General features: G+C 64.3%; 49 protein-coding genes and 1 pseudogene (2 of these 50 cut by a window edge). 17 read left to right on the plus strand and 33 right to left on the minus strand.

The window, feature by feature from the left end:
• Window positions 1–1685, minus strand: partial view of a type VI secretion system Vgr family protein gene (locus tag C0Z19_RS10255; RefSeq protein WP_102609716.1) — the 5' portion only. The gene continues 802 nt to the left of window position 1, outside the view; only the first 1685 of its 2487 coding nucleotides appear in the window; it begins with the start codon at window positions 1683–1685; its stop codon lies beyond the left edge, outside the window.
• Window positions 1686–1842: 157 nt separating this feature from the next.
• Window positions 1843–2799: a chemotaxis protein CheV gene (locus C0Z19_RS10260; RefSeq protein WP_102609717.1), complete on the minus strand. Its 957-nt coding sequence runs from the start codon at window positions 2797–2799 to the stop codon at window positions 1843–1845.
• Window positions 2800–3016: 217 nt separating this feature from the next.
• Between C0Z19_RS10260 and C0Z19_RS10265 the strand changes: the two genes are divergently transcribed.
• The gene (locus C0Z19_RS10265; RefSeq protein ID WP_102609718.1) at window positions 3017–3199 is read left to right on the plus strand and encodes a hypothetical protein; all 183 of its coding nucleotides are present in this window, start codon (window positions 3017–3019) and stop codon (window positions 3197–3199) included.
• 64 nt (window positions 3200–3263) lie between these two features.
• On the opposite strand, the gene C0Z19_RS10270 is transcribed toward C0Z19_RS10265, so the two are convergent.
• The 3 genes from C0Z19_RS10270 to C0Z19_RS10280 all read right to left on the minus strand — a co-directional run bounded on the left by C0Z19_RS10270 (window position 3264) and on the right by C0Z19_RS10280 (window position 4842).
• Window positions 3264–3587 carry a hypothetical protein gene (locus C0Z19_RS10270; RefSeq protein ID WP_175084026.1) on the minus strand — a complete coding sequence of 108 codons (324 nt, stop codon included), beginning with the start codon at window positions 3585–3587 and terminating at the stop codon, window positions 3264–3266.
• Window positions 3588–3791: 204 nt separating this feature from the next.
• Window positions 3792–4391 (minus strand): TMEM175 family protein, encoded by a 600-nt coding sequence (locus C0Z19_RS10275; protein WP_102609719.1) that lies wholly within the window; start codon window positions 4389–4391, stop codon window positions 3792–3794.
• A 64-nt stretch (window positions 4392–4455) separates the two neighbouring features.
• A complete protein-coding gene (locus C0Z19_RS10280; protein WP_102609720.1) occupies window positions 4456–4842 on the minus strand; it encodes a RidA family protein in 387 nt (128 codons plus the stop codon).
• Between the two features lie 382 nt (window positions 4843–5224).
• On the opposite strand from C0Z19_RS10280, the gene copM reads away from it, so the two are divergent.
• The 8 genes from copM (at window position 5225) to C0Z19_RS10320 (ending at window position 15748) form a co-directional block, all read left to right on the plus strand.
• A complete protein-coding gene (gene copM / locus C0Z19_RS10285; protein ID WP_102609721.1) occupies window positions 5225–5656 on the plus strand; it encodes a CopM family metallochaperone in 432 nt (143 codons plus the stop codon).
• A 390-nt stretch (window positions 5657–6046) separates the two neighbouring features.
• Window positions 6047–7270: an MFS transporter gene (locus tag C0Z19_RS10290; RefSeq protein WP_102609722.1), complete on the plus strand. Its 1224-nt coding sequence runs from the start codon at window positions 6047–6049 to the stop codon at window positions 7268–7270.
• Between the two features lie 181 nt (window positions 7271–7451).
• Window positions 7452–8885 carry an aminotransferase-like domain-containing protein gene (locus C0Z19_RS10295; protein ID WP_102609723.1) on the plus strand — a complete coding sequence of 478 codons (1434 nt, stop codon included), beginning with the start codon at window positions 7452–7454 and terminating at the stop codon, window positions 8883–8885.
• A gap of 164 nt (window positions 8886–9049) precedes the next feature.
• Window positions 9050–9451, plus strand: coding sequence for a cupin domain-containing protein (locus C0Z19_RS10300; RefSeq protein WP_102609724.1), 402 nt, complete (start codon window positions 9050–9052; stop codon window positions 9449–9451).
• Between the two features lie 156 nt (window positions 9452–9607).
• Window positions 9608–11164 carry a methyl-accepting chemotaxis protein gene (locus C0Z19_RS10305; protein WP_102609725.1) on the plus strand — a complete coding sequence of 519 codons (1557 nt, stop codon included), beginning with the start codon at window positions 9608–9610 and terminating at the stop codon, window positions 11162–11164.
• A gap of 244 nt (window positions 11165–11408) precedes the next feature.
• Window positions 11409–12716 (plus strand): solute carrier family 23 protein, encoded by a 1308-nt coding sequence (locus C0Z19_RS10310; protein ID WP_102609726.1) that lies wholly within the window; start codon window positions 11409–11411, stop codon window positions 12714–12716.
• 301 nt (window positions 12717–13017) lie between these two features.
• The gene (locus tag C0Z19_RS10315; RefSeq protein WP_102609727.1) at window positions 13018–14298 is read left to right on the plus strand and encodes an EAL domain-containing protein; all 1281 of its coding nucleotides are present in this window, start codon (window positions 13018–13020) and stop codon (window positions 14296–14298) included.
• Window positions 14299–14542: 244 nt separating this feature from the next.
• Window positions 14543–15748, plus strand: coding sequence for a branched-chain amino acid ABC transporter substrate-binding protein (locus tag C0Z19_RS10320; RefSeq protein ID WP_102609728.1), 1206 nt, complete (start codon window positions 14543–14545; stop codon window positions 15746–15748).
• Window positions 15749–15812: 64 nt separating this feature from the next.
• Here C0Z19_RS10320 and C0Z19_RS10325 read toward each other — a convergent pair whose 3' ends face one another.
• A complete protein-coding gene (locus C0Z19_RS10325; protein ID WP_102609729.1) occupies window positions 15813–19433 on the minus strand; it encodes an indolepyruvate ferredoxin oxidoreductase family protein in 3621 nt (1206 codons plus the stop codon).
• 220 nt (window positions 19434–19653) lie between these two features.
• On the opposite strand from C0Z19_RS10325, the gene C0Z19_RS10330 reads away from it, so the two are divergent.
• The gene (locus C0Z19_RS10330; protein WP_102609730.1) at window positions 19654–20166 is read left to right on the plus strand and encodes a cupin domain-containing protein; all 513 of its coding nucleotides are present in this window, start codon (window positions 19654–19656) and stop codon (window positions 20164–20166) included.
• Between the two features lie 72 nt (window positions 20167–20238).
• Here the strand turns inward: C0Z19_RS10330 and C0Z19_RS10335 are convergent, their stop codons facing one another.
• The 9 genes from C0Z19_RS10335 to C0Z19_RS10375 all read right to left on the minus strand — a co-directional run bounded on the left by C0Z19_RS10335 (window position 20239) and on the right by C0Z19_RS10375 (window position 30202).
• The gene (locus C0Z19_RS10335) at window positions 20239–21261 is read right to left on the minus strand and encodes an ion channel (protein WP_102609731.1); all 1023 of its coding nucleotides are present in this window, start codon (window positions 21259–21261) and stop codon (window positions 20239–20241) included.
• Between the two features lie 58 nt (window positions 21262–21319).
• Window positions 21320–21565, minus strand: coding sequence for a DUF6566 family protein (locus tag C0Z19_RS10340; protein WP_102609839.1), 246 nt, complete (start codon window positions 21563–21565; stop codon window positions 21320–21322).
• A gap of 90 nt (window positions 21566–21655) precedes the next feature.
• The gene (locus tag C0Z19_RS10345; RefSeq protein ID WP_102609840.1) at window positions 21656–21877 is read right to left on the minus strand and encodes a hypothetical protein; all 222 of its coding nucleotides are present in this window, start codon (window positions 21875–21877) and stop codon (window positions 21656–21658) included.
• A gap of 141 nt (window positions 21878–22018) precedes the next feature.
• The gene (locus tag C0Z19_RS10350) at window positions 22019–22951 is read right to left on the minus strand and encodes a carbohydrate kinase family protein (RefSeq protein ID WP_102609841.1); all 933 of its coding nucleotides are present in this window, start codon (window positions 22949–22951) and stop codon (window positions 22019–22021) included.
• 29 nt (window positions 22952–22980) lie between these two features.
• Window positions 22981–24321, minus strand: coding sequence for an AGE family epimerase/isomerase (locus C0Z19_RS10355; protein ID WP_233196090.1), 1341 nt, complete (start codon window positions 24319–24321; stop codon window positions 22981–22983).
• 62 nt (window positions 24322–24383) lie between these two features.
• Window positions 24384–25424: a LacI family DNA-binding transcriptional regulator gene (locus tag C0Z19_RS10360; RefSeq protein WP_102609733.1), complete on the minus strand. Its 1041-nt coding sequence runs from the start codon at window positions 25422–25424 to the stop codon at window positions 24384–24386.
• 139 nt (window positions 25425–25563) lie between these two features.
• The gene (locus C0Z19_RS10365; protein ID WP_102609734.1) at window positions 25564–27402 is read right to left on the minus strand and encodes an EAL domain-containing protein; all 1839 of its coding nucleotides are present in this window, start codon (window positions 27400–27402) and stop codon (window positions 25564–25566) included.
• Between the two features lie 119 nt (window positions 27403–27521).
• On the minus strand, window positions 27522–28787 hold the full coding sequence (locus C0Z19_RS10370; RefSeq protein WP_102609735.1) for a GGDEF domain-containing protein: 1266 nt from the start codon (window positions 28785–28787) through the stop codon (window positions 27522–27524).
• A gap of 404 nt (window positions 28788–29191) precedes the next feature.
• Entirely contained in the window at window positions 29192–30202 is a 1011-nt protein-coding gene (locus C0Z19_RS10375; RefSeq protein WP_102609736.1) for a bile acid:sodium symporter family protein, read from the minus strand.
• Window positions 30203–30527: 325 nt separating this feature from the next.
• On the opposite strand from C0Z19_RS10375, the gene C0Z19_RS10380 reads away from it, so the two are divergent.
• The 3 genes from C0Z19_RS10380 to icmF all read left to right on the plus strand — a co-directional run bounded on the left by C0Z19_RS10380 (window position 30528) and on the right by icmF (window position 36204).
• A complete protein-coding gene (locus C0Z19_RS10380) occupies window positions 30528–30998 on the plus strand; it encodes a peptide-binding protein (RefSeq protein WP_146012037.1) in 471 nt (156 codons plus the stop codon).
• 553 nt (window positions 30999–31551) lie between these two features.
• Window positions 31552–32655, plus strand: coding sequence for a porin (locus tag C0Z19_RS10385; RefSeq protein ID WP_102609738.1), 1104 nt, complete (start codon window positions 31552–31554; stop codon window positions 32653–32655).
• Between the two features lie 192 nt (window positions 32656–32847).
• Window positions 32848–36204, plus strand: a complete 3357-nt coding sequence (icmF, locus tag C0Z19_RS10390) for a fused isobutyryl-CoA mutase/GTPase IcmF (protein WP_102609739.1) — start codon at window positions 32848–32850, stop codon at window positions 36202–36204.
• A 61-nt stretch (window positions 36205–36265) separates the two neighbouring features.
• Here icmF and C0Z19_RS10395 read toward each other — a convergent pair whose 3' ends face one another.
• On the minus strand, window positions 36266–36838 hold the full coding sequence (locus tag C0Z19_RS10395) for a flavodoxin family protein (protein WP_102609740.1): 573 nt from the start codon (window positions 36836–36838) through the stop codon (window positions 36266–36268).
• A 115-nt stretch (window positions 36839–36953) separates the two neighbouring features.
• Here C0Z19_RS10395 and C0Z19_RS10400 point away from each other — a divergent pair, with 115 nt between their 5' ends.
• Window positions 36954–37973 carry a LysR substrate-binding domain-containing protein gene (locus C0Z19_RS10400; RefSeq protein ID WP_102609741.1) on the plus strand — a complete coding sequence of 340 codons (1020 nt, stop codon included), beginning with the start codon at window positions 36954–36956 and terminating at the stop codon, window positions 37971–37973.
• A 16-nt stretch (window positions 37974–37989) separates the two neighbouring features.
• Here the strand turns inward: C0Z19_RS10400 and C0Z19_RS10405 are convergent, their stop codons facing one another.
• Window positions 37990–38949: an NAD(P)H-dependent flavin oxidoreductase gene (locus C0Z19_RS10405; RefSeq protein ID WP_102609742.1), complete on the minus strand. Its 960-nt coding sequence runs from the start codon at window positions 38947–38949 to the stop codon at window positions 37990–37992.
• A gap of 194 nt (window positions 38950–39143) precedes the next feature.
• Here C0Z19_RS10405 and C0Z19_RS10410 point away from each other — a divergent pair, with 194 nt between their 5' ends.
• The gene (locus tag C0Z19_RS10410) at window positions 39144–40085 is read left to right on the plus strand and encodes an alpha/beta fold hydrolase (protein ID WP_102609743.1); all 942 of its coding nucleotides are present in this window, start codon (window positions 39144–39146) and stop codon (window positions 40083–40085) included.
• Between the two features lie 67 nt (window positions 40086–40152).
• On the opposite strand, the pseudogene C0Z19_RS10415 reads toward C0Z19_RS10410, so the two are convergent.
• A pseudogene (locus tag C0Z19_RS10415) lies at window positions 40153–40620 on the minus strand (Lrp/AsnC family transcriptional regulator); the annotation flags it as partial.
• 162 nt (window positions 40621–40782) lie between these two features.
• Here C0Z19_RS10415 and C0Z19_RS10420 point away from each other — a divergent pair.
• Window positions 40783–41724, plus strand: coding sequence for a DMT family transporter (locus C0Z19_RS10420; RefSeq protein ID WP_102609745.1), 942 nt, complete (start codon window positions 40783–40785; stop codon window positions 41722–41724).
• Between the two features lie 252 nt (window positions 41725–41976).
• On the opposite strand, the gene C0Z19_RS10425 is transcribed toward C0Z19_RS10420, so the two are convergent.
• The 3 genes from C0Z19_RS10425 to C0Z19_RS10435 all read right to left on the minus strand — a co-directional run bounded on the left by C0Z19_RS10425 (window position 41977) and on the right by C0Z19_RS10435 (window position 44451).
• On the minus strand, window positions 41977–42465 hold the full coding sequence (locus C0Z19_RS10425) for a YbaK/EbsC family protein (protein WP_102609746.1): 489 nt from the start codon (window positions 42463–42465) through the stop codon (window positions 41977–41979).
• The gene (locus C0Z19_RS10430) at window positions 42462–43385 is read right to left on the minus strand and encodes a hydroxymethylglutaryl-CoA lyase (protein ID WP_102609747.1); all 924 of its coding nucleotides are present in this window, start codon (window positions 43383–43385) and stop codon (window positions 42462–42464) included. The genes C0Z19_RS10425 and C0Z19_RS10430 overlap by 4 nt, the downstream gene beginning before the upstream one ends.
• A gap of 100 nt (window positions 43386–43485) precedes the next feature.
• A complete protein-coding gene (locus tag C0Z19_RS10435; protein WP_102609842.1) occupies window positions 43486–44451 on the minus strand; it encodes a 2-hydroxyacid dehydrogenase in 966 nt (321 codons plus the stop codon).
• A 225-nt stretch (window positions 44452–44676) separates the two neighbouring features.
• Between C0Z19_RS10435 and C0Z19_RS10440 the strand changes: the two genes are divergently transcribed.
• Entirely contained in the window at window positions 44677–45102 is a 426-nt protein-coding gene (locus C0Z19_RS10440) for a hypothetical protein (RefSeq protein ID WP_102609748.1), read from the plus strand.
• A gap of 53 nt (window positions 45103–45155) precedes the next feature.
• Here the strand turns inward: C0Z19_RS10440 and bioB are convergent, their stop codons facing one another.
• The 12 genes from bioB to aceK form a co-directional block, all read right to left on the minus strand.
• A complete protein-coding gene (gene bioB, locus C0Z19_RS10445) occupies window positions 45156–46202 on the minus strand; it encodes a biotin synthase BioB (RefSeq protein WP_102609749.1) in 1047 nt (348 codons plus the stop codon).
• A 61-nt stretch (window positions 46203–46263) separates the two neighbouring features.
• Window positions 46264–46986, minus strand: coding sequence for a dethiobiotin synthase (gene bioD / locus C0Z19_RS10450; protein WP_102609750.1), 723 nt, complete (start codon window positions 46984–46986; stop codon window positions 46264–46266).
• The gene (gene bioF, locus C0Z19_RS10455) at window positions 46983–48164 is read right to left on the minus strand and encodes an 8-amino-7-oxononanoate synthase (protein ID WP_102609751.1); all 1182 of its coding nucleotides are present in this window, start codon (window positions 48162–48164) and stop codon (window positions 46983–46985) included. The genes bioD and bioF overlap by 4 nt, the downstream gene beginning before the upstream one ends.
• On the minus strand, window positions 48164–49531 hold the full coding sequence (gene bioA, locus C0Z19_RS10460) for an adenosylmethionine--8-amino-7-oxononanoate transaminase (protein ID WP_102609752.1): 1368 nt from the start codon (window positions 49529–49531) through the stop codon (window positions 48164–48166). Before bioA ends, bioF begins: the two co-directional genes overlap by 1 nt.
• A complete protein-coding gene (locus C0Z19_RS27945) occupies window positions 49528–49926 on the minus strand; it encodes a hypothetical protein (protein ID WP_146012038.1) in 399 nt (132 codons plus the stop codon). Before C0Z19_RS27945 ends, bioA begins: the two co-directional genes overlap by 4 nt.
• Window positions 49927–50138: 212 nt before the next feature.
• A complete protein-coding gene (locus C0Z19_RS10470; RefSeq protein WP_425330276.1) occupies window positions 50139–51479 on the minus strand; it encodes a dienelactone hydrolase family protein in 1341 nt (446 codons plus the stop codon).
• 400 nt (window positions 51480–51879) lie between these two features.
• The gene (locus C0Z19_RS10475) at window positions 51880–52332 is read right to left on the minus strand and encodes a YchJ family protein (RefSeq protein ID WP_102609754.1); all 453 of its coding nucleotides are present in this window, start codon (window positions 52330–52332) and stop codon (window positions 51880–51882) included.
• A complete protein-coding gene (locus tag C0Z19_RS10480) occupies window positions 52329–53462 on the minus strand; it encodes an acyl-CoA dehydrogenase family protein (RefSeq protein ID WP_102609755.1) in 1134 nt (377 codons plus the stop codon). Before C0Z19_RS10480 ends, C0Z19_RS10475 begins: the two co-directional genes overlap by 4 nt.
• Window positions 53463–53557: 95 nt before the next feature.
• Entirely contained in the window at window positions 53558–54235 is a 678-nt protein-coding gene (locus tag C0Z19_RS10485; RefSeq protein WP_102609844.1) for an SDR family oxidoreductase, read from the minus strand.
• A gap of 107 nt (window positions 54236–54342) precedes the next feature.
• Window positions 54343–55548, minus strand: coding sequence for an acetyl-CoA C-acetyltransferase (locus tag C0Z19_RS10490; RefSeq protein WP_102609756.1), 1206 nt, complete (start codon window positions 55546–55548; stop codon window positions 54343–54345).
• Window positions 55541–56305, minus strand: coding sequence for a carbonate dehydratase (gene can / locus C0Z19_RS10495; RefSeq protein WP_102609757.1), 765 nt, complete (start codon window positions 56303–56305; stop codon window positions 55541–55543). Before can ends, C0Z19_RS10490 begins: the two co-directional genes overlap by 8 nt.
• A 69-nt stretch (window positions 56306–56374) precedes the next feature.
• A protein-coding gene (gene aceK / locus C0Z19_RS10500) for a bifunctional isocitrate dehydrogenase kinase/phosphatase (protein WP_102609758.1) crosses the window boundary here: on the minus strand, window positions 56375–57110 show its final stretch. It continues 1124 nt past the right edge of the window; the window shows 736 of its 1860 coding nt (coding positions 1125–1860); its start codon lies beyond the right edge, outside the window — the gene reads right to left on this strand; the stop codon is at window positions 56375–56377.

The following is a 57110-nucleotide window of genomic DNA, read 5'->3' on the forward strand; positions in this document are numbered from 1 at the left end:
AACCCCTCACCGCGTGCGTCTTTGCGGCCCTCCCAGTCTTCGATACGCGTGATGCTGCCCAGCGACAGCTGACTCGCCCCATGGTCGCTGCGCAGTTGCACCTGAATGGCGTTCTCCGTGTCATCGAGAACCAGATGATTGCTCCGGCCACCGGCGCGGTTGCCCGCATCGCGAATGAGCTCACGCGTACGAATGCCCGTGAGCGCCCGTTGATGCGGCAACTGCCACGACGACAGCTTCAGCGCGTTATGCACACACCCGACGATGATCGGATGATCGGGGTTGCCGTCGACCCACATGACGATCACCTCGGAGCCGATTCTGGGCAGCGCCGTCATGCCCTGGCTGCCGCCGGCCCAGTGGCTCGATACGCGCACCCACGTCGTGCAACGGCCCTCGCGATCCCAGTTGAACTGCGCCAGCACACGGCCGTATTGGTCCGTATAGAGGCTCTCGCCCTTAACCCCGACAACCGTTGCCGTTTGCGGCGCGAGGATGCGCGTATCGACGCTGTTGTAGCCCGGCATCGGCCGCCACCGGGTGCGCTTGGGCACACACGTGAAGCTGTTGTGGTAGACGGCCGGTACGTCCACGCCCTGCAGATAGTTGTTCGTCGCCACGTGATGCGCCGACACGATCAGATATTCGTCGTCGTACGGATTGCGGCTGATGGCATATCCGAACGAATCGGTCAGGCGAAACCAGCGGCCCGGCATGACAAAGCGGCTGTTGCCTTTGGCCTCGTACCAGCGCGCGCTCGCCTCGATCGCTTCGGTGCGCCGCGTGTTCAGTTCCTGGCCGTCCTCCGTGTTGCGGTAGCCATAAGAGCCGGCATACTCGTGCCATTCGAGCGGGTGCATGCCGCTGCCTTGAAAGCCGGCGATCCGTCCTTTCACCAGGCCCCATGTGTGGGCGTTTGCTTCTGGATCTTTGAAGTCGGCGCGCGAGATGGCCGTGTGCGTCGATGTGACTTGCTGGGCGGGCGAGAAAGAGGCGATGCCATCGGCCTCTTTCGAGCCGGCCTCGCGCTGATAGGGCATCTGATAGGTGCCTCCGTCGATCTGCGGCTCGTCACGCAGCGGATCGGAGACGATCAATGTATGGGCGTGGGCCGTATGCTCGTACCAGTAGCACAGGCCCAAATGCTCCAGACGGCGATGGACGTAGTTGTGATCGTGCTCGTCGAACTGGCAGGCCATCGTCATGGGCGTGTCGCGCTGGCGCACTTTCCACTCCCACACCGGCAGCGTGCCGTGATTGTCGAACACGGCGGCAATCTGGCCGCGTATCGATAATTGACTGAACAGCCGATTGCGCTTGCTTAACGTCAGATAGCGCAGCCACGGGCCCAACTCGGCTTCGTAAAACGCAATGTCGCCATCGGTTTTAACGAGTCGGAATGAGAAGACATAGCCGTTGAAGTATCGAAAGCTGCCGTCTTCGCGAAGAAGCTGCACGGCGAGGCGCTTTCCGGTGAAGTCTTTCGGGTCGAGCCTGGCGTTGTCGGAGAGGATTTCCAGAACGTAGCGGAAATCACGCGAGAGAGATTCTTCGGCTTCGAGACGATTGACGAGCAAAGTCCTATACGGCGCATTGCCCTCAGGGAACGACAACGTCAGAAGCCGATTCTTCTGCCTTCCAGAGGCGATCGTCTGGAAGTCTTCTGCGGATAAGCCGGTAGTCATAAGCGCGCCTGATATCCAGGTCGATGATCGAGGTCGCGCGATTATCCAGAGGTTTTTCTAGTTAAGTATCGGGATGCGGTGAAGATAAGACCAATTAACTTTGATGGCAATCTGCAAGGGGGCGGCAACCTCCGTGCCGCCCTTCGCGGCAGGAAGACTACGAAGCCAAAGCCTCCGTGATCGCCTCGCAGAGCTCCTTCGGCGCGAACTTCGCGACATATCCGTTCGCGCCGGCATTGCGCACGTGGGCCTCATTCGCGGAACCGGTCAATGACGAATGAATGATCACCGGAATATGCTTGAGCCGCTCGTCCGCTTTGATGCGACGCGTCAACATGAAGCCATCCATCTCGGGCATTTCCAGATCGGTGATCACGAGCGAGATCTTGTCGCGTGCAGGTACCTTTTCCTTCTCCGCATCGTCGGCATAACGCTGCAACATTTGCCATGCTTCTTCGCCCGTCGTCGCGAGCACGTGCGGTGCACCGATCGCCGTCAGCGCCTGATCGAGCAACGTCCGCGCAAACGCCGAATCGTCGGCGGCCAAAATCTTACCGCCCGCCGCGTAGTGCATCTCCGCGCTGATCTCGGTCTTGTTGACGTCGCGATGCTGCTCGGGGAACACGTCGCGCATGACTTGCTCGACGTCCAACACCTGCGCCAAACGAAGCTCGCCCGATTCGCCGTTAAAGCGCGCAATGCTCGTGATATAGCCCGCGCCGCCCGCGCATTCGGCCGGATGCACCTGGCTCCACTCGAGCCGCACGATGTCGTCGACGTCCTCTACCGCAAACGCCTGCGTGGTCCGTGCGAATTCCGTAATCAGCAGGATGTTCGGCTCTCGCGTCGGCGTATTGCGCGTCAATTTGCAGAGATCGATCACCGGAATGATCTGGCCGCGAATGTCGATGGCACCCGAAACCACGTCGGGCGCGCCCGCGATCGGCGTGATCTCGCGGTTCGTGATGATTTCGCGAACCTTGAAGACGTTGATGCCGTAAAGCGCCGGCTCCACGCCGGGGCGAGCTTGCCCCAAGCGGAAGAGAAGAAGTTCGAACTTGTTTTTGCTCGTGAGCTGCGTGCGCTCATCGTGCATGATGTCGTGGCTTGTCATGCCTTGCCTTTGCGTGAATTCCCCATGCGCGTCCCCGCAAGTCGTTGCGCAAGACGCCACCTGTCTGGTTGTCGGCGGCGAACAGGAAAAACTAAAGGCAGGTGACGGACCCGGGCCGACTAAAAAAAGAGGGCGCGGTCGTCACGAACGCAGGTATCCCGGCGCGGCGCGTTTCTTGCGTGCCACCGTTCACCTTTGCAACGACCGTGGGGCGATCATGAACCGTAACAGCACAGAGCCGCAATCCGAGCCGGAACAAGGGGCTGAGGAGCCAAAGCCGGCGCACCACAGCGACGACGCACGCAGCCGCATCCCGCAGCGCGACGACAAGGGGCGCAAGCAGTCTCCGGCCGATAGACCGGGAAAGCAGCCCGGTGAAGGCGAGCCGAGCGTCGGCTAGCCAGCGGGTAGGGTATATCCCGACGGGCGAGCCGGATCGGCTCGTCCCGCTTTTCAGCAACGTCTTACTTCGCGGCGTCGGCTTCGCACTTCTTCATGAACGAGGCTTTTGCGGCACCGGCGAGCGGCTTGCCGTTCGAACCCACGGCCTTGCTCGAGCAATCGTTCTTTGCCGCCTTCATCTTGTCGGCTGTGCATTTCTTCATGAACGAGGACTTCGCCGCGCCCGCCAGAGGCTTGCCGTTCTTGCCGACGGCCTGCGATTCACAGCTTCCCGAAGCTGCTGCGGCAGCCGGCGCCGCGCTTGCCGCCGCGTCGGTGGTTGCGGCTTGGGCCATGCCCACTGCAAACATGCCCGCGATCGCCGCCATGACAACTTTGTTCCACATGACCAGTCCCTCCTGAAGTGGTGAGAGCGAAGCGCTCCTCCCCGTTAACGGTGCTCGAACGCAGCGGTTGACCGCGAGCGCAACGCAACGGACGCATGACGCGGCCAAAAGCGCGCTTTCACAAAAGTTCAGCTTCGACCGCTGCAGCCGGCGCCGCGTGCGCCCAGGGCGGCGGCTATCATTGTCCCGCGCCGGTACCTGACTTCATGGCTCCTGCTTCGCGTCGCTCGTGGCGATGAGCCGTTCGAGGCGGCGATCGGGCACGAGCCAAAGCAATGCCACGCCCGCGAAGAAGGCAAGCCCGATGCCCGGATACCCGAGCCATGCGGCGCCGATTCCGAGCAGATACAAGAGGGGCGATGCCTTGCCCTTCAGGCCGCGACCGATCGCGCGCGCAAGCAGGCTGTCGGGACCGTGGTGGCGGACAAGCCCCGTCTGCAGGATGAACCAGGCGCAGGCGCAGGCCAGCAGGTTGACGCCGTACAGCATCGTCGGCCACCGGGCAAAATGGTTTTCGCCCATCCATCCGGTGCTGAACGGCAGTAACGACAGCCAGAACAGCAAATGCAGATTCCACCAAAGAATCGCACCGTTCACGCGCCGCGTCGCCTGCAGCATGTGGTGGTGATTGTTCCAATAGATGCCGACGTAGATGAAACTCAGCACGTAGCTCATGGCGACGGGCCACAACTGGGCCAGCGCCGCGAAGTCTTCTCCGTGCGGCACCTTCAGTTCGAGCACCATGATCGTGATGATGACCGCCATCACGCCGTCGCTGAATGCTTCCAACCGGTTCTTTTCCATCGTTGTGAGTTCGCGGTTCGAGCGCGGGCCCGTCGGATTTCCGAAGTCCCCGCTGCCCTGTTCGTCAGACGACCGCAGTCGCTTCCACTTCCACCTTCAGCCCGAAATGCAACGGGCCCGTCGGCACGACCGCCCGCGACGGGCGCGCCTCGCCGATCCATTGCCCGTAGACGTCGTTGAACGCCGTCCAGTTGGCGAGGTCGTTCAGATAAACCCGCACCTGGACCAGCTTGTCGATGTCGCTGCCCGCAGCCAGCAGCGCCTGCTCGAGATTGGACAATACCTGCTTGGCCTGCACGTCGAACGGCTGATCGGAGAGCTTCTCTCCGGCGGGCGTAATGGGCAACTGCCCCGAGACGAAGACGAAACCGTTGGCGACGGTCACATGGCTGTAGTGGCCGCCGGGTTTGGGCAGCAACGGCGTGGCCGGATGCGTGACGGTGGGCTGCATGAAACGTTTCTCCTCGGTGACGTGTTGCCTGTGGTGGGTGGCGCGACGATCGATGTGTCGTGCGAAGCGTGATTTGAGCACAGGTGCGCCGGTCCTGTCGCCGAACCGTCTGCAAGGGTCATGATGGCAAATGAAGAATACTTGAAACGCTGATGTCGCCACGCGGCCTTGCCGATAAGCCGGCTGTGCCTTGATTTCCAGGCAGATACGCGGACCTCCGAATCCCGGCCATGAAGCTCTTTCTCAGCGCGCTGCGCAACGGCCCGGCATCGAACTTGCTGCATACCACGGCGCAACGCGGGCGCTTCCGGGTGACAATGGAGCCCCGCGCCCGTCCGCGATCAGCGGATGGCGGCCCACCTTCGACAAGGAGCTGATCTCCATGCAACGCGCCAGTAAACCCGGCTCTCTTCTCCTCTGCGCCGCAGCGGCCGCGCTTTGTTCCGCACCGCTCTCCGTCCTGGCTCAGCACGCGGCATCGATGCCCGGTATGAGCAACATGAGCAGCACCGCGGAGGCGCAATCGGCGCCGGCCAGCGGCAAGACGGCTTCCGGCGACTCGACGGCCGCGTTCAAGGCCGCCGACGAGCGCATGATGCAAGGGATGCAGGGGACGGCCTATACGGGCAATGCCGATGAAGACTTCGTTGCGCATATGACGCCCCATCATCAAGGTGCGGTGGAGATGGCCGAAGTCGAACTCAAATACGGCAAAGATCCGCAGCTGAAGCGTCTGGCTCGGAACATCATCAGCAGCCAGCGCAAAGAAATCGAATTCATGAAGCAATGGCAAGCCAAACACGGCAGCCGATAAACAGCCAATCGCCGCCGCGCTCGAACTCCCCGCCTGTCTCGAAATGGCGGGCGCTTGCCGCGCCCGCGTTCCTCCGCATCAGCGCATCAGCGCGTAAGCACGCCTGCCGACCGACCGCCTTTCACATCCGAAACGATTGCACCGCCTATCAAGCTTGATGGGTTCGTCGAGCTGTCCCCCTTTGTTAAATTCGCTTGGACGAGATAAACGTCGCTTGTTTGCGAGGTCGATTCGCCCGCACCGCCCGGCGCCGCTCGGATGCTTCTCGTATCAACCGCAACTGCTGATGAACGCAATGGTGATGGACCCACTGAAAGACCCCGGCCGCCGCATCGTCAAGCGGGAATCGTTGTGTCCGAACGTGGCTGTGCCCGCTGTATAGGAGAGACGATGCTCGCCATGTTGCGCCAGGAGCGCCGACTCTCGGTCCTGCTAACCGGCAATCTGCTGTCGCAAATCGGCGACGGCGTTCATGAGTTCGTGTTCATCATCACGGTGCTGCACGTCACGCAGGCCAACGTAGCCCTGTCAGGCGCGATCTACTTCTTTCGCTTCATTCCGTACCTCGTCTTGGGCCCGCTCGGTGGCACGCTGTCGGACCGCCTGTCGCGCCGCGCGCTGATGATCGGCGCCGATCTGGCGCGCATGGCGATCACGAGCGCGTTCTGCCTGTTGCTGTCGAACGGCCACATCGGTGTGACGGCGCTCGCGCTGATCGGCATGTCGATGACTGCGTTTCGCACGCTGTTTCAGCCGGCGTTTCAAGGCGCCATGCCTTCGCTGGTGCGGGCCGAGCATTTACCAATCGCCAACGGCGCCGCGCAAATGGCTGCCGAAATGGGCGGGCTGATCGGTCCGGCGCTTGGCGGCACCTTGCTCTATGCCGTGACTGATGTGGGTTATGTGCTCGCAATCGACGCGGTGACCTATCTCGTATCGGCGCTTTGCGTGTGGAGGACGATTCCAGCATCGGATCGCAGCGACGCCCCCGAAGGGACCGCGCGATGCCCGCTGCGCAGCTTGTACGGCGAGTTCGCGGGCAACTTCAAGGCAGTGCCCGGCCGACGTGAGCTGTCGGTCAGCATCGGGTACTCCGCGCTCTGCATCCTGTTCGTCGGAGCCGCGTTGCGCGTGCTCATTCCTACGATGCTCATCGGCGAGGGCTACGCCGATAGCGTGATCGGTTACGCGATGAGCTTCATCGCATTGGGCGCGCTAAGCGGCGCGTTGTTATGCAGCAGCGTCTCGCGCGATTTCAGCACACCGAGCCTGATGACGTATTGGCGCTGCTACGGTTTCATGCTCGCGCTGCTGCCGCTGTGCGCCGTCAGTGCGCCCGCGACATTCGCCGGTTGCTTCCTGCTTGGCGCGATCGGCGCGTTCGTCGATGTCGTCTTGCCGACGAACATTCAACACTTGTCTACCGACGCCAACGTGGGCAAGAACTTCAGCTTGTTTTCGACGTTGGCCAATACGAGCGAGGCGATGTCGGGCGCGCTCGCAGGCGCGCTCAGCGCGATCGCACCGGTCGCCGTGGGGATTTCGATCATCGGCGTGGCCGTCGTATCGGTCGGCTATATCGGGACGATGCGGGCCACGAGGCGTCATGCATGAGTGGCCGCATGCAATCGTGGCCGAGCGCGCAGCAGCGTCAGGTACGGACGAACATGTACTCGGGCCGAATGTCCCATAACAGTTGAAGGATCGGCAACTCCGACAAATACAGCCCGGCTTGGAACATTGCCTGTGCCGCACCGATAATCGAGGCACCCGATGATTCCGAACGAGCGCGCTCATGACCACGCCCACCCCGTATCGCTACGAACAACTGGCCGACATGATCGTCGGCATGGTCGAGAACGGCACCCTCGAACCGGGCGCGCGCGTGCCGTCCGTGCGCGCCGTCAGCGAGCAGCACCGCATCAGCATTTCGACGGCGTTGCAGGCGTACCGTCTGCTGGAAGAGCGCGGCGTTCTCATCGCCCGGCCCCAATCGGGGTTCTACATCGCGCCGGCTCGCAGCGGTGCGCTCGCATTGCCTTCAACGGCGCGAGCGCGCATGAAACCTTCGACCGTATCGATCAGCGGCGCCGTTGCGGGGCTGCTCGAACATGCGTCGAACGCGTCGCTCGTGCCGCTTGGTTGCGCCGTGCCCGATTACCAACTACTGCAATCGAAGCGGCTGGATCTCGCGCTGGCGCGCGCGGCGCGGCAAGACGGCGCCCGCTACAACGTCTATTGCGAGCCGCGCGGTGAAGCGAGCCTGCGCCGCGAAATCGCCAAGCGCGCGATGCGCGTGGGTCACACGCTCGCGCCCGACGATGTGCAAATCACGGGCGGCTGCACCGAGGCGCTGACTTTGGCATTGAGCGCGGTGGCCAAGCGCGGCGATACGATCGCGATCGAGTCTCCTACTTATTTCGGCCTTCTGCACACGCTCGAAGTGCTGGGCCTGAAGGCGTTCGAGTTACCGACCGATCCGACGCGCGGCGTCGATCCGGGCGCGCTCGCACGTTTGCTGGAGGCTGAGCCCGTGGCCGCCTGCGTGTTTTCATCGACGTTCAACAATCCGCTTGGGTCGGCGATGACCGACGCGAACAAGCGTGCGCTGCTTGCACTGCTCGCTCGACATGCGGTGCCGCTCATCGAGGACGACGTCTACGGCGATATTTACTTTGGTCGCGAACGGCCGACACCGTTCATTGCGCTGGACGGCGGCGCCAATACGATCTACTGCAGCTCGTTCTCGAAGAGCCTGGCTCCCGGCTATCGAATCGGGTGGATCGCCGCTGGCGCTTATTCGCGGCAGGTCATGGAGCGCAAGCTTGCGTTCAGTTTGTGCGGTCCCGTGCTGCCGCAAGTCGCGCTCGCCGAATTCCTGTCGACGGGCGCATACGACGCCCACTTACGCCGCATTCGTCGCGTCTTCGAAGCGAACCTCATGCAGCTGGCGCGCACGGTCGAGGCGGCTTTTCCCGCCGAGACCCGGCTCAGCCGGCCGGCGGGCGGGTTCGTGCTCTGGCTCGAGTTGCCGCGAGGCTTCGATTCGCGCGCGCTGTTCGATCGCGCCCTCGACAAGGGCATCTGCTTTGCACCGGGCGATGTGTTTTCCGCAAGCCGGCGCTTTCGCAACTGCCTGCGGCTCAGCGCCGGGCACGCCTGGAACGGGCGTGTCGAAGACGGCGTGCGCCGTCTGGGCCGGCTGGCAAAGGCAATGCTTGCCGCGTGAAGGCAGGGACATCCTGAAACTGTGATGGTCGAACCGCGCGAAAACTGTGGCTGTTATCGTCGCTGAGGCGGCGTTACGATCGGCGCTGGTTTATAGGGAACCGCGATGGAACCGCGATCGAACTCGTGGCTCAGCCCGATCCAACACCGAAACAAGGAGCGAATATGGCCGAGATCAATGCAAAGGAAGCAGCCCGCCAGGGCGTGGGAACCATCGTCAATTTGCGCGACAAGCTCGCGCTTGTCAGCGATCGTTGGACGCCGCGCGTCGTGGCGCAAATGAACGACTATCAGTTCAAGATCGTCAAGGTGCAGGGCGATTTCGTTTGGCATAGCCATGCCGATACCGACGAGACGTTCTTTGTGGTCGAAGGCGAGTTACGTATCGATCTGCACAGTGGCCCCGTGCATTTGCGCGCCGGCGACCTTTACGTGGTGCCGCGCGGCGTCGAGCACAAACCGTATGCCGAGCGCGAGGCGAGCCTGATGTTGATCGAGCCCTGTGGCGTGCTCAATACGGGCGAAGAACGTAACGAACGAACGCAACCGAATGACGTCTGGATCTGAACGGCCTCGGGTTTGACCCCTATGCATACGCGGCGGGTTATTTCGGCTATACGCATATAAATCCCGAAGCGTTCTTGCCGTAAATCAAGCGTGAGTGCCCCGGTTCGGCGGCGGAAACGGGGCTCGCTTTTCTTGAAAATCGGTAAGGACTCCAAAATGAACCGACTCGACCGTCTGACAGTGTTGAGCAAGCTCTTGTGTGCTTTTGCCCTCGTGATCGGTCTCGGCATGATCGTGGGCGGCGTGGGGGTCTGGGGTATCGCGACGATGCACGGTATCGCGGCGGACCTGGGCACGGCGCAGATGGATGGCCTGTATGCCATCGAAGAGACGAACAAATATCGCCTCGATGCCGATCTTTCCGGCGCGAACCTCGATTTCGCCGCCGACGCGGCCGCAAAGCAGAAGCTGCAGCAGCGCATGGCGGACGCGCTCGTGTCCATCCATCAGAATCTCGACCGGTTCGCACAGGCGATTGGCGACGATCGCGGTCATCAGATCGTTGCGGACGTGCGCGCCAAAGAGCAGGTGTGGGACAGGTTCATCCGCATCCAGGTCGGTAGCGAGTCGATGCCGGCGGGCATGGACCACACCGAAATGGTTCGCGAAGTCATCGCCGCCAGCGATGCGCTGCGCGAATCGCTCGAAGCGGCCATTCGCTATAAGCACGCGGTCGCTACCGATAGCGTCGCCGAAGCGACTGCGCGATTCGAATCGCTGCGCGCGATCATGTTCGCGTTCATGGGGGCGTCGCTCCTGGCCGGCGCCGGTCTGGCCTGGTTGATCGCGCGTCGGCTCTCGCGTCAGCTCGGCGGGGAGCCGGGCTACGCGGCGCATATCGCAAGCCGGATCGCGGCGGGCGATCTTTCCGTACGGATCGAGACGCGCGCGGGCGATCGATCGAGCTTGCTGTGGGCGCTGAAGGATATGCGCGATCACCTGGCCGGCATCGTGGCGCGCATCGGCGCTTCGAGCGAGGCGATCGCCGGCGCGTCGCAGCAGCTCGCGCGCGGCAACGCCGATCTTTCCTTGCGCACGGAGCAAGGGGCCGCGGCGCTGCAAGAGACGGCGTCGAGCATGGAGGAACTGAGCTCGACCGTCCGTCACAACGCGGATAATGCGGCGCAAGCGAGCACGCTCGCGGGTGCGGCATCCGGGGTCGCGACCCAGAGCGGCACCCTCGTCGAAGAAGTGGTGGAGACGATGCGCGAACTGGCGAACGGCTCCAAGCGCATGACCGACATCATTGCCGCCATCGAGGGCATCGCGTTCCAGACGAACATCCTCGCTTTGAACGCAGCGGTCGAGGCTGCGCGCGCCGGGGAGCAGGGGCGCGGCTTCGCCGTCGTCGCGGGCGAAGTGCGTTCGCTCGCGCAGCGCAGCGCCGTGTCGGCCAAGGAGATCAAAGCGTTGATCGAAACCTCGACGGCGCGCGTCGATAGCGGCGCGGCGCTGGCCGAACGTGCGGGCGCGACGATGTCCGAAGTCGTGCGCGCCGTGCAGCGCGTGACCGACATCATGGGCGAAATCTCGGCGGCCTCCGGCGAGCAAACCAAGGGCATCGAGCAGGTGACGATCGCTGTCTCGCAGATGGACCACACGACGCAGCAGAACGCGGCGCTCGTCGAGGAAGCCGCCGCCGCGGCAGGCTCGATGGCCGAGCAAGCCGGGCAATTGAAGGCGGCTGTCGCCGTTTTCGAGCTCGGCGCTTAGGAATATCGCCGTCGTTCCGAGTCTGACTTCGAGGGCTGACTTCAAAGGCCGACTTCGCCACCTGACTTTGCCGCAGCATGACTCGCTCGACCTCCCGAGGGCGCAACAGACTGCGCCTTCTTTATCGATCGATGGCTCGATCGCTTGTCACCGGTTATTGCCGTCCTTAAACTCGCGCGTGATTCCAAAGCGCCGCCGTATCGGAGCGGCGCACCCACCCCGCGCGAGAAGGAGAAAATCCAGCATGGCCGAATCCTATTTTCCGCGTTGGCGCGTCGCGCCGCGCGCTTCCGAAGGCCGCGTGGTCGCGCCCGACGAACGTCTGCCCTGGCCGCAGACGCTCGCCATGGGCGTGCAGCACGTCGTGGCGATGTTCGGCTCGACCGTGCTCGCCCCGCTGCTGATGGGCTTCGATCCCAATCTGTGCATTCTCATGTCCGGCATCGGCACGCTCCTGTTCTTCGTGCTCGTCGGCGGCCGCGTGCCGAGCTACCTGGGGTCGAGTTTCTCGTTCATCGGGCTCGTCATTGCCGTGACCGGCTACGCGGGACACGGCCCGAACATGAACATTCCCGTCGCGCTCGGCGGCATCGTCGTATGCGGGGTGGTCTATGCGATCATCGGACTCATCGTGGCGGCAGTCGGCACGAGGTGGATCGAAACGCTGATGCCGCCCGTCGTGACGGGATCGATCGTCGCCGTCATCGGGCTCAACCTCGCACCGATTGCGGTCAAGGGCGTGAGCGGCTCGATTTTCGATTCGTGGATGGCCATCGTCACTGTGCTCAGCGTCGGGATCGTCGCGGTGTTCACGCGCGGCATGATGCAGCGCCTGCTGATCCTCGTAGGCCTGCTGATCGCCTACGCCATCTACGCCATCGCCACGAACGGCATGGGGCTCGGCAAACCGGTCGATTTCGCGATGGTCGCGAATGCCGCCTGGTTCGGCATGCCGCATTTTTCGGCGCCGGTGTTCGACACGCACGCAATGCTGCTGCTCGCGCCCGTCGCCGTCATTCTGGTCGCTGAAAACCTCGGTCACATCAAGGCCGTCAGCGCCATGACGGGGCAAAACCTCGATCGCTATATCGGTCGCGCTTTCGTTGGCGACGGCCTCGCGACGATCGTCTCCGGCTTCGCCGGCGGTACGGGCGTGACGACCTATGCGGAAAATATCGGCGTGATGGCCGTGACGAAGATCTACTCGACGCTCGTGTTCGTCGTGGCGGCCGTCATCGCGCTCGTGCTCGGCTTCTCGCCGAAGTTCGGCGCGCTGATCGAAACGATTCCCGGGCCCGTGCTCGGCGGCGTCTCGATCGTCGTCTTCGGCCTCATTGCAGTGACGGGCGCGCGCATCTGGGTCGTCAATAAAGTCGACTTCTCCGATAACCGCAACCTGATCGTCGCAGCCGTCACGCTCGTGGTCGGCGCGGGCAACTTCTCGCTCCAGATCGGCGGATTCGCGCTCGGCGGCATCGGCACGGCCACCTTCGGCGCGATTCTCTTGTACGCATTGCTGCGCCGCGAAATGGCGCGCGGCCCGGTGCTCTAAGCGTCATCTGTGCGCCGCGGCGCGTCCGTATGCACCGCGGCGGTGCGCGCGGGCGCTTGCTGCGGCGCCTTTGTCCCGACATCGCGCACGGACGGCAGGTCCAATGCCTTGAACCTGCCCGCGCTGCATTGATCGGTCCGCGTCATTGCGACAGCGTGCGCATGGACCTTGCTTTCGTCCCGGCTACCACTACAGTAAAAGATTCGAGGGAGCCGTCGATGAAGTCGTTCGTCTATCACTTTCTCACCCTATCTGCGTACGTCGGTCGCGACGTCCGCGTCTGCCGCGAGTGGAGTTCGCCATGGTGAGTTCCGTGCGGGAAAGCAGCACAACGGCGCCGCAGGCGCTCGAACGTGATCTGATATCGGGGCAGCAGCGCTACGCGCTGCGTCATCGCGACCTGACGCTCACCAGCGTGTTCCAGCCGATTTTCAGCCTGTCGCATTTGCGTGCCGTGGGCTACGAGGGTTTGCTGCGCGCGCATGACATCTTCGATCGGCCGGTGCCGCCGCTCGACGTGTTCGGCGATGCGGCGCGCCAGGGCGAACTTCATTATGTCGACCGCTTGGCGCAGTCGCTGCATCTGGAAAACTTCAAGACGCTACACGCTGAGCGCGAGTGGTTGTTCCTGAATGTCCATGCGGGCGCGCTGACCGATTCGTATCATGCGGCTGCGTTTCGCGCGCATCTGGATCGGCTCGAACTGTCGCCGCGGCGCATCGTGCTCGAACTGCAGGCCGTGCGTGCCGAAGATTTCGACAAGCTGGCCGACGAAGCGCGCCGTTTTCGCGAGCAGGGCTTCCTGGTCGCGCTCGACGATTTCGGCGCGGGCGATTCGAATCTCGAACGAATCTGGCAGCTCGATCCGGACATCGTCAAAGTCGATCGCATGATGCTCTCGCAGGCGGCGCATCGTACGCAGGCGGCGGCGATTTTGCCGGGCTTCGTGGCGATGTTGCATGAGGCCGGCAAGCTCGTGCTGATCGAAGGCGTCGAAACGGAGCACGAAGCGCAGCTCGCTTTTTCCTGTGACGCGGATTTCGTTCAGGGTTTTCACTTCGGCCGGCCGAGTCCCGCCTCGGCCGACAGTGCTTATGCGGCCGAGCGCATCGCGGCGCTCGTCGAGCGCCACCGCGCGCAGAACGAAGCGCGCGAGCGCGGGCGGGCGGGCCGGCTTGCGCCTTACCTGCGCGCCTTCGAACGTGCGGGCGAACGTCTTGTGCAAGGCGAGCCGCTCGAAGAAGTGTGCTGGAACTTCCTCGCACTCGATCGCGCGGCGCGCTGCTTCCTGCTCGACGAGCAAGGCCGCCAAACCGGCCGCAACGTCGTGCTGCGCGCGGATCGTGCGGGTCACGAAGCGCGCTTCCTTCCCGTGGTCGACGCGCAGGGCGCCAATTGGATGCGGCGCCCTTACTTCAACGCGGCTATCGATGCACCCGATCGCATCCATGCGACGAAGCCGTACCTGTCGATCAACGAAGCGCTTCCTTGCGTGACGCTGTCGATGGCCGTGCGTATCGGCGAGCGGCAATGCGTGCTGTGCGGCGACATCGACTGGCACGAGGATGAAGCCCGCAGTTGAGCTTGCGCGGTATGCCGATGCCGCCGCAGCCGTCGTTACGTTTTCGTGACTGCCTTGATCCGCTTTGATCTGCGTGGTTCGACGCCTATTATTGGAACAGGCGCGGCCGGCGCATCAATTGTGCGAGGCGATCGCGGCGCGTGTATTGCTACCTGCGATGCGCGTGTCCGCGGTCGCGCATCGACTTCGCTGTACTGACGGCCGAGACGCGCTCCCATCCATAACAAGCACAAGGAGCACAGAAATGATGGTTCGGCATTCCGACGCGTCGCGCGTGGTCGACGGTCTGCGGCGAGCGGCGCTGGCGGGCATGGGTGCAGTCGCGTTATCGGTCGCGGCCTCGCCTGACGCTGCGCTTGCACAAGAGACGATCAGGATCGGGGTGCCCGTGCCGCTCTCCGGCGGTTACTCGTCAGCCGGCAAGGACATCTTGAACGGTGCGCAACTCGCCGCCGATGAAATCAACAGCCAGGGCGGCGTGCTTGGCAAGAAGATCGAACTCGTGCAGGCAGACGACGAATGCGACGCCGACAAAGCCGCCCAGGCTGCGCAAATGCTCGTGGACAAGGGTGTCGTGGCCGTGGCGGGCGGCTATTGCTCGAGCGCGGCGCTGCCCGAGCTGCGTATCTTCCACGGCGCAGGTCTCGCCTATGTGATGGATGCGTCGACGAATCCCGAACTGACGGAGAAAGGGTGGGACAACGCCTTTCGTACAATCGGTCGAGACGACGAACAAGGCCCATTCGCTGCCAAGCTCATGAAAGAGGTTTTGCACGCGAAGACAGTGGCCGTGATCAACGACAACACGACGTACTCGAAGGGGCTGGCCGACAATGCCGTCAATGCGCTGAAGCAGCAGGGTATCGAAGTCGTCTACAACGATGCGGTGACGCCCGGGCAGATCGATTACGGGGACGTCGCGAAGCAGGTGGCGGCGTTGAAACCGGACGTCATCTACTACACGGGCTACTACCCCGAGGCGGCGCTGCTTGCAAAGGACTTCCGGCAACTGAAGCTGCCCGTCAAACATCTGATGGGCGGCGACGGCACGACGGAGCCGACGCTGATCAAAGCGGCCGATGGCGCGGCCAAAGACATGATCTGTACCACGGCTCCGTTGCCGCAATTCCTGATGAATGAGAAAGCGCGGCGCTTCGTCGTGCGCTACAAGAAGGCCTATGGCGTCGGGCCGGGTCCGTATTCGATCTACGAGTACGATGCCGTTGCCGTCACGGCGAAGGCGATCGCGGACGCTCGCTCGACCACGGCCGCGGACATCGTCGCCGCGCTACACAAGATCTCGGGGTTCAAAGGGGCGACAGGCGACATCACATTCAACGAAAAAGGCGATCGCACCAAAGCCGTTTATATGGCCGTCATCGTGAAAGGCGACAAATTCAAAGCCTTCCGGCAACTGGATGCGAGCGGCCGTTGGGTGCAGCCGAAATAGACAGCCGACTATCGAGGGGCGGCCGCCATCGTGCGCCGTCCGCCCCTCGCTTTCGTTCGCCTGCTTACTTTGCAACCACGACAGGAATGCCGCGCAGCGAGCCCGCGCCTTTCGTTTCGTCGAGTGCCTGCTGAACGGCCGCACTCGTCGTCGCATCGAGCCCGATGCGCGCAGCCAGGTCTCGCTCGATACGCTTCGCGCTCGCCAGATTGCGCAGCTTGACGTGGCCATAGCCGCGCACGCGCTGATGCAGCTCGGCGAGCTTGGTCACATCGTCGAGGTTCGCTGCGTTGAGCAGGGCGAAGGCGCGTTGCATCGTGCTCTCGTAGTCGTCGGCCAGCGCACGTTCCATACGCCGCTCGACCGTGCGGCCGAACGGATCGAGCGCCGTTGCGCGCAGCCCACGCCACTTTGCAAGCACGCCGAGCACGGGCCACAGCCATTGCCCGAAGGTCTGCTTACGCGGCGCCTGGCCCGCTTTGGCCTTGGCGAGCGCCGGCGGCGCGAGGTTGAATTTCACGCGAAAGTCTTTGCCGGCCGTGCCTTCGAACTGCGCTTCGAGCGCTTCGCGGAAGGCCGCATCGGTATATAAGCGCGCGACCTCGTATTCGTCCTTGACGGCAAGCAGGCGATAGAACGTCGCCGCGACGGCGCGGGCGAGTTGCGCGCCCGGTACGCGGCCGTCGGCCTGCCGAGCCGCATCGACGAGCGCGCGATAGCGCTGCACGTAGCGCGGGCCGCCGTAAGCGGCAAGGCGCGCTTCGCGGTCGGCAACGAGCGCGTCGAGATCGCCGCCTTCATCGGTTCGCTCGCCCGTTGCATCTGCGCCGGGTTCGCTGCGGGCGCCGCGTGCGCCATGGCGTTCGGCCCACAGCGCTTCGAGCGCCGCGGGATCGCCCGCGGCGAGACGGCCGACGGCGAATGCCAGCTTGTTCATCGGCACCGCGACGTTGTTCAGCTCGATGGCGCGCATGAGCGCCGCGTGCGACACGGGCACGAGCCCCAGCTGCCACGCGTAGCCGAGCATGAGGATGTTCGCGCCGATCGTGTCGCCGAGAAACTTCGCGGCCAGCGCCTGGGCGTCGCACGTCGACATGTATTCGTCGCCCGCCGCGTCGCGCATTTTGTCGATGAGCGCATCGGCGTGCAGGTTGGCGTCCGGGTCGTTGACGAACGAGGCATTCGGGATCGGATGCGTGTTGACGACGATCCGCGTGCGGCCGTGGCGTACCGTCTGCAACGCGTCGGAGCTTGCGCCGACGACCATGTCGCAGGCAAGCAGCACGTCGGCCTGTTGCGTGTCGATACGCACCTGGTTCAGCCACTCGTCGCGCGCGGCGAAACGCACGAACGAAAGGACCGAGCCACCCTTCTGCGCAAAGCCCATGAAGTCGAGCACCGACGCACTCTTGCCTTCGAGGTGGGCTGCCATGCTGATCAGCGCGCCGACCGTCACGACGCCGGTGCCGCCCACGCCCGTCACGAGTATGTCGTACGGCGCCGCATCGAGGCCGGCGCGCGGCGCCGGCAATGCATCGACTCTGCGAGCGAGCGCCGCTTCATCGAATGCGGCGCCGGCCGCCTTCTTGAGCTTGCCGCCTTCGATCGTCACGAAGCTCGGGCAGAAGCCGTTCACGCACGAATAGTCCTTGTTGCACGACGATTGGTCGATGCGACGCTTGCGCCCGAGCGGCGTTTCCACCGGTTCGACCGACAGGCAGTTCGACTGCACGCCGCAATCGCCGCATCCCTCGCAGACGGCCTCGTTGATGAAAAGACGTTTGTCCGGGTCGGGGAATTCGCCTTTCTTGCGGCGACGGCGCTTTTCGGCGGCGCAGGTCTGATCGTAGATGAGCACCGTCACGCCCTGCGTTTCGCGCAGTTCGCGCTGCACGGCATCGAGTTCGCGCCGGTGGTGGAATGTCGTGCCTTGCGGGAACAGCCCGTGATGGCCGTCGTACTTCTCGGGCTCGTCGGAGACGACGACGAAGCGCGAGACGCCTTCGGCCTCGACCTGACGCGCGATTTGCGGCACCGAAATGCTGCCGTCGACCGGTTGGCCGCCCGTCATCGCGACGGCGTCGTTGTAGAGAATCTTGTAGGTGATGTTCGTTTTCGCGGCTACGGCTTGCCGGATCGCGAGGATGCCCGAATGGAAATAGGTGCCGTCGCCGAGATTTTGAAAAACGTGCCTGGTCTTCGTGAACATCGAATGCGAGGCCCAATCCACGCCTTCGCCGCCCATCTGAATGAGGCCCGTGGTGCTGCGATCCATCCACGACGCCATGAAATGACACCCGATGCCGGCATGGGCGATGGAGCCTTCGGGCACTTTCGTCGATGTATTGTGCGGGCAGCCCGAGCAGAAGTACGGCGTGCGACGCACGGCGTCCGCGGCGTTCGAGAGGATCTTCGGCGCGACGAGGTCGACGACGCGTTCGCGTCGATCGAGCGCGGGTTTGTGCCGTGCGAGCCACTGTGCGAAGACGGGTAGCACGCGTGAGGGGCGCAGTTCACCCAGCGACGACAGTAGCGGCGCGCCGCTCGCATCGTGCTTGCCGACGATGGTCGGGCGCGTGTCGGCTGCGCGGTTGTAGAGGTAGTCCTTGATCTGCTGCTCGACCACGGGCCCTTTCTCTTCGATGACCAGCACTTCCGTGAGGCCTTCGACGAACGTGTCGATGCGTGTCATTTCGAGCGGGAAAGACAGCCCGACTTTATAGATGCGTACGCCCGCGGCGTCGAGGTCGGCCACCGTCAGATCGAGCCGGCGCAGGGCTTCCATGAGGTCGAGGTGGGCCTTGCCGCAGGTGACGATGCCGACGTTCGCGCGCGGACTTGCCGCGATCCACTTGTCGATGCTGTTGGTGCGGGCGAACGTGCGCACGGCGTCGAGCTTCGCCGCGAGGCGCGCTTCGATCGTGAGGCTCGGCAGATCGGGCCAGCGGTTGTGCAGGCCACCCGAGGGTGGCGCGTAATCGCTGGGAGCAGGCCAGTGCGTGGTCAGTGCGTCGAGATCGACGGTGGCGCCCGATTCGACCGTCTCCGAGATCGCCTTGAAGCCGACCCATGCGCCGGAAAAGCGCGACAGTGCGAAGCCATAGGTGCCGAATTCGAGCATGTCGGCGATATGCGACGGATTCACGATCGGCATGTGCCACGCCATCATCGAGAAATCGCTCTGATGCGGCATGGACGAGGAAACGCAGCCGTGATCGTCGCCGGCTACGACGAGGACGCCGCCGTGCGGCGACGAGCCGTAGGCGTTGCCGTGTTTGAGCGCATCGCCGGCGCGATCGACGCCGGGGCCTTTGCCGTACCACATGGCGAAGACGCCATCGACGGTGCGCTCGGGATCGGCTTCGACGCGCTGCGTGCCGAGCACGGCCGTGCCGCCGAGTTCTTCGTTGATGGCGGGCAGAAAGCGGACGTCGTTCGCGTCGAGCAGCTTCTTTGCTTTCCACATCTGCTGATCGACCATGCCGAGCGGCGACCCGCGATAGCCGCTGACGAAGCCGGCCGTGTTCCAGCCGAGCGCGCGGTCGATCTCGCGCTGCATCAGCATGATGCGCACGATCGCTTGCGTCCCGGTCAGGAAAATGCGGCCGTGGGTGGCCGTCAGGTTATCGGTGAGGCGGTAGTCGGATAGGGCGGGCGCGCCGTCGATCGGCAGGCGGGCGGTCATGGTGGTGTCTCCTTGAGGCTCTTGTATGCCCCGTCCAAAGCGGCGACCGGCCGAAGGCGAACGACGCTCATCTGGCGCGGGGGCAGAAGGCTCTATTCTTTAGCGGCGAGGGGGGAGGATTTTTGCTATCTGATCTTGGCCAAGTCGATGGTGTGGTAGTTTGTGCGCGTCAGTGGCTGGATCGGAGAAGAAATTTTCGGCAGCTTCCGAAGGAGGAAAAATGCAACGCCCCAGCTTCATCCGCAACTGGACCGAACTCGAGAATGAAGACAATGCCCACTACAAGGGCGACACCGAACTGTTGGCGATTGGCGCACCGCTCGCGGAAAAGCTCGGGCTGACGCGGATCGGCATTCACCACCTGCGCTTGCCGCCCGGACGCCGCACCTCTTACCCGCACGCGGAAAGCGCCGAAGAAGAGTTCGTCTATGTACTCGAAGGCACCCCGGACGCGTGGATCGACGGGCATCTGCATCGGCTTGCGCCAGGCGATGCTGTCGGTTTTCCGGCCGGCACCGGTATTTGCCACACGTTCATCAACAATACCGATGAGGAGGTTCGGCTCATCGTCGTCGGCGAACGACCCAAGCCGGAAAATCGCATCCGCTACCCGCGCAATGAAGCGCACGAGGCAACACGGTCCGACCGTTGGACCGATTGGCCCGGGCGCGAATTGGGTCCGCATGACGGCTTGCCCGACGTTCGACGTGAGACGGGCCGGCTGGGCGAGTAGGTCGTACGAGTGATCGCCAGCGAGGCGATGTCCCGATGGTGCGCCCGCTTTCGTCGGTGCAATGCCTGCCGACTATGGCGAATCGGCCGTCGTTGCGTGCGTTCCGTCGAGCGGCGCGACCTCGTCGAACTTCGCGTAGTCGATGTGCGTGATCCCATCCTCGTCGTCGTGCAGCAGGTCGAGGAAGCGGTGTTGCCAGCGGATGTCCTCGTGGCTCCAATTGTGGCGACCGTACATCGTCTGTGTCGTCGTCTCGTCCGCGCCCTCGATCATCAGCATCAGCGATGCTTCGCATGCGGCGAGGCTTTCCGCCGTTTCACCGTAGAGCGGGCTGCTTTCGTCGATCACATGCATGAGATTCCAGCCGAGCAGGAAGGTCGGATGCTGCTCGCGCACGAGCTTCAAATCGAGAATGCGCCAAAGCGGGTAACCTTCCGGCTTCGTTTCGTGCCGCATCAGCCGCAGCTTCGCCTTCGCTTCGACGATAAAGTTCTGGCGCGCGTTGGCCGCGCGCAGCATCAACGTCGGTTTGCCGTCGAGCGGCCGGATCACGGCATAACGGGCGAAGATGATCCGCGCACGCGGGCGCGAAAAACGCACGAAGATAAGGCCCGTCGCCAACGCAATGCTCGACATGCCTGTGAAGATTTCAAGCGTCGCGATCGCGTGCGCGTAGACGGTCTGCGGATGCATGTCGCCGTAGCCGACGGTCGCCAGCGTTTCCACACTGAAGAAGAACGCGCCGAGGAAGCCTTGCGGCGATTGATTCGCGATCGGTGCGTGCCCGCATAAATACAGCGCGGCGAAGACGGTGTTCAGCAGGACGAAGAACGCGGCCATCGAGCCGAAGAACGCCGGCCAAGTCGCCGTCAGGGCGCGATGGTAGAGGTCGAGGCTCGTGCTGCCGGGCATGCCGTGCGTGATGACGGTGCCTGTTCCCGTGCGCAGCAGCCGGCCTCCCTTGCCGCCTGCCGCGCGCCGCTTGGGCGCCGGGCGTGCATGGGGCGAGCGGGGCACGTGCGGCGCGCCAGCGCCGGGGGACGCCGCGTGGGCGTTGGCGTGAGAGTGAACCGGGTTGTGCGTATCGGTTGCCATCGAGGCGGCCCGTCATCGTGAACGGGCGCAGCGTAGCATGCGCAGCCCGCACGCGCGACTACGGAAACGCCCGGGGTTTCGGCACGCCCGCACCGCGGTCGATGTCGGCCCGCGCTTGCCGGTGCGCGGCTTCGATGGCCTCGGTGACATTGCCGTAACCGGCGTCGCCGCCGACGGTCGTCCAGCGCTGCACGGGCTTGTCTTGCTGCCGGATTTCGTACTCGGCGTCCCAGCGCGCGGCTTCGAGCTCAATGGGCCGCACATGAATCGAATAGACACCGTAAGCAAAGAGTTCTTCGGTCATCTTGAACCTCCATTCGCCGTACTGCGGCGCGCGTTCGGAACGCAAGGAAGGGCGGCGCGAACCTTGCGCGCCGCGCGGCTGCTACGTCGGCTACAACTCCAGTTCGCCCAGGATCTGATGCGCGAGCGCTTTGGCTTCTTCGAGTGCCTCGGAGACGGTCGCACTCACGCCTTTGACTTCGTAGACCGTCGTCTCGGGTTCGGTCGCGTCGTCGCGGGAGAGATGGACGACGCCCTGGAACCGGCCGTCGTCGAGCTGCTGCACACCCGCCGTGGCCGTGTAGATGCCTTTCGTATAGGTGACGTCTTCCATGATCATGCTCCCGTAGGGACGCGTGAATTTATCGTAGCACGCGTGTAGCGGGCGCACCCGGGCGGAGCGTTCGCGTTCGCGCTTGCGAAGCGGCCGAGCGACGCGGTCGGCCCGATCAGGCCGATCCGCATGAGCGCAGTTTTACTGCAGCAGTGCAACGATCTCGTCGAGCGACGGCGAATGCGCGCCCGCGTGCCGACACGCGGCGGCACCCGCCGCCAGCGCGAACGCCAGATGGTCGAGCCAGCCGCGCTCGGGACGCTCCATCAGACTGAACAGCAGGCCGCCGATCGAGGCGTCGCCCGCGCCCACCGTATCGACCACTTCGACGCGCGGCGGCATCGCCGCGATCGTCTCGTTCGGGGCCAGCAGCGTCGCCGGACCCGAGCCGCGTGTGACGAGCACCGTGGCCGCGGGATTCATCGCGCGCAGCGTGTCCAACGCGGTGTCCTCGTCCGTGCCGAACAGACAGCGCAAGTCCTCGTCGGAAACCTTGATCAGATCGGCCAGCGAAGCCATCGTCTCGAGCATCGGGCGGTAGCCGTGCGCCATCAGATTGCGGTAGTTCGGATCGAAGCTGATGCGCACGCCTTTCGCGCGCAAATCGGCCGCCAAGGTCGCGAGCGTGGCCGAAAGCGGAGCCCGCGCCAGACTGATGCCGCCAAAGTGCGCCCAGCGGGCCGCGCCCATCCAACCTTCGGGCAACGATTCAGGATCGAACGCGAGGTCGGCGCTCGCATCGCCAATGAAAAAATAAGCAGGCGGGTGCGTTTGATGAACGATCGCGAGCAGCGGCGCGCGATCGATGCGCTGCAAGAAGCGCAAATCGAACCCGGCGGCCTCGCTCGCGCGCCATAGTTCATCGGAAAAACAATCGACGCCGATCGATCCGGCGAATGCCGTCGGCACGCCCAACCGCGCCATCGCACGCGCGACGTTCCAGCCAGCCCCGCCGGGGTGCGAGCGCCATTGGTCGCCGTCCATGCGAACGAGGTCGGTCAGAATGTCGCCTGCGCTGATAAACAGCGGAAAGCCGGCGCGCTCAACGCCAGTCGCGGCCGATGACGCGCTCATTGCGCTCGATGTTTGCATAGATTGTCCGTTCAAGCGCGATTTGCGTAATCGCCGCCGTTACCTTGTCCGTTACCGTGTGCGTGGCCGTTGCCGCGGCCGGCCGGCCGCGTCGCCGCAGCCCAGGCCTGCGCTTCTCCATTCGGCTGCGCGCTTCCATCGGCGATCGCATTCGTTTCACCGAGCGCGTTCAGCACCTCGTAGCAGGCCCCCATCGTGTGATAGTCGGTCTTGCCGGCCGGGCTCTTCTCGTCGCTGTACTTGCGGTTGTCGCACGTGAGAATGCGGTACCAGGCGCCATAGCGATGGTCGACGAAATGCGTCCAGCTATAACTCCAGAGTTCTTCGTACCAGTCCCAGAAGCGTTCGCTGCCCGTGCGATGGCCGAGCAGCGCGGCCGTCGCCAGCGTTTCCGCTTGCACCCAGAAGTACTTATCGTGATCGCAGATTTTGCCGTCGGGTCCGAAGCCGTAGCAAAGGCCGCCATGCTCGTCGTCCCAGGCATGCGTGAGCGCCGCATCGAACAGTTCGACGGCGCGTGGCAACAGCCACGGCAGCGGACGATGACGTTCGAGAATCAGCAGCAGCTTGGCCCACTCGGTTTGATGCCCCGGCTGGAAGCCCCACGGACGAAAAATGTTCGAACTGTCTTCTTCGTTGTAATGCCAGTCGACCGACCAGTCGGCATGGAAGTGTTCCCAGACCAGCCCGTGCGAGAGCTTGGCCTGGCGTTCGGTGATATTCGTGGCCACGCGCTCGGCGCGGTTGAGATAGACGAGATGCCCGGTCGCCTCGTAGGCCGCCAGCAATGCTTCGGTCGTGTGCATATTCGCGTTCTGGCCGCGATAAGTCGACACGTGCCAGTCGGGCGTGGCTTCGTCGGCGTAGAGGCCGGCGGCGGGATCCCAGAAGCGACGCTCCATCAACTCGAACGTTTCCGCAATCTGCAGGCGCGCCTCTTCGATGCCGGCCATCGCCGCATGCGCTTGCGCCAGCAGGACGAACGCGAGGCCATAGCAATGGCGCGTGCCGTCGATCGTGCGCTTTTCCCGGTTGCGCCATTCGATCTCCCAGTCGTAGCCGCGATGCTCCGGATCCCAGTGCGCGTCGCGCAGGAAGGCAAGGCCGTGGCGCGCGTACTCGAGGTATTGCGGATCGCGAAAGTGCCGGTAGGCCATCGCGTAGTTGAACACGAAGCGGCAACTGCTCACGAGATGGCGGGACGTGCGGTTATAGACGGAGCCGTCGTCCTTGAAATAATGGTAGAAGCCGCCCGACGGGTCGTGGACCGTCGGCGCATAGAACGCGAGCGTGTCGGCCACGTGCTCGAGCAAGAATGCGCGATCGCGAAAGTTAGCGACGGGCGGCACCATCGTATTGGTATGGACAGCGCCGAGCGCCGATCGGTTGCTTCGAGGGGCGTTGGGAAGCTTCGTCATGATGTGGTTTCCGATTCGATGCTGGTTGCGCCGAGCGTGTGCTGCACGCTGGCATCGCCGACAGTGCTGGCCCGCGCGACGAGTCGGACCGGCAGCCGCACCGTCAGCTCGCCGGGGGTGTCCTCGAGCAGAAGTTGCACGCCGCGTACGCCGAGCGCTTCCTTGTCGGTCGCGATCGTGGTCAGCGCGGGGGTGGCCTGGGCGGCCGCCGGGATATCGTCGAAGCCGACGAACGCAATATCCTCGGGCACGCGCAAGCCGCGTGCGAGCACGACGCGCATGGCGGCCAGCGCGGCGACGTCGTTATAGGCGAACACGGCCGTCGGCCTGCGCTCTGGACCGTGTGTGTCGAGCAGCCGCTGCATGGCGAGCGCCGCGCCTTCGTCGGGCGGCAGATGCGCGTCGATCGACGTTTCGAGCGAAGGATCGAACAGCAAGCCGGCCTCGAAGAATGCGCGCCGATAACCGAGCGCGCGCTGCGCGATGCTGTAGTGCGCCAGCGAGCCGCCGATAAACGCGACGCGCTTGCGCCCCAGGGCGAACAAGTGCCGCATCGCCAACACGGCCCCCTCGGCGTTGTCGAGATTGACCGAGCGCAGGTTGGGCGCCCATAGGTCGATCAGCACGAGCGGGCGCTGCATCGCGGCGGCGGCCGCCAGCGTTTCCGGTTCGACGAAACCCGCCACGGCAATCGCGTCGGGCGCGTGCAGGCGCAGTTGCTCGGCGACATCTTCGGTAGGCCCGGCCGTCAGCAACGACGGCACGATGCCGTGCGCGCGGCAGGCGTCTTCCACGCCGTGCAGGACATGCGAGAAGAACGGGCTCGCGCCGAAGTTGTTGTGCTGACGGTGCAGCAGGAACGTCAGGCGGCGGATGCGCGGGCGCAGTTGCGCCGCATCGTAGCCGAGCCGTTGCGCCGTTTCGACCACGCGCAGCCTGGTCGCTTCGGACAGGCCCGGTTGATTTTTCAGCGCGCGCGACACCGTGCCGATCGACACGTTCGCCGCGCGGGCGATGTCGCGAATCGTGGTGGCCATCGTTGCTCGTCAGGAGGGTCGGGATGCGGCCGATTGTATAGTAAAAACCGCAAAAACGTGCCTGCCTTGAGCTACATGATTGCCCTTATGCGTTGATAGGGCGGTGATTCTGGAACATTTTACTGTTTAGTAAAAATTGCTAAACGTGAGCTTCGCGCGCATGCATCATCGCGGCGCCTTCTTCGAGCCCGATGACGAACAGCCCGCTGTCGGCCTGCTTCGCGCGATGCTTGGCCAGGGCCGCCACCGAGGCGATTTCCTCGCTGCCGTAGCGCGTGTCTTCCTCGACGTTGGCGTCGACCCGTACGCAGCCGATGGCCATCGTCACGAACCCGAAGAACGTCGGATTGCCGCGCCGGTCTTCTCCGTGGATACCGCCGGCGTCGCGATCCTCATCCGCATAGAACCGCAGGGCGCCCTGATTGAACGCATCGATCGCACGCTCGATCCGGTCCCGCCAATCATCGCTTTGGAACAGGATCAGGAAGTCGTCGCCGCCGACGTGGCCCAGGAAATCGCGGGTCGGGTCGCACACGTCCGCCAGCACGGCGGCCGCGAATTTCAACACTTCGTCGCCTTGCCAATAGCCGTAGCGGTCGTTGAAAGGCTTGAAGTGATTGAGATCGACGTAGCAGGCGTAAAACTGCACGCGGTGGCCGACGAGGCGGGCGATGTGCGAACTGATCGGAATGTTGCCCGGCAGGAACGTGAGCGGGTTGGCGTAGCGCGCCGCTTCGATGCGCACCTCCGTGACGGCGCGCACGAGGCTTTCTCCCGTGCCAAGGCCTACATAGCGTCCTTCGTCGGTGATGACGAAGCCGTCGGCCAGGTAGCGTTGATCGTCGCTTGCGAGCAGCTTGGCCATCTGCTCCACGGTCATCGACTTTTCGATGAGCACGGGGGAAGCGTTGGCGAACAGCATGCAGGGACGTTTGCCGAACAGCTCGCGGTGATACGGCAGCGCATAGCGGTCCATGAAACTGCGCCGGTTGATGAGCGCGATCGGCTTGTCGTGCTCGACCACGGCCAGCGCATGCAACGTCGGCAGGCGATTGAACAGATCGAGCACGTCGTTGTTCGTCGCGCTCGTGGGCAGTGCCGGCGCCGCAACGATCATCTTCGCGGCGGCCATGCCGCCCGAGGGTGAGCTGGCGACGGGCGAGCGCGTTGCGCCCGGGAACACGGCAATATGGCCCGCCCCGAGCGCTTCGCGTGCCGGCTCGGCCAGTTTGCGCGCGGCGCGCGGGTCCGGCCTGCCGATCAGGAAGCCCTGGCCGAGCGCAATGCCCATATCGCGCACGACGATCAGATCGGCCGCGTTTTCGATCCCCTCGGCCACGAGCCGCGCGCCGCTTGCCTGCGCGAAATGCTGCATCGCGCGCACGGCTTCGAACTTGAGCGGGTCGTTAGCGATGTCGTCGATAAAGAAACGATCGATTTTGACGACGTCCGGTTGCAGGCGTACCCAAAGGTTCATGCTGGCGTTGGCCGTGCCGTAGTCGTCGAGCGCAAACCCGACGCCGGTTGCGCGCAGCGCCGCGATCGCGGGCGCGAAGCTGCGGACATCCGCGATCGTGCTTTGCTCGGTCAGCTCGAGCACGAGCCGATCGACGCCGAGACCTTGCCGTTTCAGCCAATCGACCGTGCTGTCGTGGGTCGGCCCGAGTGCGACGAGGGCGTCGGCGCTGAAATTCAAAAACAGCTTGCCCTCGCATCCGAGCTCCGTAAAGGCGGTCACGCAGGCGCGTGCGGCTGCGTGCTCGAGCGCAACGGACTGCCCTTCATGGGAGGCGCGTTCGAACAACGCACCCGGCGTTTCAAGCGGCGATCCGGCCGGGCCGCGGATGAGCCCTTCGTAACCGAGAATTGCGCCGCCGTCGAAATCGACGATCGGCTGGAAGACGGCGGTCAATGCTCGCCGACCGATCAGATCGGCGATGGTCGGTTCGCCCCACGGCGATGACTGGCTGAATGACATGACGGAACAACAAGCCCGAACGATTGGATAGTCGGCTTATCGACCGTGCTCATTGAGAATTGAATGAATTTTCGATGAAGCGATGCACGAGGATGGTGCATGGGCGATGGCGCGCCCGTTCAGTCCGCCAGCGGCTTGCAATCGGGTTGGGCGAGCGCGTCGTTCGCCGCATCGATGCCTACGTGTTCGCGTACGAGATCGGCGACGGCGATCGCTTCGGCGTCCTTCGGCGCCGCGGTATCGCGCGTCGGTTCGGCGATGACGACGCGATTGCGTCCGCTGCCCTTCGCATCGAGCAGTGCCGTGTCGGCGCGCCGAATCACGCGCTCGATCGGCTCGCCGCGTGCATGCTGGGCGACGCCGACGCTGATCGTCAGCGTGACTTCGAGTTGCCGCCCCTCTTCGATGCGTTTGCGCAACCGTTCCGCGACACGCGCCGCGTCATGCTGGTCGGCGGACGGCAGCAATACGACGAACTCCTCGCCGCCGAAGCGGCCGGCGACGTCGGTCGGCCGCATGCTGTCCTGGATGTGGCGGGCGATCAGTTGCAGCGCGCGATCGCCCGCTTCATGGCCGAAGCGGTCGTTGACGGACTTGAAGTGATCGGCGTCGATGTAAAGCACCGAAAACGGCTGACCCACCCGTTCGGCGCGCAGCAGAATACGCCGGCCCAGTTCGAAGACGCGGCGCCGGCGCGGCAGCTGCGTGAGTTCGTCGATGTCGGCGAATGCGCGCAACTGACGCTCCAACCGGAAGCTCTTCTTCTGCGAGCGCAGGGCGAACAGGTTCGTCACGAGGCTTGTCGAGATGGCGATGAACATCGACAGCACGACGCCGAACTGCTCGACGGCAGGCGGCTTGCTGAGCGCAACGAGCGCGAGCGGGCCGGCAATGGCAAGCGCGGCGGCAGCGGGGAAGTCCCATCCGCGCAGCAGGACGGGGCTGAACGTGAGCGGAATCAGCACGAACGCCGGCAGGACGATCAGCATGCCGTCGCCCCATTGCAGCGCGTGCAGCATGATGCCGGCTTCGAGCGAGGCGATGAAAGCGAGGGCGGCCAGGCTTGCGCGCAGGCCGCTGCCTTTGGCCCAGGCGATCACGAGAGCGACCGCCATGGGAAGGGCGGGCAGGGCGCTTGTCAGCGCGGCTCGCGTCATGCGCTGGTTGTCGAGCCAGGCGTCGCCGGCGACGAGCACAATGTAGCCGACGAGCGCCGTCGCAAGTTGCGCGCAGAGGAACGACCACAGGCGATGGGCCGCGTAGTCTTCGAACGATTGATTGTCTTCCGGCGCCTCGATCGTTTTGGCGCGCTGTCCCCGAATGCGCCGCGTACGGCGCGACGCCGCTCCCGGGCGTGCGTCGTCGGATCGATCCTCGCTGCTCATTTATTTTCTCGCTTGGACGTGCAATTTCAGCATTTACGGAAGAATCGTGTCTCGGCCCCCGTTCCGTCGCGCCATTCTAATAGCGCTAAATCCCAAGTGGGATGATTTTAAGGAAATTTATGAGCGACGATCGGTCGCTCGCGGCACAGTGCCGCTGCGTTCGGTATCGGGGTTTTGTCGCAGCGCTCAGCCGGTTCGGCGGGCAGTGACGAAGCGGCACGATTCACTCGATTGCGTATTGATAAAAAGCAAACGTTTGCAGTGTGAATGATTTTTGCGCCGCAAAATCCAAACCTTCGTTATAGGCGCGCGGCAAATGGTTTAGAAGTCGATTTCCAGGACTTTGCGATGCAGCGCATGACGCGGGTGGATTGCGCGGCCCCGACACGGCTGGGCCGGCATGCTCATCTCGCGCGCACGCTTGTTTCTTGCGGATGTTCGTGGTGCATGTCGCGCGCCGCCCACCGCTGTGCGAGCGCCGCGCAGACCATCAGTTGCATCTGATGAAACAGCATGAGCGGCAGCACGACGGCGCCCACAGCCTGTGAAGCGAAAATGACTTTGGCCATTGGAATGCCGGACGCGAGGCTCTTCTTCGAACCGCAGAAGATGATCGTGATTTGATCTTCCCGATTGAAGCCGAGCCGTTTGCTGGCGAATGTGGTCAAGCCGAGCGCGGCGGCGAGCAGCAAGGCGTTGACGAGAAAGAGTCCTGCGAGCGAGCCGAGCGAAAGGTGATGCCAGAGCCCTTCGTTCACGGCTTCGCTAAACGCCGTGTAGACGACGAGCAGGATCGAGCCTTGATCGACAAAGCGCAAGATGCGCCGGTTGCGATCGAGCCACGGGCCGATCACGGGGCGCAGCAGTTGGCCGGCGATGAACGGAACGAGCAGTTGCATGACGATGGCGCCGACGGTATGCCAGCCCGAGCCGGACGCCCCCGCATGATTCGTCACGATGAGGCTGACGAGTGCGGGCGTGACGAAGATACCGATGAGGCTGGACGCTGACGCGCTGCAAACGGCTGCCGGGACATTGCCGCGCGCGATCGAGGTGAAAGCGATCGAGGACTGAACCGTCGAAGGCAGCGTGCAGAGGAACAAGATCCCCATGTACAGCGCCGGGGTGACGAGCGGCGCCAGCAGCGGCTTCATGGCGAGGCCCAGCAGCGGAAACATCACGAACGTGCTGACGAGCACGAGGGCATGCAGGCGCCAGTGCGTGGCGCCGGCCACGACAGCCTCGCGCGAGAGCTTCGCGCCGTGCAGGAAGAACAACAGGCCCACGGCGATATTCGTCAGCCAATTGACGGCGATGGCCGTCTCGCCGCGGCACGGTAAGAGGCTCGCCAGCACGACGGTGCCGATCAACGCGAGCGTGAAATTATCGGGGACCAGAAAAGAAGGGCGACGCATAAGCAAAACTTCTCGTAACGATGAAATACCGATATGCGCAAAAAATGCGCAAGGCAGAAACGCGCGGAAAACAGGGCGCGCAATGCGACTTTCAAAGCGGCCCAAATGGTCGCATGAATGTCGCACTTCGGCAAAAAACGCCACGGTAACACTGCGTTACAACGGCGTCGCACGCCTAACATTTTTTGCCTCGACACCCAGACGCGCGGCCCATAAATTACTGAACGAGATCCCTCGGAACATCGATTTATCTGACGACCGCTCGGTAAAGAAGGCGTGCCTTTCCGCGCCGATTGCGCGACGGCATCCGGGAGGATGGTAGCGAGTGCAATCGATCATGGCCGATTCGGCTTTTCATACATCTGGGCGCTGGGCGGCGGCTGTGTTATGCGCAGTCTCGGTCTCGGTCGCCCATGCCCGGCCGCCGCAAGGCCCGCGAGCCGCGCAAGCCGCCTATGCGGCGAGGCCGGCCGCCCCTTCTTTCTGGCGGGCGCCGGCGCCTGCGGCTATCGCCGCGCCGCGACCGGAGCGCCCCACCTTCGGCATCACCACCAATCCCTATCAGCACGGCGGTCCGCGCATGGCGCCGTCGATCGCCGCGGCGGCGACGCCGTTCCGGCCCGTCAGCGACGAGGCGCGTACCTTCGCCCGCGAAGGCGGCGCCGCCTACCTGCGCGCGGGTTCGATCCGCGCCGACATCGCGCGCTACAACGAGGAGCGCGGGGCGAATCACGTGCCGCATCCGCCGCCGCCGGGCTCGCGCCAGCCGCAGACCGCCAACGACTATCGCAACTGACTGACTTCCGTTCGCAGCGCGTCTCGGTCGGATTTCAGGCCGACTGTTCTATCCCCAAGCCGCCGGCTTGCGCGTCCGCTTCCTTCCCCGTCTCCCTTCTACGCTTTCTTCCCCGCTTTCCGATTGCCATTGCGTGCCCCGGTTCCGCCAGGTTCCGGCCGTGATGATGCAATTACGCCACACTTTTGCATGAGAAATCTGGGGATCACTGCGCCGGAAGGGACTCCTCTGACGAAATTATTTTGTCGTCCTGCGCGCGTGCCTCACTATTTCCACCTATCTCGCGGGAGAGCGCGCAAGCGAGCGTCGGCGCGGGTTGCCGCTCGATCGAGCGGCCAGGCCGCGGCGCGACGGCGGCGCTCTGCGCCTGTCCCGCGCGCTGCCGCGCCGGCGCAGGCAGCCTGTTTATGCGAATCGCTATACCGGCAATAAGCGGACGTATTTCTGTCCGGAAAAATGGTCCGTAACGATGGATGCGCCCCAGACCCAACCAGGCGATCCACGGCCCGAACGGTTCGCGCGCTTTACTTTTTTGACAAAGACAGGAGATCTCATGAAAGCCAACGTCAGCCGTGCGCTGAAAATAACGCTTCGCATGGCGGCCGTCGCCGCCTTGGCCGCCGCCGGCGCCAGCGCCCAAGCCCAATCGAGCGTCCAACTGTACGGGCAGGTCGACGCCTGGGCGGGGATGCAGCAATTCCCCGGCGGCAAGCGGGCCTGGGTGGAAGGCGGTGGCGGGATGTCGACTTCGTACTGGGGCATGAAGGGTGCCGAAGACCTCGGCAACGGCTATAAGGCGGTCTTCACGTTGGAAGACTTCTTCCTGCCGCAAAACGGCCATTACGGGCGGTTTTCGGGCGACACGTTCTTCGCCCGCAATGCCTACGTAGGGATCGAATCGCCGTACGGCACGGTGACGGCCGGCCGTTTGACGACGCATTTGTTCGTCTCGACGATCCTGTTCAACCCGTTCATCGATTCGTACACGTTCTCGCCGATGGTCTACCACGTGTTCCTCGGCAACACGGCGGTGCCGACCGGCGCGAACTACGCAACCGACACCGGCGTGGTCGGCGATTCGGGCTGGAACAATGCGGTTCAATATTCGACGCCCAACTATAACGGTCTGTCCGGCAGCATCATGTACGGCCTCGGCAACCAGGCCGGCAACAATGGCGCGAAGAAGTGGAGCGCGCAATTCCTCTACTTCCACGGGCCGTTCGCCGCCACGGGCGTCTACCAGTACGTGAACTTCAACAATGCGCCGAACGATCTGAACCAGGTCACGCCGTTCGGCACCATCGTGCCGTTCAAGAGCCAGAGCGTTGCGCAATTCGGCGCGAGCTACGATCTGAAGCTCGTGAAGTTCTACGGCCAGTACATGTACACGAAGAACGATGGTCTGACGGGCGGCGGCTGGCACGTCAACACGGGGCAAGGCGGTGTGACGGTGCCCGTGGGCCCCGGCACGGCGATGGCTTCGTACGCGTACTCGCGCGACAGCGGCGGTTTGAATCAAACGCGTCGTACCTGGGCGCTGGGCTACGATTACCCGCTGTCCAAGCGTACCGATCTGTACGCGGCGTACATGAACGATCAGATCAGCGGCTTGTCGACCGGGCAGACGCTCGGCGCCGGCATGCGCGCGAAGTTTTGAGCGGGCGCCGACTGAGCGCGGTCAGATGCCGGGGCGTCGGTGCCCCGGCGTCGTGAAGGAGATTCGCCGCATTCGGCGCGCTACCCTGCGCCGTCAACCCACCTCATTGCCCCCGCCGCGTCAGGCTTGCCCGCCGTTGCCTATACTGCGAACCATAGGCACACAGCCGGCAAGCGCGAGCGAGGGCAGCCCATGACCGATCTTTCGACGCCGCAACGTCTCGGTCCCGCACGGCCGACGCCGGGTCCCCGGTTGCGATTCGTCACGGCCGCCGCGCTGTTCGACGGGCACGACGCGGCGATCAATATCATCCGCCGCATCCTGCAAGCGAGCGGCGTCGAGGTCATCCATCTCGGTCATAACCGCTCAGTGGCCGAAGTCGCGCGTGCGGCGCTCGACGAAGACGCCGACGGCGTCGCCGTATCGAGCTATCAGGGCGGCCACATCGAGTACTTCAAATATCTCGTCGACGCATTGCGCGAGGGCGGCGGCGAACGCATCGCCGTTTTCGGCGGGGGTGGCGGCGTCATCGTCGCCGATGAAATCGACGAACTCGAGCGCTACGGCGTCGAGCGGATCTACTCGCCGCAGCACGGGCAACGCATGGGGCTGCAAGGCATGATCGACGATATGATCGCGCGCTGCAGCAAAGCCGCCGCACGCCCGGCTGCGTGGAACGAGGCGAACGCGCAGCAACCGCTGGCCGCGCTCGATGCTGCGCGAGCCGGCGGCCCTTCTGCGTGGCGCGCGCTGGCGTCGCTGATCAGTGCGCTCGAAAACGGCCGTGCCGATCCGGCCACCCGCGCGGCGTTGGCCGAGCGGGTGCAGGCGATCGGCGCCGTGCCGGTGCTCGGCGTCACGGGCACGGGCGGGGCGGGCAAGTCATCGCTGACAGACGAGCTCGTCCGACGCTTCAGGCTCGACTACGGCGACGAACTCTCGATCGCGATCCTTGCCATCGATCCATCTCGACGCAAATCGGGCGGCGCGCTGCTCGGCGATCGCATTCGCATGAATGCAATCGGCGAGTGGGCGCGCGGGCCACGCGTGTTCATGCGTTCGCTCGCGACGCGCGATGCCGCGACCGAGTTGCCCGATGCGATCCCCGACGCGATCGCCGCCTGCAAAGCGGCCGGTTTCGATCTCGTGATCGTCGAGACATCCGGCATCGGCCAAGGCGACGCCGCAATCGCACAAGTGGCCGATCGCTCGCTCTACGTGATGACGCCCGAGTTCGGCGCCGCCAGCCAACTCGAGAAGATCGACATGCTCGACTTCGCCGATTTCGTCGCGATCAACAAGTTCGATCGCAGCGGTGCGCTCGATGCGCTACGCGATGTCGCCAAGCAGATGCAGCGGAACAAGGGTGCATTTTCCGCCGCGCCCGAGGAGATGCCGGTCATCGGCACGATCGCTTCGCGCTTCAACGACGAAGGCGTCACAGCGCTGTATCAGCGCATCGTGAGCGCACTGCGCGAATGCGGATTGCGCGTGCCCGAAGGCGGCGCACGATTGCCGCATGTCGATGTGCGGCACTCGCGCGAGGGCGGTGCGATCGTGCCGGCCGCGCGCGTGCGCTATTTGTCCGAAATCGCCGCGACCGTGCGCACATATCGACGGCGCTCGGAGGAGCAGGCTCAATGTGCGCGCGAGCGTTGGCAGTTGGCCGAAGCGAAGCGGATGACGAGGGAAGCGCAGGGCGGCGGCGCTGCAACCGCTGACGCGCTGACATCGCGCCTGGACGCATTGATGGCCGAGCGCGAGGCCCGGCTCGGCACGCGCGAGCGCGCGTTGCTCGATACGTGGCCCGATATCGTGGCCGAATACTCGGGCGATGAACGCGTCGTGACGATCCGCGGCCGCGAGATTCGCACGCCGCTCGTGGAGACGACGCTCTCGGGCACGCCGCTGCGCAAGGTGTCGCTGCCGACGTTCGCGGACCCTGGCGAAACGCTGCGCTGGCTGATGCTCGAAAACCTGCCCGGCTATTTCCCGTACACGGCCGGCGTTTTCCCCTTCAAGCGTGAGAACGAAGACCCGACGCGCATGTTCGCCGGCGAAGGCGACCCGCCGCGCACGAACCGGCGTTTCAAGCTGCTTTCCGAAGGCATGCCGGCGCGGCGCTTGTCGACGGCGTTCGACTCGGTGACGCTGTACGGCGAGGACCCCGACGCGCGCCCCGACATCTACGGCAAGATCGGCAACTCGGGCGTGTCGGTCGCCACGCTCGACGATATGAAGGCACTCTATGACGGCTTCGACCTGTGTGACCCCGCGACGTCGGTCTCGATGACGATCAACGGCCCCGCACCGACGATCCTCGCGATGTTCTTCAACGCGGCGATCGATCAGCAGTGTGCGCGGCTCGCCGAGCGGTGTGCCGAACGGGGACGCGAGCCGGGCGCCATTGAAATCGAGCAGACGCGCGCGGCCGCGCTGCGCGACGTGCGCGGCACCGTCCAGGCCGACATCCTCAAGGAAGACCAAGGCCAAAACACCTGCATTTTCTCGACCGATTTCAGCTTGAAGATGATGGGCGACGTGCAGGCCTATTTCATCGAACACAGCGTGCGCAATTTCTATTCGGTGTCGATCTCCGGCTACCACATCGCCGAGGCCGGGGCGAACCCGATCACGCAGCTCGCCTACACGCTTGCCAACGGTTTCACTTATGTCGAAGCCTGGCTGGCACGCGGCCTCGCGATCGACGAGTTCGCGCCGAATCTCTCGTTTTTCTTTTCGAACGGGATGGAGCCCGAGTACTCGGTGCTCGGCCGCGTCGCGCGCCGCATCTGGGCGGTGGCGCTGCGCGAGAAATACGGGGCGAACGAGCGCAGCCAGAAGCTCAAGTACCACGTGCAGACATCGGGCCGAAGCCTGCATGCACAGGAAATCGAATTCAACGACATTCGTACGACATTGCAAGCGCTGATCGCGATTTACGATAACTGCAATTCATTGCACACGAACGCCTTCGACGAAGCGATCACGACGCCGACCGAAGCATCGGTTCGCCGCGCAATGGCCGTGCAGCTCATCATCAACCGCGAGTGGGGTCTCGCGAAAAATCAGAATCCGAATCAAGGCAGCTTCGTCATCGAACAATTGACCGACCTCGTCGAAGCGGCCGTGCTAGACGAATTCGATCGGCTCACCGCGCGCGGCGGCGTGCTCGGCGCGATGGAGACGGGTTACCAGCGCGGGCGCATCCAGGACGAGTCGATGCGTTACGAGCATCGCAAGCACGACGGCTCCTATCCGATCGTCGGCGTCAATACGTTCGTCGGCGAACCGCAGGCGCAGCAGACAGCCCCGCTCGCCCTGGCTCGTTCCACCCGGGAAGAAAAAGAGCGTCAGCGCGAGCGTTTGGCCGCGTTCCATGCGCGACATCGCGACGAAGCTGCGCCGATGCTCGAGCGGCTACAGCGTGCCGTCATCGGCGGCGAGAACGTGTTTGCCGTGCTGATGGATGCCGTGCGCGTTTGCTCGCTCGGGCAGATCACGCACGCGCTGTTCGAAGTGGGTGGGCAGTATCGCCGCAATATGTGAGCGGATTGCGTTGGGTCCCGGCGCGGCTCGTCCGCCCATATCGATGCGATTCGTACCTCTATCAGGCCGCCACGCCCGCCCCGAGCAGGGCGCCGATCCGATCGACGATCGAAGCGTCGTTCAGCGCTTCTCCGGGCTGATTGCCGAAGGCCACCACCGCACCGCGAAACTGCATCGCAAGATAGTCGGCAGTCAGTCGGAGCGATTCGATCAAAGGCGTGGCGACGCTGCGATTTTCGTCGCTCACAGTCGTGACGACCGACAGCGACTTGCCGGCCATTCGACGCTTGAAGTCGGCGCCGGGCACGCGCATCCAGGCGCTCCAATAGTCGAGGTAGCGTTTGGTGTCGGCCGGCAGGCTGTACCAATAGAGCGGCATGGCGAAGACAAGATGCGACGCAGCCAGCGTCCGTTCGAGCAGCATTGCCTCGACGCCTGTCGGCGTTTCGTAGACGGGCGCCGGCTCATGCCGGATATCGACGAACGGCGGCAACGGATGCTCGCTCATACGCAGCCAGTCCTTCGATGTCTGCGCGGGCAGCGCCGCGGCCGCCTCGCGGACCAGTTGCTCGGTATTGCCGTCGCGGCGCGAACTGCCGAGCAGGAAGAGAAACGATTCGTTTTGTTCGTTCATGGGCCGGTCCGTATCGGTTGATCGGTATCGATAGAAGCCTGAGCTTAGAAGGCGGGGTGTCCCGGCGACAAACGAGATTTTTTCGACGTCGCATTAGTTTCGCTAAACTGGCTCGATGTCGAGCACCATTTCCCTCCACAACATGCCGCTCAATGCGCTGCGCGCGTTCGAAGCGGCCGCCCGTCTGGGCAGCTTCAAGGCTGCGGCCGCGGCGCTCTTCGTGACACCTGCGGCGATCAGCCAACAGGTGACGGCGCTCGAAACCTATCTGGGCGTGCAACTGTTCGAGCGGCTCAATCGCGCGATTCGCCTGACCGAGGCTGGTACGGCGCTCGCGCAAGACATCTCGGCCGCGTTCGCGCGGATCGAGGCGGCATTGATGCAGGCGTCGCCGTCGCGCAGCGGGAGCGGCAGTGCGCTGGTCATCAGCGTGGTGCCGTCGTTCGCCTCGCGCTGGCTTGCGCCGCGGCTGGATCGCTTCCATCGGCAGTATCCGCAGATCGATCTGCAGTTGCTCGTGTCGGAGACGCTCGTCGATCTGGCGGTGGATGACCGCGTCGACCTCGCGTTGCGCTATGGCCCCGGTCCTTACCGGGGGCTGCACGCGAGACGTTTGCCGTTCGACAATCGACTGTTGCCCGTATGCAGCCCGCCATTACGTGCGACATTGCCAGACGAGTTGTCGATGGTCGACGAGGCCTCTGCTGTGCCGTTGTTGCGCGTGACATTGCCGCCGCCGGTCAACGGCGACGGAGGGGGCGGTGCTGGCGGCGGCAGTGGTAGTGGCAGCAGCCGCGCGCCGCGTCGGCTGAACAACGTGTGGACCGGATGGCTGGCCGCAACGGGACTCGACTCCCCCGCGTTACTGCGGGCGGCCGGGTCGGGCCCGCTCTACAGCGTGACGCATGTCGCGATCGAAGCGGCGCTTGCCGGCCGCGGCATTGCGCTTGCGCCGCTCGCGCTCGTTGCCGACGACCTCGCCGCCGGCCGGCTCGAGCGCGTGGGCTCGACGGCGGCCCCCGACGTCAACGCGTTCTGGCTGCTAAGCCGCGAAACGCACGGGGTCAAACCGGGCGTGCGCGCATTCGTCGATTGGATAGAGCGCGAGACGGCCGTCTCGCCCGGCGCGGCTTAGTGCGGGTTAATACGGCTTAATGCGGCGACAGCAGCCGCGCACGCGTGTCGTCGTATTCCTGCTTCAGTCGCGCAACGAGTTCGGCGACGGTCGGCACATCGTCCATCAAGCCGACCGCTTGTCCGGCACCCCAGATGTCCTTCCATGCCTTCGCCTTGTCGCTGCCGAAATTCATCTTCGTCTTGTCGGACTGCGGCAGCGCATCGGGGTCGAGCCCGGCGTTGACGATGCTCTCGCGGATGTAGTTGCCATGCACGCCCGTGAAGAGATTCGTGTAAACGATGTCTGACGCGCTCGCATTGACGATCGCGCGCTTGTAGTCGTCGACGGCATGGGCTTCCTGGGTCGCAATGAAGCGCGTGCCCATATAGGCGAGATCGGCGCCCATCGCCTGGGCGGCCAGAATCGAGCCGCCGTTGGCAATGGCGCCCGAAAGCACGATCGGTCCGTCGAAGATACGCCGCACTTCGCCGACGAGCGCGAACGGCGATGTCGTGCCCGCGTGTCCGCCAGCCCCGGCCGCGACGAGAATCAGGCCGTCCACGCCGGCTTCGAGCGCCTTCTGCGCATGGCGCAGATTGATGACGTCGTGCAATACGATGCCGCCGTAGCTGTGAACGGCGTCGATGATTTCGCGGGCAGGCGCGCGCAAGCTCGTAATGAAAATCGGCACCTTGTGCTCGACGCAGACGCGCACGTCCTGCTCGAGCCGCCCATTGGACTGATGCACGATCTGATTGACGGCGATCGGCCCGATTCGCGCAGCGGGATTCGCAACCCGGTGCGCCGCGAGTTCCTCGTTCATCCGCGTCAGCCATTCGTCGAGCAATTCGGCGGGCCGCGCATTGAGCGCCGGAAACGAGCCGACGATGCCGGCCTTGCATTGCGCGAGCACGAGTTCGGGATAGCTGACGATAAACATCGGCGACGCGACCACGGGCAGCGTCAAATTCTGTAGGACGGCGGGCAGGGCCATGACGCGTGTCTCCTTCCTTTCTAAAAGAACGATCGTTCGATTATAGAGGATACAAAGGGCCGGACGGTGGGGCGTGAGTTTCGAGTGAGTACACTGCTTCTACGTTTCGTGGCATTCCGAACGAGCGCGTGTCATCCACGCACCTAAAATACGGAGGGTTCGATCAACAACGATGGCAGCGGGAGCCTGGTGCGATGAGTTTCGCCGACTTTACTCCGTTTCGCCTCGACGCCGAGGGCGTCGAGATCTTTGGCTTGAGGGGCGGCAACGGTCCTCCTTTGCTGCTGATGCACGGCCATCCGCAAACGCATCGGATCTGGGATCGCTGTCTGCCGCGGCTTGCCGCGCATTTCACGGTCGTCGCGACGGATCTGCGAGGCTACGGCCAATCGGGCAAGCCGGCGAGCGACCATACGCATGCGGCGTATTCCAAGCGGGCCATGGCGGCCGATCAGGTTGCCGTCATGCGTCATTTCGGCTTCGATCGTTTTTTGGTTTGTGCGCACGATCGCGGCGCGCGCGTCGCGCATCGGATGGCGCTCGATCATCCCGATGCCGTCGAGCGCATGATGCTGCTCGATATTGCGCCGACGCTCGCCATGTACGAAGGCACGAATCGCGCATTCGCCACCGCCTACTTTCACTGGTTCTTTTTGATCCAGCCGCAGCCGTTGCCCGAAACGCTGATCGGGGCCGATCCGCAGGCCTATGTGAAAGCCGTCATGGGCAGCCGCCACGCGGGCCTCGCGCCCTTCGATCCCGACGCGCTGCAGGCCTATTGCGACGCGTTGGCCTCGCCTGGCGCCGTGCATGCGATGTGCGAGGACTACCGGGCTTCGGCCACGATCGACCTCGAACACGACCGCGCCGATCTCGAACGCGGTCTGAAGGTGGGCTGCCCTGTGCGCGTGCTGTGGGGCGCCGAGGGCGTCGTCGCGCGCTGCTTCGATCCGCTGCACGAGTGGCGCAACGTTGCGCGCGACGTCAGTGGGCGCGCCGTGCCTTGCGGTCACTACATCCCTGAGGAAGCTCCGGATGCGCTGATCGCCGAAATCCACGACTTCTTCGAGACCGATGAATCGGACGAAGGCGATCGGGTTCGCACGGGCGGGCGCGTCAACGCATACCGCGCTTGAGTGCACGCGGCTTGGCCGCCGTTGCCGGCGCTTCCTGGGCGTCGCGCGCCGTATGTCGCTCGGCCGTTCCGAGCGGCGGCAGGCGACGCGCGACGGGCGTTGCTTTGACGATGGCCGTGCTCGTCTCGGCGCGTTCCCCGACCTTCGACAAGATTTCGTCGAGTTCTTCGATATTGCGCAGAAAAAGCCGACAGACGAAGCAGTCGTCGCCCGTGACTTTGTCGCATTCGACGAACTCCGGGATGCGACGGATTTCGTCTTCGACGAGGTGCAGTTGCCCCGGCAGCGGCTTTACGCGCACGATGGCCTGCAAGGTATAGCCCAGCGCACGCGGATCGATCTGCACGGTATAGCGCTCGATGACGCCTTGCGCTTCGAGCCGACGCAGGCGCTCGGCCGTGCTCGGCGCTGAAAGTCCGACTTCGCGCGCGAGATCGGCAACGGGCGTGCGCGCATCTTCGGCGAGCAGGCGCAGTAGGGCGCGATCCGTGTCGTCGAGCGCTGCCGGCGAATCGTTGGAAAGGCGTTTGACCATATTCACCTTCGTTTCGGAGAGAAAATCGCACTTTTGCCTAAGTTTAGCTATGTCGCTGCGCCATGCAAATCGTTAGACTGATTTGCATCGATCTTCGGCGTGCCTGGAACGGCAACCGAACTACAAGCGAATTCAAGCGAATAACCAGCGACAGGTGCTGATATGGCGATTGACGAAGCAGCAAAGGAAATTCGGCGCGGCGCGATCGAGATGATCGTCGCGATGTTGATCTCGGGCACGATCGGGTGGCTCGTCGTGGCCTCGGGCCAGTCGCCGCAAAACGTCGTGTTCGTGCGTTGCCTGTTGGGCGCGCCGACACTGGCCATCATCTGCGTGGCGCTCGGCCTGATTCGTCGCGACATGTTGTCGTGGCGCGTGCTCGGGCTTGCCGCGGCGGGCGGCGCGGCTATTGTCGCGAACTGGGTGCTGCTGTTTGCGGCGTACTCGCGCGCTTCGATTTCAATGGCGACGGTGGCCTATAACACCCAGCCGTTCATGCTCGTCGTGCTTGGCGTGATCGTCTTCCGCGAAAGAATCACGGCCTCGACGGCCGCATGGCTCGGCGTCGCGTTCCTCGGACTCTTGCTCGTCGTCAAAGTGGAACCCGCCGTGTTGGCGGTGCCCGGCCAGTATCTGAAGGGCATCGGCTATGCGCTTGCCGCCGCTTTCTTCTATGCCGTGTCGTCGATCATCACGAAGCGGCTCAAGGGTACGCCCCCTCAATTGATCGCGCTCATCCAGGTCACCCTCGGCATTGTTTTACTGGCCCCGTTCGTCACGATCCATGCGCTGCCGAAGACGGTCATGCCGTGGGTCGACCTCGGCACGATCGGGGTCGTGCATACGGGGCTCGTCTACGTCCTGCTCTACGGCGCCATCCAAAAGTTGCCCACCGCGATGACGGCGGCGTTGTCGTTCATCTATCCGATCGTCGCGATCGTTTGCGATCGATTTGCGTTCGGGCAAACGCTCGCATGGGTGCAACTCGTGGGCGCCGCGCTGATTTTGCTGGCGGCGGCGGGCGTGAATTTCGGCTGGCGGCTGGGTCTACCGCGACGCATCGCCGCAAGCCGGGCCCTCGTCGGCACGCAAAAAAGCGAGTGAAACGGAAGCGCAGGCATCTGCAGGGAAATCACCGATGCGTCATGCATGGGCGCATCGGTATCATGACAACTGACGCTGATCACGTCGGAAATTGCGCCGTTCGTCCTCGATGATGAACGGCTTTCTTTTTATGTGCGTCGATGCAGCGCGGGGCTGTGCGAGCGCCGCGGTTTTGATGCGCCGCGATTTTGCTTTTTCGCCGCCTCACGCTGCTTCCCGCTTGTTCCCGCTGCTTCTCCCGCTTACATGCCGTCAGGCGCGCAGCGCGACATCGACGACGGGCGCGCCCGTCAGCACGATCAACTCCTGTGGCGAGAGATTGAAGACCGCATGCGGGTGCCCGGCCGCGGCCCACAGGCTGTCCAGTTGCAATAAATCGGAGTCGATCAGTGTGACGGGCGGGGTGAGATGTCCGATCGGGCACACGCCGCCGATGGCGTAGCCGGTCTTTTCCCGGACGAACTTTGCATCGGCGCGTGCGATATCGCCGACGTGTTGCGCGACTTTTTCTTCGTCGACACGGTTGGCCCCGCTCGCGACGACGAGCACGGGCGCGTCGTCATGGCGGCGGCGAAACAGAATCGACTTCGCGATCTGCGCGACCGAGCAACCGAGGCCCGCCGCGGCTTCGGCCGATGTCTTGCCCGTTTGCGACAGCATTACCACGGGTTTCTCATGACCGCGTTCGCGCAGCAGCAGCGCGACGCGCTGCGCCGTATCGGGGAGCGCCGCCGTGTTCATGACGCACAGGCGGCGTTGGCCGCTTTGGCAAGCAGTGCGCGCCCTGCACGCGAGGCATTCTCCCGTCCGATCGACGACGAGATGAAATTGCCGATTGCCACCACGGCGTCGAGATCGATCCCGGTGTCGATGCCGAGGCCATTCATCAGATAAAGCACATCTTCGGTGGCGACGTTGCCCGTCGCTCCCTTTGCATAGGGGCAGCCGCCCAGGCCGGCCACCGACGCGTGGAAGATCCCGATGCCTTCGAGCAGCGCCGCGTAGATGTTCGCGAGGGCTTGCCCATACGTGTCGTGGAAGTGCCCCGACAACTGTTCGCGCGGAAACACCTTCGTCACGGCGGCAAACACTTCGCGCGTGCGGCCCGGCGTGCCGACGCCGATCGTATCGGCGATGTCGATTTCGTCGCAGCCGAGCGAGGCCATGCGCTGCACGACGTCGACGACCGCCGGTACCGGTACGTCTCCTTGATACGGGCAGCCCAGGGCGCACGAGATGCTTCCGCGCACACGTATGCCGTTTTCTCTGGCGAGGCGCGCAACGGGCTCGAAGCGCGCAATGCTCTCGGCGATGCTGCAGTTGATATTCTTCTGCGAAAACGCTTCGCTGGCCGCGCCGAAGATGACGATCTCGTCGGCGCGCGCGGCCAACGCACCGTCCAGGCCTTTCATGTTCGGCGTCAACACGGAATAGATCGTGCCTGTGCGCCGCTCGATGCCGGCCATCACCTGCGCACCGTCAGCCATCTGCGGTACCCATTTCGGCGAGACGAACGATGCCGCTTCGATGTTGCGAAAGCCCGCTGCCGACAGGCGGTTCACGAGATCGATTTTGACCGCGGTCGGGACAAACTGCTTTTCGTTTTGCAGCCCGTCGCGCGGGCCGACTTCGACGATTTTGACTGCAGTCGGCAAAGACATGAAATGTCTCCTCCTCGTTGAATGCGAATTCGTTCGGAATGCTAAGCAAACCGGTTATATGCGCCATGCGTGCGCCAACCGATTCGCTCAATCTGCAATTTTAATAGCCGCGCAAAGGATCGACGATCCCGCCAATCGCTTCGCCGCGCGCAAGCGCACCAATCTTACGCGCAATTTGGTCGACGGCCGGTTCGCGCAGCGTCAGCGCCGAGATATGCGGCGTAACGGTCACGCGCGGCATGTGCCAGAACGGATGAGCCGGCGGCAACGGCTCTTGCGCGAACACATCGAGCGTCGCGGCGGCGAGGCGGCCTTCGTCGAGCGCATCGATGAGATCGCGTTCGACGACGTGAGCGCCGCGGGCAAGATTGACGAGGTAGGCGCCTCGGGCGAGATGAGAAAACGTCGTACGGTTGAGGATGCCGTCGGTCGCGGGCGTACTCGGCAGCAGATTGACGACGAGCTTCAGGCCGTCGAGAAACGCGGGCAATCGATCCTCGCCTGCGAACGTGGCGACGCCGTCGATCGACTTCTGCGTGCGGCTGTAACCGCGCACAGGCAGGCCGAGCATTGCAAGCGCTTTCGCCACATGCGCGCCGAGTGCGCCCAAGCCGAGCACGCCGACATGAAACGTCTCGCGCGGGTGCGGTTCGAGCACTTGCCAGCGCCCCTCGATACCGGGTTGCCGGGGTTGCCGCTGCGCGAGTTCGTATTCGTCGAAGCGCCGCATGTAACGCAGCGTGGCGTAGACCGCATATTCGGCCATCTGCGCGGCCATGCCCGTATCTTCGAGCCGTACGAGCGGCACGCCGGCCGGCAGCGTGCGCGGCCTGCTGCGTTCGAGCGCAAGCAGCGCATCGACGCCGGCCCCGAGCACGAAGACGGCGCGCAAACCGGCGCGCGGTGCGAACAGCTCCGCAGGCGGACGCCAGACGATTGCATAGTCGGCGGGTGCCTCGTCGCCGGGCGTCCAAAGGCGTACGTCGGCAGAGGGCAAAGCGCGGGCAAGCGACGCAAGCCACGCAGGCGCTTCGTCGGCGTGCGGCGTGTGAAACAGAATTTTCATACGAAGTGAGGCGGAGCCGCAGTGGCCCTGCTGCCCGGTCCATGGACTGACGATGGCCGCCATTTTACGGCCTGCGGTTGCAAACCGTCAGGTCACGTTGCGCTTCGCGTACGCCAATTCGACGAAGCTCAGGGGCGCGTGATTTGATCCGAAATCCGGGCTGATGGCGTCAGCCCGCGCCGATCGGGCCGATGATGTCGCGTTTCAACTGACGCGAAACAGACGATGCATACCGAAACGATCTACCTGATGGCCGAGAACGGCCGCTTTGTCTGCACCAGTCCATACGGCGATGTGACGATCAAAAAGGATCGGGCAGACGAGAGCTGCAGGCTGCACGCGGTGTTTGGCGGCGGCGATTCGACGGTGTCGCTCTACAGCCCGGCGACGGAACGATATTGGAACGTCGCGCCCGATCCCGCTACGCCCCTCGTCGATGATCTCGTGACTGCGCGCAAGGATGGCTGGACTGAATTCTCCTATGCATACAACGATGACGACCCGACGCTCATGACTTTGCGCAACGGACAGGCCGGCTACGTTTCGCGCATCGACATCGGCCGCCCCCACGAACATCTCGCCGCGAGCACGGCGAATGCCGAAGAGGCTGCCCGATTCCGCGTGATTCGTTTCGCGGACGAAGCCAAATAGCACGGGCTGGTACGCTTCCTATCGCGCGCCCGGCCTCGTGTTTCGCCGCGTCTTCAGCTTGCGGCGCGAGGCTGCGCATTCTGTGCGCGTATGCCGAGCCGCTCGAGCAACTTGCGATCGGCCTCGGCCTGCGGGTTGCCCGTCGTCAGCAGTTGATCGCCGTAGAACATCGAATTCGCTCCGGCAAGAAAGCAGAGTGCCTGCAAGGCATCGTCCATTTGCTGCCGGCCGGCCGACAGTCGCACGACGGCGCGCGGCATCGTGATGCGGGCCACGGCGATCGTCCGTACGAACTCGAACGGGTCGATCGGTTCGACATGGCCAAGCGGCGTGCCTTCGATCGCAACGAGATTGTTGATCGGCACCGACTCGGGATACGGGTCCATGTTCGCCAGTTGCGCGATGAGGCCGGCACGCTCGCGGCGCGATTCGCCCATGCCGATGATGCCGCCGCAGCAGACGTTGATTCCCGCGTCACGCACGCGTTCGAGCGTATCGAGTCGTTCCTGATAGGTGCGCGTCGAAATGATTTGTCCGTAGAACTCGGGCGACGTATCGAGGTTGTGGTTGTAGTAATCGAGCCCGGCTTCGCGCAGCGCCTTCGCCTGATTGTCTTCGAGCATGCCGAGCGTCATGCACGTCTCCATCCCCATCGCCTTCACGCCGCGAATCATCTGCTGAATCGGTTCGAGATGGCGATCCTTCGGGCTGCGCCAGGCCGCGCCCATGCAAAAGCGCGTCGCCCCGTTTTCCTTCGCCACGCGCGCGGCCTCGAGCACCGCGTCGACGTCCATCAGCTTCTCGGCCTTCAGGCCCGTGTCGTAATGCGAGGATTGCGAACAGTACTTGCAATCCTCTTCGCAGCCGCCCGTCTTGATCGAGAGCAGCGTCGAGAGCTGAATCGTGCTGCCGTCGAAGTGCTCGCGATGGACTTGCTGCGCGCGGTACATCAGGTCGTTGAACGGCAGTTCGTACAGTGCGACGACGTCCGCGACGCGCCAGCGCTGCTGCGTCGTGCTCGTGGGTTGACTCGTCGCTTGCGCCGGGACCTGATCGTGGTTCGGCGAGGCAGTCTGCGTAGCGTGGTGGGCTTCAGTCATGTCGTGTGTCCTGGTTGGGATTGCGTCGGATCGAATGGGAAAGTCGCGTGGGTCGATGCACTCAGGCATCGGACTTCAACGCGCGCACGAGTCCTTCAATGTCCAGATGAGTCGATGCCTGCTCGGGCGCTGGCGGCGAGAGATGCGGCACCGTGCCGATCAGCGGCGCGTGATGGGCTCTTTCGAACCTTGCGCGAATGGTCTCGATGTTTTCGTCGATGAAGCGCATGGTCGGGTCGACGACGTTCGCCACCCAGCCGATCAGGCGCAAGCCGCGCGCGGCGATCGCGTCGGCCGTCAAGAGCGCGTGATTGATGCAGCCAAGCCGCACACCGACGACGAGGACGACCGGCAGCGCGAGCGCGGCGGCGAGATCGGCCGTATCGCGTTCGTCGTCCAGCGGCACCTGGAAGCCGCCGACGCCTTCGACGACGACCACATCGGCGCGCCGCATGGCCTCGCGGTGACAGTCGACGATCGTATCGAGTTTGAGCGCCGTGCCTTCCTGCGCGGCAACGATATGCGGAGCCGCGGGCGCTTTGAGCAGATAGGGCGTTCTGAGCTGCGGCGGCAGCAGCGCGCCGGCAGCGGCGTCGAGCTGATCGGCATCTTCGTTGTGCCAGAGGCCGTCTTCCGCACAGAAGTGCGCGCCCGCGGCGATCGGCTTCATTGCCGCGGCCGACAGGCCGAGCCTCGCAAAACCGCGCAACAGTGCGCACGAGACGAGGGTCTTGCCGATCTCGGTGTCGGTGCCGGTGACGAACAGCGAAAGAGGGGGATTCAAGCAGTTTCTCCCGTGCGAGCGAGCGCGGATTGCAAACGATCGAGATCGTCGAAGCTGTGGTCGGCCGACAGCGAAACGCGCAACCTCGAGGTGCCGACGGGCACGGTGGGAGGTCGGATCGCGGGCACCCAGAGGCCGTGCTCGTCGAGACGGGCCGCGAGCGCGAGCGTTGCTTCGTTGCTGCCGATGATGAGCGGCTGCACGGCTGTAGGGGAATCGACGGGCCGCCAGCGCGTGCCTTGCAAGATCTCGCGTGTGCGCGCGATCAACTGACCGAGGTGCCGGCGACGCTTCTCGCCTTCCTCGCCGGCGATCAGCGCAAGGCTCGCGCTGACCGTGTGGGCGACTGCGGGCGGCGACGCCGTCGTGAAAATGTAGGGCCGCGCGCGCTGCAACAGCCATTCGATGACGGTCTCGTGCGCGATCACAGCGGCGCCAGCCGCACCCACGGCTTTGCCGAATGTGCAGAGGTAGACGAGGTGCGCGGAGCGCAAGGCGGCTTGCGCCACCGTGCCGCGGCCCTGCGGACCCAGCGCGCCGAAGCCGTGCGCATCGTCGACGACGAGCCATGCGCCGTGCCGCTCGGCCAGCTCGACGAGCCGGGCGAGCGGCGCGATGTTGCCGTCCATGCTGAAGACGGCGTCGGTGACGATGAGCTTGACCGGTGCATCGGAGGCTTCGAGCATCGCGGCCAGTGCTTCCGTATCGGCATGCGGATAGATGCTGACGTCGGCGCGCGCGAGACGCGTGCCGTCAATCAGCGACGCATGATTGAGCGCATCGGAGAACACGGCTGTGCCGCGCCCGGCCAGCGCCGTCAACGTCGCGAGATTCGACATGTAGCCCGTGGAGAACGTCAACGCGCGAGGCGCGTCGACGAAGCCGCCGGCGAATGCCGCCAGTTCGTCTTCGAGCAGCGCATGCGCACGCGAGTGGCCGCCGAGCAGATGCGATCCGCCGCTGCCCGCGCCATAGCGGCGCGCGCCTTCGGCCATCGCTTCGACGAGCAGCGGATGTGCAGCCAAGCCGAGATAGTCGTTGCTGGCGAAGCCGACGATCTCGCGGCCGTCGACGCGCATGTGGGCGGCGCACGGCGTATCGGCGATACGGCGTCGGCGCGTGAGCCCGCGCGTTTCGAGGTCGGCCAGGCCGTCGCGCAGCGTATCGAGCAGGAACATCAGCGCGCTCCGTGGGCCAGTGTGGCGTCGAGTGTCGCGAGCGTGCGCGACGCGAGCAACGCGATTGTTTCGGAGTCCAAAATATATGGCGGCATCAGGTAAACGGTCGTGCCGATCGGGCGCAACAGCAATTCGCGCGACAACGCTTGCTCGAAGAAGCGCCGGGAGAACGTGCGGGCCGCGGACGGATCGAGCTCGACGTCGAACGCGATGATCGTGCCGGTGCGACGCAGATGGCGCACGCGGTCGTATTCGTTCAACGGCGATAGAGCGTGCATCAACCGGGCCGATTTGTCCGCATTCGCTGCGAGGACGCCGTCGCGCTCGAACAGATCGAGCGTGGCGAGCGCCGCGCGGCAGGCAAGCGGATTGCCCGTGTACGAGTGCGAATGGAGGAAGCCGCGCGCCGTGTCGTCGTCGTAGAACGCGGCATAGATCTCATCGCGCGACAGGACGAGCGAGAGCGGGAGATACCCGCCGCTGATGCCTTTGGACAGGCAGAGGAAATCAGGCCAGACGCCGGCCTGCTCGCAGGCGAAGAACGTCCCCGTGCGTCCGCAGCCGACGGCGATTTCATCGAAGATCAGATGCACGTCGTGCTCGTCGCAGAGCTTGCGCAGTCCGGCCAGATACGAGGCGTCATGCATCGCCATGCCGGTCGCGCATTGCACGAGCGGCTCGACGATAAGCGCGGCGATGCGCGAGCCGTGCGCGTCGAACAGCGCGCGCACGTCGTGGAGCGCACGCTGAGCGACCTGCGCGGCGCTTTCGCCGGGCTGAGCGCAGCGCGCATCGGGCGACGCGACGATATGCGCGCCGTGGATGAGCGGATCGTAAGCAGTCCTGAACAAAGCGACATCGGTCACGCCGAGCGCGCCGATCGTTTCACCGTGATAGCCGCCCGCGACGCAGGCGAATTCGCGCTTTTCTGCGCGGCCTCGATTGCGCCAGTAGTGATAGCTCATTTTCAGCGCGATTTCGACGGCGCAGGCGCCATCGGAGGCGAAGAACGTATGTCCAAGCACGCCGCCTGTCAGCGCCGACAAGCGTTCGGCCAATTCGACGGCGCTCTCGTGGGTGCAGCCCGCGAGCATGGCATGCTCGAGCGTATCGAGCTGCGTCTTCAGCGCTGCGTTGATGTCGTCATTCGCATGACCGAACAGGTTGACCCACCATGAACTGATCGCATCGAGATAGCGATGGCCGTCCCGATCGTACAGCCACGCGCCTTTGCCGCGCGCGACGGGAATGAGCGGCAGGCGCTCGTGATGTTTCATCTGCGTGCAAGGGTGCCAGACAGCCTTCAGGCTTCGGGCGACCCAGTCCTGCGCAGAAGGGGTTCGATCGTCGGCTACTTGCGTGTTCAATCACCGCTCCATGGCGCGAACATTGGCGCGTTCGCGCCCCGTTCATACGAAAAACGTTGACAGGTCTGTCGATTTCCATTTTCGACACCCGCCTCGAGGATAAAAACGGCCTGAGAGTAGCGCGTTCGGCGAGCGATTGCACCTACCCCCGCATGGGGTGCCCGGTGCCCATTTGATGCGGTTAGAAGCAACTCGCGACGCTTCCAAAGAATTCGATTGAGATGGGCGGAATTGACGACGGCAGAGTGGCCGCATACAGCAAAAAAAATTTTGCGCTCGCGTGGCACGAGCGCGGTTTGCAGTTCGATCAGGATGATTTTTTCGACGGAAGAAAGGTTTTTCAGGAGGCGAGCTTCAGCGGCAAACGCAAGTCGTTGCCGGCACACGATGGGCATGTGGCGGTGAGGTGATCCGGGGTGCGGTTTTTGCCCAGGCCCTTCAAGGCACAAACGTCGACGGGAAGGCGGGCAGACGCGGTTGATCCCGGCGTTGCACGTGGGGCAATCGGACCCTTTCCCCGCGGTGTGCTCCGGGAGACGGCAGCGACGGTCGTCGCCAAGCGTCTGCGGCTGCTGAGATTGGGCGCCGGGTTCAGCCCGACATGAAGTTAGTCGCGGCTGGCGAGCGCGGGTTGATTCGCGTCTGCCGAGCGGGGCGCTTCGTCGTGTTCGGTCGACGAAGCCGTTTGCGAAGCTGCACCGGACTTGTCGTGCCAAACGACTTCGTTGTCGACGGCGTAGAGCTGGCATGGCGTATTGCCGTTTTCCTTGCGGCAGTTGGCGAGGGCAACGGACATCGGATCGTCGCCGCCTTCCGCCCACGACCATGCGCCCGAGGCCGACACAGCGAAGGCGCGCGTCGGATACTGGCTCAGGAATTTACGGTAAGCCTCGCGCCCGGTCGCATCGACGTAAGGCACGGCGCGTATCGCATCGACGGCCGCATAACCGGACGGTTGCGGCATCGCGGGCCCTTTGACCTGATATTGCGTGTGAGTGGGCATGCCGATGCGTTCGAGAAACGCATCGACGGCCGGCCACCAGACCCGTACGCCGTCGCGATCGACGACGAGACGATGCGCGTCGTTCTTGTAGTCGCCGAAGTCGATCATTTTCGCCGGTGCGCCGTGCTCGACATACGCCGTGTACATGCGCCGCGTCAGGTCCGGGCTCCAAACGGAATCGTTGTCGCCGTAGAGCCACAGCGAGGGAACGCGCACGGTATCGCCATATTGCTCGAACGCATGCGTGAGATTGTCTTGCCAGCCGGTGCAGGCGTCTTGCCGCAGGCCGCCCGAGAAATTGATGAGCCCGCGCACGCCAGGCGCGGCATCGAGGCCGTAGGCGATCGTCGTCAATCCGCCGTGCGAGGTGCCGGCCACGACGATATGGGACGCATCGACGTACGATTGGCGCGACATGTAGGCGATCGTCGCCTTTACGTCGGCGGCTTGCGCGATGCCGTTCTTCTCGACGTCGCAGCCTTCCTGATGGTACGTGCCGCCCGAATCGGCGAAACCTTCGCGGTTCGGTGCGATCACGGCGTATCCGCGCCGCACGAATTCGCGCGCGAACGAAAGCGGGCGGCTGCGCGGCTGGGCGCGCGGATCGCCTTCGATCTTGCCGTGATTGAACACGACGAGCGGGAACGGGCCCGCGCCATCCGGTTTGTAGAGGGTTGCTTCGAGCGTGATCGTTCCGGCAGCGTCCACGGGGATACGTACGACCTGCTCGTTCAGGTTGCCGGCAAGTGCGGGCAAATCATATGACGCATGGCCGAAGTCCAGCGGAGCGATCGACGCCCGCGAGAGCGGCCCCGTGTCGTTCGACGCGATCGTCATTTCGCGCATGGCACCGGCGGCCGGCTGCGCGCCCGGCGCGGAACCGGCGACAGCGCCGACCCATGCGAACGCGCACAAACAACCGACGAATACGTTTTTCAAACTCATGCGCGTGTCTGCCCTGATTCCCCAAAAAAGCATCGCGACTGCGAGCCGGGCATTTCGATCAACCCGACGCGGTCAGTATCCGCGAGCCGCTTGCGCTGCCGTTGCCCGAAAAGAGGCCGACGCGGGCCGCAATTCGTCCCTTAGGCTGTGGCGCAGGCGACAGCCGGTGGTGGGAAACGACGGAAGTGTGGTGCAGGCGATGGTTGACCCAGGGTTACCCCTTGGTTCACGTTGTTGTCGCCGGCATTGCGAGCCGGCCGAGCCGATGCACCCCAAGCGCGGTCATCGTAGCTTCGCCGAAATAGTTCGTGCAATGCAGGAGAACCCGGGGCGCAACGCGGCCCGAGTGCAGGTGTCGGCAACTTTTGCCGAAGCAAAGCTCTGCCTGGGGCGAAGCAAGTCAGTGCTCGCTTACGTCGCCATCCCGATAGCGCCAGCGTTCGTCGTCGCCGCGCACGAAGCGACTGACTTCGTGCAGGCGATGACCGCGCCCGCCCGACTTGTAGCGCGCGACGAACTCGACGAGCGCATGACGCTCGTCTTGCGTCTCGAAACGCTTGATTTGCAAGCCGAGCCAGCGCGCCGCGTCGGGCGCATCCGGGTCGACCGCGAGATCTGCGGGACAGGTGGCAGGATCCCAGGTCGCGCGCAGGTAGTCCGTGCGTCCGAGCACATAGGCAGAGTAGCGCGAGCGCATGAGTTCGAGCGCCGATGGCGCGGCGGCCTGCCCATCGAGGTACGGGCCGCAGCAGGCGGCGAACCGCGGCGCACGCGCGGCGGCTGGGCGTCCCGGTGCGGCGCCGCCGCATGGGCAGTCGAGCGGCGGCGGGCTTTTTGACGTTGCGCTTGTCATCCGGCGAGACCGCGTGCGATGAGGATCTTTTGAATGTCGCTCGTGCCTTCATAGATCTGGCACACGCGCACGTCGCGATAAATGCGCTCGACGGGAAAGTCGCTGACGTAGCCGTATCCGCCGAACGCCTGGAGCGCCGCCGAGCAGATGCGTTCAGCCGCTTCCGAGGCGAACAGCTTGGCCATCGCCGCTTCGGTCAGACAGGGCAGGCCCGCGTCCTTGAGCGAAGCGGCGTGCCAGACGAGCTGGCGCGCCGCTTCGAGCTGCGTCGCCATCTCGGCGAAGCGAAACTGCACGGCTTGGTGCGCATAGAGCGGCTGGCCGAAGCTCTCGCGCTCGCGAGCGTAGGCGAGCGCCGCTTCGAACGCCGCGCGCGCCATGCCGACGCTTTGCGCGGCGATGCCGATCCGTCCGCCTTCGAGGCCCGACAGCGCGATCTTATAGCCTTCGCCTTCTTCTCCGATGCGGTTGGCGACGGGGATGCGACACCCTTCGAAGACGATCTGCGCCGTGTCCGACGAATGCTGGCCGAGCTTGTCTTCGAGCCGGGCCACGAGATAGCCGGGCGTATTCGTCGGAACGATGAACGCGCTGATGCCGCGCTTGCCGGCGGCCTTGTCGGTCACGGCCAGGACGATCGCCACGTCGCCGTTCTTGCCGCTCGTGATGAACTGCTTCACCCCGTTGATGACGTAGCTGTCGCCGTCTCGCACCGCGCTCGTGCGCAGCGCCGATGCATCGGAGCCGGCCTGCGGTTCGGTCAGGCAAAACGCGCCGAGCATGTCGCCGCGCGCGAGCGGCGTAAGCCAGTCATGCTTCTGTTGTTCGTTGCCGTATGCGAGCAGAATGCTGCACACGGGGCAGTTGTTGACCGAGATCGCCGTGGACGTGCCGCCGTCGCCGGCCGCGATTTCCTCGAGGATGACGGCCAGCGCCAGTGCGTCGAGCCCCGCCCCCCCGTATTCGGGCGGCACGAGCACGCCATAGGCGCCGAGTTCGGCAAGTTGACGATGCACGTCTCTGGGAAACGTGCGCGCGCGGTCCCACGTGGCCGCATGGGGTGCGATGGCCTCGCGCACGAAGGTGCGCACTGCGTCGCGGATCATCGCGTGATCCTGGTCGAGCACCATGTCGGCGTCTCCTTCTATGTGACTTCGGACTACCTGGAATTGTCTCGTTTTAGCGACCGGGATGGCGCAAGCGCCTTTCGTTTAATTCGTTAGGACTACCAATCGATCGTCGTCCCGTCGAATTGAACGAACCGGCCGTGGTATGTCTCGCGATCGACGGCCGCCGCCGCGAGGACCGTGCGCATGCCGGACACGCTGCGTTCGACGTCGATGGCCGCGTGCGCGCCGCCCATGTCGGTGCGCACCCACCCCGGATGCAGGGCGACGCAGGTGGCGCGGCGCGTTTGCAAGGCTGCCGTGCGCAGCGCGCTGTTGAGCGCGGCCTTGCTCGCGCGATACAACCAGCCCGTGGTGCCCGTCGCTTCGGCGATGCTGCCCATGCGGCTCGACAGCACGCCGAACACGCCTTGCGCAGACTCGACGAGCGGCAACAGAGCGGGCATCAGCAACATGGGTCCGCGCACGTTCGTCGCCATCACGTAATCGAAATCTTCGACGCTGAACGATTCGACGCCTTCCGTCGCCGGCCCATACACACCGGCGACGATGAGCGCCAGGTCGAGGCGCTCGCCGGCGAGCTTCGCTTCGAGCGCGGCGATATCGTCGGGCTCGGTCACGTCGAGCGAGAGCGGCTGCGCGCCGAGCGTCGACAGCTGCTCGAGCGCGCGACCGTCGCGCGCCGTGGCCAGCACACGCCAGCCGGCCGCACTGTACTGGCGCAAGAACTCATGACCGATGCCGCGCGACGCGCCGACGATCAAGACTGTCTTCATCGATGCCTCCACTTTGCAGGGTTGCGACCGGACTACGACCGAACTACGGACCACTGGCCGCCACGCTCGACACGCATGCGTCGAGCGTGCGAAGCCGAGCGCCGGCGTCAGACGATTTCGATGCCCATCGCCGTCGCTTCGCCGCCGCCGATGCACAGGCTCGCCACGCCGCGTTTGCCGCCGCGTGCGCGCAGCGCGCCGATCAGCGTCACGAGAATGCGCGCGCCCGAGGCGCCGATCGGATGACCGAGCGCACAGGCACCGCCATTGACGTTCACCTTCTCGTGCGCGATGTCGTGATCCTTCATGGCAGCCATCGTGACCACGGCGAACGCTTCGTTGATTTCGAACAGATCGACCTCACGCGCGCGCCAGTCGTTTTTATCGAGCAGCTTGCGGATCGCGCCGACCGGTGCGGTCGTGAACTTCGACGGCTCCTGCGCAAACGTCGAATGGCCGACGACACGCGCGAGCGGCGTGACGCCGAGCCGCTCGGCCGTGGAGGCGCGCATCATGACGAGCGCGGCTGCGCCGTCGGAGATGGACGACGAGTTCGCCGCCGTCACGGTTCCCGTCTTGCTGAAGGCCGGCTTGAGCGTCGCGATCTTGTCGATGTTGGCCTTGAACGGCTGCTCGTCGCGCGCGATCGTGGTTTCATCGCCCTTGCGCCCCGCGACCTTCACCGGCGCGATTTCCCAGGCGAACGAGCCGTCTTCGTTGGCGCGCTTGGCCCGCACGAGCGATTCGATCGCGAACGCATCTTGCGCTTCGCGCGTAAAGCCATAGGCGCCCGCGCATTCCTCGGCGAACGTGCCCATCAGGCGGCCCTTGTCGTACGCGTCTTCCAGGCCGTCGAGGAACATGTGATCGAGCACCTGCCCGTGGCCCATGCGCATGCCGCCGCGCGCCTTGGGCAGCAGATAGGGTGCGTTCGTCATGCTTTCCATGCCGCCCGCCACCATCACGTCGACCGAGCCGGCCACGAGCATGTCGTGCGCGAACATCGCGGCGCGCATGCCCGAGCCGCACATCTTGTTGACCGTCGTGCATCCGGCCGACAACGGCAGGCCCGCGCCCAGCGCCGCTTGCCGCGCCGGAGCCTGGCCCAGGCCCGCGGGCAGCACGCAGCCCATCAGCACTTCATCGATTCGTTGCGGCGAGAGGCCCGATCGTTCGAGCGCGGCGGCGATCGCCACCGAGCCCAGTTGCGGCGCCGTCAGCGAAGCGAAATCGCCTTGAAAGCCCGCCATCGGCGTGCGGGCCGCCGCGACGATCATGATGGGATCTTCAGTGCTGCGCGTTGTGTCAGTCATGTTTTATCTCCTTGATCACACCCTGGACAACTTGTTCGACGTTCGCGAGCGTCGCGGCGTCGGCTGCGAGGACATCGTTTTGTTCCGAGCCGCCCGCCTGCTCGGCCGAGAGCGCGGCGACGCAGCGTCGATAGGTTTCGTCGAGCATGTCGGCGCGCGAGATCGTCATGCCGAGGTTGCGCACGCGGCCGTCGTGAACGCCGTAGGCGAGGCCGTGGACGGTCAGCGGCTGGCTGCGCGCCCAGGCGTCGTTGACGATGGTGGTGCGGCACACGTTGACGACCTGTTCGATCGTGTTGAGTTCGACCAGCCGCCGATGACGCGCCACCATCGGCCACTCTTCGAGCAGCGCCGCGTGTTTGGTGCGCACATCTTGGACGTGGTGCAGCCAGTTGTCGGCCAGGCCGACACGCTGGCCGTGCAGCGCCGCGCCGACGCCCGAGCAGCCGTAGTGGCCCACCACCATGATGTGCTTGACCTTCAACAGATCGACGGCGAACTGAATGACCGACAAGCAGTTCAGATCGGAGTGGACGACGACGTTGGCGATATTGCGGTGGACGAACACTTCGCCCGGCGGCAGGCCGATGATCTGATTGGCAGGCACGCGCGAATCGGAGCAGCCGATCCACAGGTATTCGGGCGCTTGTTGATCGGCGAGGCGCGCGAAGTATTGCGGGTCTTCGGCGAGTTTGCGCCCGACCCAAGCCTCGTTATTGGCGAACAACTGGGCAAGAGGATGGTTCTGATCGTTCATCGTGCTGCGTCCTGGTGGTTGGCCCCTGACGGGCCAGGGCTGTGAAGGGAAGCGACCGAAGAACGCGGCTCATGCCGCGCGCGCCGCACCGGAGCCGCCGCCGTCGCCGGATGGGCGCGTGGCGTCTGCCTTGCCGATCGCATCGGGATGCTGCGAGGTGGCGAAGCGCTGCGCATAGCGCACGCAAAAGCGCGAGCTCTGGTCGTACGGGAAGAAGTCGGGCAACTCGCCCTTGAGCAGCAATTCCTTATGTCTTTGCCAGAGGGCCGGGTCGAAGAAGTCGGCGTGATGGCGCATGAAGTACTGGCGAACGGTGGGGTCGCCGAGCAGAAATGTCGTATATGTCTCGGGGAAAATGTCGTTCGGCGCGACGCCGTACCAGGGCTCGGCCGAGAGCTCGTCCTCTTCCGTCTGCGCTTGCGGTACGTGCCGCACGTTGCAGTCGGTCAGGTATTCGATCTCATCGTAGTCGTAGAACACGACGCGCCCGTGCCGCGTGACGCCGAAATTCTTGTAGAGCATGTCGCCCGGGAAGATGTTCGCCTGCATGAGCTCCTTGACTGCATCGCCGTACTCTTTGATGGCGTGCTCGATGTCCGCCTCGGTCCCGTTCTGCAGGAAAAGATTGAGCGGCACCATGCGGCGCTCGATGTAGACATGTTTGATGACGAGGCAATCGCCCTCGTACTCGATCATCGACGGCGCTTCCTTCTCGAGCTCGCGCAGCAGCTGTTCGTCGAGCCGGGCGAGCGGCAACGCGACGCTCGAGTATTCGAGCGTATCGGCCATGCGCCCGAGTCGATCG

This window comes from Trinickia soli (genome assembly GCF_002879855.1).
Taxonomy (GTDB): Bacteria; Pseudomonadota; Gammaproteobacteria; order Burkholderiales; family Burkholderiaceae; genus Trinickia; species Trinickia soli.

Bases quoted from the DNA above. Each gene is read 5' to 3' on its own strand.
- C0Z19_RS10260 (WP_102609717.1), bottom strand. From the start codon at position 2,799: ATGACAAGCCACGACATCATGCACGATGAGCGCACGCAGCTCACGAGC.
- C0Z19_RS10265 (WP_102609718.1), top strand. From the start codon at position 3,017: ATGAACCGTAACAGCACAGAGCCGCAATCCGAGCCGGAACAAGGGGCT.
- C0Z19_RS10270 (WP_175084026.1), bottom strand. From the start codon at position 3,587: ATGTGGAACAAAGTTGTCATGGCGGCGATCGCGGGCATGTTTGCAGTG.
- C0Z19_RS10275 (WP_102609719.1), bottom strand. From the start codon at position 4,391: ATGGAAAAGAACCGGTTGGAAGCATTCAGCGACGGCGTGATGGCGGTC.
- C0Z19_RS10280 (WP_102609720.1), bottom strand. From the start codon at position 4,842: ATGCAGCCCACCGTCACGCATCCGGCCACGCCGTTGCTGCCCAAACCC.
- copM (WP_102609721.1), top strand. From the start codon at position 5,225: ATGCAACGCGCCAGTAAACCCGGCTCTCTTCTCCTCTGCGCCGCAGCG.
- C0Z19_RS10290 (WP_102609722.1), top strand. From the start codon at position 6,047: ATGCTCGCCATGTTGCGCCAGGAGCGCCGACTCTCGGTCCTGCTAACC.
- C0Z19_RS10295 (WP_102609723.1), top strand. From the start codon at position 7,452: ATGACCACGCCCACCCCGTATCGCTACGAACAACTGGCCGACATGATC.
- C0Z19_RS10300 (WP_102609724.1), top strand. From the start codon at position 9,050: ATGGCCGAGATCAATGCAAAGGAAGCAGCCCGCCAGGGCGTGGGAACC.
- C0Z19_RS10305 (WP_102609725.1), top strand. From the start codon at position 9,608: ATGAACCGACTCGACCGTCTGACAGTGTTGAGCAAGCTCTTGTGTGCT.
- C0Z19_RS10310 (WP_102609726.1), top strand. From the start codon at position 11,409: ATGGCCGAATCCTATTTTCCGCGTTGGCGCGTCGCGCCGCGCGCTTCC.
- C0Z19_RS10315 (WP_102609727.1), top strand. From the start codon at position 13,018: ATGGTGAGTTCCGTGCGGGAAAGCAGCACAACGGCGCCGCAGGCGCTC.
- C0Z19_RS10320 (WP_102609728.1), top strand. From the start codon at position 14,543: ATGATGGTTCGGCATTCCGACGCGTCGCGCGTGGTCGACGGTCTGCGG.
- C0Z19_RS10325 (WP_102609729.1), bottom strand. From the start codon at position 19,433: ATGACCGCCCGCCTGCCGATCGACGGCGCGCCCGCCCTATCCGACTAC.
- C0Z19_RS10330 (WP_102609730.1), top strand. From the start codon at position 19,654: ATGCAACGCCCCAGCTTCATCCGCAACTGGACCGAACTCGAGAATGAA.
- C0Z19_RS10335 (WP_102609731.1), bottom strand. From the start codon at position 21,261: ATGGCAACCGATACGCACAACCCGGTTCACTCTCACGCCAACGCCCAC.
- C0Z19_RS10340 (WP_102609839.1), bottom strand. From the start codon at position 21,565: ATGACCGAAGAACTCTTTGCTTACGGTGTCTATTCGATTCATGTGCGG.
- C0Z19_RS10345 (WP_102609840.1), bottom strand. From the start codon at position 21,877: ATGGAAGACGTCACCTATACGAAAGGCATCTACACGGCCACGGCGGGT.
- C0Z19_RS10350 (WP_102609841.1), bottom strand. From the start codon at position 22,951: ATGAGCGCGTCATCGGCCGCGACTGGCGTTGAGCGCGCCGGCTTTCCG.
- C0Z19_RS10355 (WP_233196090.1), bottom strand. From the start codon at position 24,321: ATGGTGCCGCCCGTCGCTAACTTTCGCGATCGCGCATTCTTGCTCGAG.
- C0Z19_RS10360 (WP_102609733.1), bottom strand. From the start codon at position 25,424: ATGGCCACCACGATTCGCGACATCGCCCGCGCGGCGAACGTGTCGATC.
- C0Z19_RS10365 (WP_102609734.1), bottom strand. From the start codon at position 27,402: ATGTCATTCAGCCAGTCATCGCCGTGGGGCGAACCGACCATCGCCGAT.
- C0Z19_RS10370 (WP_102609735.1), bottom strand. From the start codon at position 28,787: ATGAGCAGCGAGGATCGATCCGACGACGCACGCCCGGGAGCGGCGTCG.
- C0Z19_RS10375 (WP_102609736.1), bottom strand. From the start codon at position 30,202: ATGCGTCGCCCTTCTTTTCTGGTCCCCGATAATTTCACGCTCGCGTTG.
- C0Z19_RS10385 (WP_102609738.1), top strand. From the start codon at position 31,552: ATGAAAGCCAACGTCAGCCGTGCGCTGAAAATAACGCTTCGCATGGCG.
- icmF (WP_102609739.1), top strand. From the start codon at position 32,848: ATGACCGATCTTTCGACGCCGCAACGTCTCGGTCCCGCACGGCCGACG.
- C0Z19_RS10395 (WP_102609740.1), bottom strand. From the start codon at position 36,838: ATGAACGAACAAAACGAATCGTTTCTCTTCCTGCTCGGCAGTTCGCGC.
- C0Z19_RS10400 (WP_102609741.1), top strand. From the start codon at position 36,954: ATGTCGAGCACCATTTCCCTCCACAACATGCCGCTCAATGCGCTGCGC.
- C0Z19_RS10405 (WP_102609742.1), bottom strand. From the start codon at position 38,949: ATGGCCCTGCCCGCCGTCCTACAGAATTTGACGCTGCCCGTGGTCGCG.
- C0Z19_RS10410 (WP_102609743.1), top strand. From the start codon at position 39,144: ATGAGTTTCGCCGACTTTACTCCGTTTCGCCTCGACGCCGAGGGCGTC.
- C0Z19_RS10420 (WP_102609745.1), top strand. From the start codon at position 40,783: ATGGCGATTGACGAAGCAGCAAAGGAAATTCGGCGCGGCGCGATCGAG.
- C0Z19_RS10425 (WP_102609746.1), bottom strand. From the start codon at position 42,465: ATGAACACGGCGGCGCTCCCCGATACGGCGCAGCGCGTCGCGCTGCTG.
- C0Z19_RS10430 (WP_102609747.1), bottom strand. From the start codon at position 43,385: ATGTCTTTGCCGACTGCAGTCAAAATCGTCGAAGTCGGCCCGCGCGAC.
- C0Z19_RS10435 (WP_102609842.1), bottom strand. From the start codon at position 44,451: ATGAAAATTCTGTTTCACACGCCGCACGCCGACGAAGCGCCTGCGTGG.
- C0Z19_RS10440 (WP_102609748.1), top strand. From the start codon at position 44,677: ATGCATACCGAAACGATCTACCTGATGGCCGAGAACGGCCGCTTTGTC.
- bioB (WP_102609749.1), bottom strand. From the start codon at position 46,202: ATGACTGAAGCCCACCACGCTACGCAGACTGCCTCGCCGAACCACGAT.
- bioF (WP_102609751.1), bottom strand. From the start codon at position 48,164: ATGTTCCTGCTCGATACGCTGCGCGACGGCCTGGCCGACCTCGAAACG.
- C0Z19_RS27945 (WP_146012038.1), bottom strand. From the start codon at position 49,926: ATGCCCATCGTGTGCCGGCAACGACTTGCGTTTGCCGCTGAAGCTCGC.
- C0Z19_RS10470 (WP_425330276.1), bottom strand. From the start codon at position 51,479: ATGAGTTTGAAAAACGTATTCGTCGGTTGTTTGTGCGCGTTCGCATGG.
- C0Z19_RS10475 (WP_102609754.1), bottom strand. From the start codon at position 52,332: ATGACAAGCGCAACGTCAAAAAGCCCGCCGCCGCTCGACTGCCCATGC.
- C0Z19_RS10480 (WP_102609755.1), bottom strand. From the start codon at position 53,462: ATGGTGCTCGACCAGGATCACGCGATGATCCGCGACGCAGTGCGCACC.
- C0Z19_RS10485 (WP_102609844.1), bottom strand. From the start codon at position 54,235: ATGAAGACAGTCTTGATCGTCGGCGCGTCGCGCGGCATCGGTCATGAG.
- C0Z19_RS10490 (WP_102609756.1), bottom strand. From the start codon at position 55,548: ATGACTGACACAACGCGCAGCACTGAAGATCCCATCATGATCGTCGCG.
- can (WP_102609757.1), bottom strand. From the start codon at position 56,305: ATGAACGATCAGAACCATCCTCTTGCCCAGTTGTTCGCCAATAACGAG.